Genomic DNA, 57,671 nt, shown 5'->3' with positions numbered 1-57,671 from the left:
CACTTTCCTTATGATAATTCATTTTTTCTGTATAGCTTAAAGTATCTATCAAAGTTCGTTCTGCTTCTTCATATTTTTTCTCTAGTAATTCGATCTTATATTTAAGAATATGATACTTACACATTAATGTACAATCTGTTACATTTAAATCTTGCATATTTATTACTATCTGCTCTAACACTTTTTTTGCATTAACTTCATCTTTTAATTTTATATAGTTATTACAAATAAGCATTAATGTATTGACAGTAGACTCTTCCGGAAGTCTTTCTTTAATATTCTTAGCATATAAAAGATGACTGAAAGATCTATCTACATATCCATATTCCGAAAATAGCTCTCCTAGTCCACACATTAAATCTGTAATTAAAAGATTTTGTTGCCTATTTCTAAAAAGACTTAAACTTTTTTCAGTGTAAGCAATTGCTTGGTTTAAGTTACACTCATTAAACCTTTCTTGCCCAATCTTCATAAAGGATTCTCCATAATTTCTTGAATCATTTAACTTTAAAAGTTTTTCTTCAGCATATTTCATATACTCAATTGCTTCTTTGTCAATTCCCATTTTATTGAGAGTTTTGCTTATATAATAATATACTTTACCTATTGCAACCTCATTATATACATCACTTTCTTCAAATACTTTTTCTGCTTGTTGAAAATAGCTATAAGCAGAATGATAAGCATTAAGTTCAAGAGTAATTTTCCCTAGTAATATAAAAACTTTAATAATTTCGTCACTACAGTTATATTTAATATATATATTATTGGCTGAAAGTAATAACTCTTGAGCTTCATCATACTCTTTTTTCTTTTCATGTATTAAAGCTTTTAAATACAAATTAGTTGCCATATTTAACTCAAGACCATATTTCCCAATATACTCAAATGAATCTTCTAACGCCTTCCATGCTACCTCTAAATTATTGTTTAATATATTAGCTTCAGCAATATTTTGATAATATATACAAATTTTACTAGCTTGTGTTTCTTCTGTCTCCATAAGGTGTTCTACTGAAACCTTTAATGCACTTGCTAAATATTCTAACAAGTCCATGCTAGGATTAGATTTACCTGATTCAATTAAACTTATTTGACCAGCAGTTATTCTATCTCCAGCCAGATTCTTTAATGTTAAATCAAGCTCCTTTCTCCTTTTTTTAATTTTCTCCCCTAAAGATAAAATTTCCATAAATTCATCCTCTTCTCTTAGCAAATGCTTTCTAAATACTTTTAGATAATTACACCTCTATATTGTATCATAAACTAACAAAATACACAAAAATAAATGCTCTAAAGTTTTATTAAATATACCTATTTTAATAAAATTTGTAATCTTATATTATTTTCTTGTAGTATTATATTGAGTTTTGTTCTTTTAAGCATAAAAAGAGCTAGAGCAGATAATCTGCTCTAGCTATCTTAAAGGCACCATTGCTCTCTCTAGCATATCCTCAGCTCTATGTTGAAATTTCTTAGCCCTTTTCCTTAATTTTCTTTTAGTCTTTCCGTTCATTGAAGGCATTATGCAACTAACAGCTAAAGCTAAACTTGCTATCAACACCATCATTTTTAATAACATTTTCATAAAACACACATCCCTTCTTATTCTATACCTATCTACTCAAAACATCTTAAAATTTTCACATCAATAAATAATAATATAAATTACATTAATACTTACTGATAAATAGTAGATTCTAAGTATATTTATAGGATGCACATATTTATAATTTATATGCCTAAAATTCTTGTTTAGTATAATAAATTTATATTAATCTTTCAATTAATTCTAATATAATCTTATCCCTAACCCCTACAGGCAAGTCTCTCAAATATTTCGCCCTTTCACTTTTATCTATGCCACTTAAATATTCTATCATATTTATAATTTTATATTTAGTTTCAATCTTTTTATTATTATCTACACATATAACATTCTCAATATTCTTTTTAACAATTCTAGAAAGTTCTTCCTTTATATCAATAGTAGCTACTTTTATAATGATATCTCTAACAGCTTTATCGACTACAGAATCTGATTCCACTCCTGCACCATCTTTAGCTAATTCGTCTGCAATATCATTATATAGGTCATCAGTATGACTATCTACCTTAACAAATATAATATTTATATTTCCTTCTTTTTTTAACTTATTAATAGCCTCATAGTATTCTTTAGATAAAATTGAATTTCTTTCCCAAGCACCTGTTGCATGCTGACAAACTCCAGCATAATCATAAAATAACACTATCTCTTTATAATCATTGTCTAAAGCATATTTTACTCCTTCAATGGCAGCCTTTAATTCTCCATTTACTTGTCTTTGATTACATTCCTCATTCTTACCTCCACCATAGTTAACATGAGTAATTATATCATTATCAACTACAAGTAAACCATATCCAAATTTCTCTGTAGATGTGTTATAGCTACCATCCACATATATGTGTGGTACATCTGAAGGATAATGATCTACACCTTTTTTTAACTCTGAATTGCTATCTAAATAATCTTTTGCATCTTTCTCTGTGGAAAAACTCTTATATATAGCTCCTTTAGCTCCTTTTACATAAGAAAGACACTCATTCCAACTTGTAACAATAATATTATTAACATCAACATTATTCTTAAAGTCTCTTCCCTTTTTTATTGCATAATATTTAGTTGCCATAATAACTCCTACCTTAAAACTGGATTTATTTAGTAAAAAATGCTATGGTCTTTTTCATAGTTATTCTTACTATATCCACCATTTTCTTTATTTCTTTTGCTCCAAACTTATCATTTAACAACGCCATAGCTTCTCTAGATATCTCTATAATATTACTCTGTCCCTCCCAGTTATCAAGAACCACTTCTTCTGGAATATCATAAAGTACCTTTTGAAGAATAAAAAATGTTACTGCTAAATCATCAATTTTTCCTATAATAGGCAATGCATCTGGTAACATGTCTAAAGGAAATAAAAGATATCCCAATGCTATAGATATATTGAATTTTATTTCTTTTGATACTCTTTCATCCTTATATAATCTCATAAATAAAGCAATTATATCTGGTATAAGTACCACATATGAATACAATTTTTCATGTTTCGTAGAAATTCTTTCTTTAAACTCTTTTCTAAACCTTCTATAAGTATATTCTCTAGAATTATCTATTTTTTTTTTGCTGCACTCTATTTTTGAAATTTTGCCTTCTTCTTTACACTTTTTTTCACTACTATTGTTAATATCTTCATTAGATTTATCCTTTTCATTTTCAAAATTAAAGTTACTAAGCTCTGCTTCAAGTCCATATGGAACTATAGATAAGTTTTCCAATTTAAAGTCAACCATAGGTATAACCTTACACAATTTATATAAATCTATATTTATCATATCATCAGTAAATTCTATTCCTAAATCAATAACCTTTGAACTAATCACCTTTAATGCTACATTTACAATACCTCTGTATATTTTAAGACTTTTTACATTAATTTTATCTATACTTAAATATAGTTTATTATTTTCAACTTTATTTATTGATATATCAACAGAAAAAGGGATAGATACTCTATGTTTATACCTTCCAACTACGTTAATATTTTTATCAATTAATATCTTGTCAATTGTAAGGCCTTCCACTAATACATAATCTCTTAATATATCTGTAACAATACTGTATAAATCTTTTTCTGTTATCGTAACTTTTATATTGGATATCTTCATTTTAATTCCCCCATTTATATTTTAGTCATGCTATAAAATATATCACTAAATATATTTAAATTTTTATATTAAAACAAAAAAGGACATACCTAAATTATACATCATAATCAAAAACAGTACATCCCTTAATTACATAGTTCTATTAAATTACATATTGAACAACTAGATTAATTCTTTCCAGTAAGTTAATTTCATAAAATTCCACTGTTTTTTTTGTCTCATGATCATACAAGACTCTTATTACCGGCCTATCTGGAAATCCTTTATTTTGCCTTATAACGTATCCCTCTACTCCATTAGAGAGCTTTACACAACATCCTAATGGATATACTGAAAATGTTTCTTTAAAGCTATGTACTAATTTCTCATCAAATTGACTTCCGGATCCTGAAAGTATAAGTTCATAGGCTTGACTGGGTTCAAGTTTTTTTCTATAGCTTCTATTACTAGTCACTGCATCATATACATCACATATTCCTACTATCTTACCAAATCTTGAAATTTTCTCACCTTCTAACCCATAGGGATATCCTTTGCCATTAACTTTTTCATGGTGCTGTTCTACTCCTTTAATGACATCAACAGAAATTTTATAATTTCTGCTCAATATTTCTCCACCATAAACTGGATGTTTCTTCATAACTTCAAATTCTTCATTTGTAAGCTTTCCATTTTTATTAATTATATTTGCAGGTACTTTTATTTTTCCTATATCATGTAACATTCCACATATGCCCAGTTCTCGTACTGACCATTTTTTCATTCCAAGACTCATACCTAAAAACACTGACATAATTCCTGTATTTATACTATGAAGAAATGTGTAATTATCATGAGTTTTTACATCATTCAAACTTTTATTCACATCGCCGATTTCCATTATGTAATTTAATAACTGATCCATAATACTTAAACATTCATCCCCAGCTGAACCAGCCATGCTTCCCACACCTCTTGATATGTTTTTTAGACTTTTCATAGTAGCTTGCTTTAATATTATTAATTCTTCATCTACTACATCTATATCATCCAAGCGCTCATCTTCAATATAAACATAATATACTCCTAATTCATCAAGCCTTTTTATGTACATACTGTTAAGCCTTATACCAGCTTTTAGTAATATTCTTCCATCTTCACTATATACATGTTTCCCTAGTATATCTTTATCTTTAACTCTATCTATATATTCTAATCTCATGATTTCCCCCGAATTATGTACTATTTATATTCTACACTTTTCCCTTCTATATCATTAAGAGCTTTTTCCATCTCTTCCTTAATCTTAGTACATATATTGTTTAATCTATTGTTTAGTATATTATGATCTTCATCGTAATCAAAAGTAACAATCCATGTAGGATTAAATTCCTCATCATAAGGTTCTATAGATTTTACTATATCACTGAAGCTTTCTTCATCAAATAGGTCATATATAGCTGAGAATTCCCAATCCTCTACATCTTTATTAGTATCGAAATATAAATTTACTTTTTCTCCATCATAAAATAATTTAGTAATATATTCTGCTCCATCATTGACCTCATAACTTCCAAGCTCCTTAGTGAAAAATTTTGTCTCTTTATCTTTTTCCATTAACACAATAGCCGAAAAATCCATTATTATATCCTCCTAATCTTTATGTAATTTATTTACATCTTTGTAGCGCAATGTTATAATCTGTTTATATTCTTAAAGGGGTGTGAATTATGGCTCATTTTAAAAAAACTAATAAATTTAAAACTCTTTTCTTTCTATCTTTAATTATTATGATTATTACTTCTATATCTCTTTTTGCATACTCTAACGTAAAGTGTAGAAATTTAGATTATGCTATAGAGAAATATTCAACTTCTGGACTTTTTAATAAATATAAACTATACTCCTTAGAAAATTCAAAAATTAAATTTTCAGATGGTAGTGTATGTATAGCAGAAGTAAATGGCATAGAAGGAAAAAGTCCTTATAAAACCGTAACTTATACCCTTCGTCTAGTAAAGCATAAATCAGGCAAATGGAAGGTATCTGAATTTTCACCAAGCAATAACTAATTAGTTTACTATAAGTTAGTTTACATCATAATACCCATTTTAGTATACCTTAGTAACCATAAATATACAACAATATATAACACTCCCCTTAAGATAATATTTATTATTACCTTAAGGGGAGCACTTATTCTTTCTACTCTATTTCTTCTAATACACTTAATAGGTAATCATACATTCTATCTAGTGAAGAAATACTTATATGTTCATCTGGTGTATGAACATCAAAAATATTTGGTCCAAATGAGATTTGATCCATATTTCCATCGAATTTATCTCCAATTAATCCACATTCAAGACCTGCATGAATTGCAGATATTTCTGCCTTCTTGCCGAATTTTTTTTCGTAAGCTCTCTCAAATATACCTCTAATTCTTGAGTTTGGATTATATTGCCACTCAGGATAATCTGACTCAAGTTCAATAACACAATTCATTATTTCTGCAAGTACTGTCATTTGATCTACTATTGATTTCTTTAAAGAAGCTACTGAACTTCTAACTGCACTATCAAATTCTACAGCTTCAGCAGTAGTAGTCACTACACCTACATTAGTAGAACTTTGAACTAATCCTGGTATCGCCATACTCATAGTTTGAACTCCATTTGGTAATAAAAATAATGTTCTTATTACCTTTTGTCTAGTATCATCACAGAATACTTTATCAATGGAATTTGTAGATTCACAAGTTAATTTTAAGTCATCATCTATACCTTGTAACTCATTTGCAAATATAGAACTCCATTCTTTTACTTTTCCTTCAACCTTAATTACATCTTCTGGTCTTACAGCTATAGTAGCATCTGCTTCTCTTGGAATAGCATTCATTTTAGCTCCTCCATTTAAAGAGGCTAATTTAAAGTCTACAACTGAATTAAGATCCATTAAGAATCTTCCCATCATTTTATTAGCGTTTCCTCTTTCTTTTTTGATTTCCATACCAGAGTGTCCGCCTTTTAATCCTCTTATTTTAATAGCTAAAGAATTATAGTTTTCTGCTACATTTTCATAATTTGTTGGTACAGAAAACTTAACTCTAACTCCACCAGAACAACTTACTAAAAGTACTCCTTCTTCCTCAGAGTCTATATTTATTAGTATTCTTCCATTTAAATGTTCTGGATGTAAATTTGTTGCCCCACCCATTCCTGTTTCTTCTTCAGTTGTAATTAACACTTCTATAGCAGAATGAGCTACTTCTTTACTATCAAGAATTGCAAGGGCATATGCTACAGCAATCCCATTATCAGCTCCAAGGGTAGTTCCATTAGCCTTTATAAAGTCACCATCTATAATAAATTCGATTGGATCTTTTTCAAAATCATGCTTAGTGCCTTGATTCTTTTCACAAACCATGTCCATGTGACCTTGTAAAATTACTGTTGGAGCATTTTCATAACCACTAGTAGCTGGTTTCTTAATAATCACATTTAGCGATTCATCTTGTATAACCTCTAGATTTCTATCCTTAGCAAACTTAACTAACCAATCACTAACACCTTTTTCATTACCTGAACCTCTCGGTATTTCATTCATCTCCTTAAAAAATTTGATTGCCTCAAAGCTTTTTAAGTTCTTTAATGTTTCTATCATTTTACTCATCCTTTCCTTCTTTCCTTAAAAGAAAATCGTCTTTAATCCAAATAGAATTAAAATTATACCTCCTATATAATCCGCATATTTTCTTAATATATGGATTTTTCCTAGATACTTAGCTATTATGAATGCTAATATGCTCATAAAAAATGTTATCATACCAACAATAGCAGTAAAGAGTGTTAGGGTTATCATACTTTCGATCCCCGAGAAAGCAATAAATCCAATAACTATTGCATCTATACTTACAGATACCCCTAATATAAAATACATTTTGAAGGTCAAAACAATATTTTCTTCTTTTTCTGTCATACCTTCCTTTATCATAAGTATACCAACTATTGCAATTACTATTCCTCCCATAATTGCAGGAACAGAAGCAATGTTCTCTGTAAATATTTTGCCACCGAATCCTCCTAATATAGAAAACAAAAATTGGAAAAAACCAAAAGAAATTGCAAAGGATATCTTTTGTCTCGCTTTAGCTCTCTTATTTAGGCCAATAGCTATTGCAACACCAAAAGCATCTAATGAAACTGCTAAGGCTATCAATAACAATTCTTCTATTGCCATAAAAGACCTCCCATCAAATACATTAATTTAATTGTCTCATAAATTTCTATTATCAATATAGTATGAATATTATTATTATAATTCTAACTTTCCAAAATTATGATTATAAATTAAATTATTTGTACTATAATAATTATTACTTTTAAATACACAGTTGTCAATTAGAAATATCGTGTTAAAATATATTCATGAGTTTTTATTTTATGAGGTGATACAATTGATTACAATATTAAAAAGCAATACCTCCGGCCTTCTTACAGAAATTGATTCTATAGAACATGGCTCTTGGATTAGTATGATTAATCCATCTGATGAAGAGGTTCTTCTTATTACGCAAAAACTTAATATTCCTCAGGATTTTATAAGGGCTGCATTAGACGAGGAGGAAGGTTCTAGAATAGAATTTGAAAATAATGCTACTCTTGTAATTATAGATATTCCATTCACTGAAATTGACGATAATTCACTAACCTATGATACATATCCATTAGCAATAATATATACGGAAAGTGTAATTATAACTGTATGTCTTAAAAATAGTCCTGTATTATCTGACTTTGCATTGGAGAAAATTTCTTCATTCTATACTTTTAAGAAAGTTAGATTTATGCTTCAGATATTATATAGAGCATCAAATTATTATTTGTTATACTTAAGGCAAATAAATAAAAAGAGTTTATTAATTGAAAAAACCCTCTACAAATCCTTGAAAAATAGAGAATTAATACAATTATTTGCTCTTCAGAAGTCCTTAGTATATTTCTCCACCTCTCTAAAATCTAATGATTTAACTTTTGAAAAACTTTTGAAACAAGAAATTCTTACAAAGTATGATGATGATAGAGATATTTTAGATGATGTTATGATAGAAAATCGTCAAGCTATAGAAATGTGTAATATATACAGTGATGTCCTCACTGGCACTATGGATGTTTTTGCTTCTATAATTTCTAACAATCAAAACCAAGTAATGAAATACTTAACTTCTGTAACTATAGTTATTTCTATTCCAACCTTAATATCTGGACTTCTAGGTATGAATGTAGGTGGAATACCCTTTTTCAATTCATCTGATGGCTTTTTCTATATGTGTATAATTGTGGCACTAATAACTATAGCTGTAATAATATACCTTAGAAATAAAGATATGTTTTAAATAATATATAGATAATTGAACCTAGGTATCTAATCATTGATTAATACTTCATATTAGATACCTAGGTTTTCTATTAGCTTTTTCTTTTTGTAACATTACTCAAATCCGTTTCATATACTATATTTGAAAATATTTTTATATGAGGTATATAATGGACTATATTAAACTTCCCTTTGATATTTCTACAAGAAAAGAAAATAGGGTTGATTCTGAAGATAATATGTCAGCCTATGTAAGACTTGTTCACATTGCAGCTAGAGCTCCTGATTTAGATTTTTATGTAAATGATAAATTAACAGTCCGCTCTCTAGTATACAGAGAATTTACTGAATACGTTAAACTTCCGGCTGGAACCTATAACATAAAAGTATATAGGGCTAATAATAGGGATTTTCCATTAGCAAATGTAGATATTTTTATCGCACCTAGAAGTGTAACTACTATAGCTGCTTATAGACAGAGAAGTAAATTGAGCTTATATCCTGTAGGTGAGATTCCATTAATTTCTCCAACTAAAGGTAAAGCCAAAATTAGATTTGCTCAATTCATTGAGAATATTCCACCAATAGATGTAGTGCTTTCTAATGGTACTGTACTATATAGGGGTGTAAACTTTAAAGACATAACAAATTATATAGAATTACCTATTGGTAGATATACCATGATATTAAAATTAGCTGATACAGATATTGATATGTTATATGTTCCAAATATAAATCTTAAATCTGACAAGTATTATACTCTTTATTTAATCGGCTTAGTTAATAACTTTCCATCACCACAGATGTTAATTCCATTAGATGGTATTAGTTATTTGAATATATAAGTTTTATACATTTATACTATCAGCTCTAACTGGATAACCCTTTCACATAATTTAAAGGGGCTGTAGCACTAAATAATTAGTGCTACAGCCCTTATAATTGCTCTCCACTTTATTAAATTTAAATCACTAGTTCTTAATATCTTTATATCTTCAGAGTTATGTCATAAGCTGTATATTTACTATCACCTTGAATAAATTTACCCTTCTCAATCATATAAATCTTCTTTTATTATTTTAAATACTTCTAAAGCCTCTTCTATATTTGGTTTTAGTAGCATTTTCTTATGTTCAAACTCTTTAATTCCAGCATCAGTGATTTTATATATCTTCTGGGATTTTTTGCCTTCATCCCAACTACCTTCAATAAATCCTTGCTTTTCCATTTTTTTAAGTAAGGGGTATATTCCACCTGTACTTGGTATCCAAAATCCATTAGTTCGTTTTCCTATTTGGTGAGATACATCATTACCATTAGTAGGTCCTTGAGCTAATATATAAAGTGTGTATATAGGCAATAATCCTTTAGTAAATACTTGACCCACTGCTTCATTTTCTGTCTTTACCTTTCGAAGCTCTTGTAATTTTCTTTTATATTCTTCATAAAGCTTCTTTTCTTCTGCCTTTATACCACTTAAATCTTTACCTAATTCATCTTCAACCATATCGACCTACTCCCTTTCATAGAGAAGTACTCCTATGAACCCTGGTCCTGAATGAACTCCTGATACTGGACTTAAATAACCTCCAAAATTTACGAGGCTAGCATTTTCATGTGCTTTAAACTTTTCTACTAACATCATAGCCTCTTCCTCTGCCTCACCATGCATTATATGAATATCATATTTTTTATCATTTAATTTAGATACACCAATGCTGTAAACTTTATTTAAAGATTGTTTTCTTCCTCTAACCTTTGCATAGGTATAATATTCTCCCTCTTTATCTACACTTACAATAGGTTTCAAATTTAAAAATTGAGCTATAGTTCCAGCTACCTTTCCAATTCGTCCTCCTCTAATAAGATATTCTAAAGTTCCTATAACAAAATATATCTCTATTCTATCATTTATTTTAGGAAGCTCTGCCACTATTTCATCAAAACTCTTTCCTTCTTTAATCATTTCTGCTGCTTCTTCAATAAGTATAGTCTCACCCTTAGAGATAGACTTTGAATCATGAACATAAGTCTTAATTTCGGGATGATCCTCTGACATTAGTTTAATGGCATTATTAACCCCTGATAGTTTTGAAGAAATTGTTACTACAATAGCATGAGTATATCCTTCTTTTTTTAAACTTTCAAACATTTCCTCCATATCTCTCATGGATGGTAATGAAGTAGTTGGGGCATTAGTTTCTAGAGTATCATATATATATTTAGAAGTAATATCTACTCCATCACTATATTCCCTATCTCTATATATTATTTTAAACGGTAATACCTTTACATTATACTTATCTACTATATCTTCAGTAATGTCGCTAGCACTATCTGTAATTAAAGCTATTTTTTCCATAATTCTCACTCCCATATGCGTTCTATTATTATTATATATCAATAGTGAGTATATTATCAATAGTGATATATCATAAGTGCTAATATTATATGCAATTTTCTTAAATCTATTTATTTTTAAACTTCTAACTTATTTTTATATACTAAATTCTATCAACTTCCTCTTTAATAGCGTTTAAAACATTTTCTAAGGTATCATTCTCTACAAGGACTCCATCTACCCTTGCAATGTACTTATAACTACACAAATTGCATGCTCCTATACACATGTTTTCTGTTACCTTGTGCTCATCCCCAAGAATCTTTTTTAACCCTTTAACTAAATGTTCTTGCCCCTCATTACATTTACATGTGCTAATTTTCTTTCCCATATTTCATTTATCCTTTCAACTATATAATTATAATATATAATTATATACTATAGTCTTTCATTTACAATTGCTACTAAATCTTATTTCATGTAAAACAATAGGTGCATATCAAAGTACACACCATATTTCATATTATATATTTATTTTTCACTACTCATAGCATTATATATAGTTTCCACATTATATTTTAAAGTATCAGAAAAGGATTTTCCCTCTTCTCTACTATGAAGAGTATATATTTGTTTAGTTTCTCCTCCAACTTCCTTGGCTAATGTGTTTGAAAGCTGAGGACTTACCAATTCCTCTACAAAAATAGTTTTTATATCATTTTCTTTGCAATACTCTATAAGGTTTTGCAGTTCCTTTGGAGATGGCTCACCTTCTGCAAATATACCTTCTATGCTTTTTTGTGCAAGACCAAGATCTCTACATAAATATCCAAATGTGGCATGGCCTGTAACAAAATTTTTATTTGTCATCTCATTAAATTTAGGTGTATATTCATTTATTAGTGAATCTATTGATTCATTAAAGCTATTAAGATTTTTCTCATAATAATCTTTATTTTCAGGATCCTTTTCTACTAAGGCATTTTTAATATTTTCTCCCTGAATCTTTGCTGTAGTTAGTCCTAACCAAGTATGTGGGTCCTTTCCTGAGTGGTTATGTCCCTGATGGTCCTCTTCTCCTTCTTTCTCCACGTCCTCAGCATTTATAAGCTCTATACCCTTACTAGCTTCTACAGTTATTAACTCTTTGTTGCTTATAGCTGTCTCTACATCCTCAATCCACTCTTCCATTCCAGCTCCATTATATATAAATATATCTCCCTCTTCTATGGCTTTCATATCTTTAGCTTTAATATCAAAGTCATGAGGCTCGCTACCTTCTGGTATGATATTTTTTATACTAACTCTACCTCCACCTATTTCTTCAGTTAAAGCCTTCATTCCGTAAAAGGAAGTAACCACCTTTATTCCTTCATCATTATGTACATTATCTTTTGAATTCTTATTAGAGCACGCCACCAACGTGATAATCAGCAAAATTAGTGTCCCTAAAATTTGTACTCTCTTCATAATTTCCTCTCCTTCAATTAAAAATAATTTTCATATGAGCATAATTATATCTGTTTGCGTTTACTATCGACGCTGATCTAGGACTATACTAACTCTAGTCAGTGCTAATAATTTACATATACTATATTAAAATATTATCATTTTAAAGAGAAAACATTCATAAAATCTAATTTTATATTAATTTATTTAAATTTATGACTATATTATGTAAAATTATGGGTAAACTTATAATGATAGAAGGGAGGCATAATAATGATAGAAATTAAAAATCTATGTTTTTCATATAATAATTCTCAAAATTTTCTCATTGATAATCTATCACTGACCATTGATAAAGAAAGTTATGTATCCATAATCGGTGCCAATGGAAGTTGTAAAAGCACCTTAATAAAACTAATTTTAAATCTACTTACTCCTCAAAAGGGAGATATTCATTTAAACTCAAAAAAAATTGGATATGTTCCTCAAATGTTTGAAAGTTTTAATAGCTCTTTCCCTGTAACTGTTTCGGAAATACTTAATGCCCATAGGAACGTTCTTAAGATTAAAGATAAAGAGTCAATAAACGAAGCTCTAAGAAAAGTTGGGATGCTTAAATATAAAAATTCCCTTATTGGAAACTTATCTGGAGGTCAAAAGCAAAAGGTCTTTATTGCAAGAGCTATATTAGCTAACGAAGACATATTAATTCTTGATGAACCTTCAACAGGCGTTGATAGCAAAAGTATGAAAGAAATTTATGGATTCATCGCTTCTTTAAATAAAAAAAATGGAGTTACTGTTATATCTGTAGAGCATAACTTAGAAGCAGCTCTTCAAAATTCAACCCATATTCTTACCATGGATAATGGTGCTGGAACTCTATATACCACCGAAGAGTATATAAGGAGGATTTCCAATGTTTCAATATGAGTTTATGCAAAATGCCCTTTCAGCTGCTATTTTCATATCCATACTATGCCCTATGGTAGGAGTTTTTCTAGTGCTTAAGAGACATTCAATGATAGGTGATACATTAGCTCATTCAGCCTTTGCTGGTGTTGCTATAGGACTAGTAATGAGCTTTAATCCCATAATATGTGCCTTTATATTTACAACTATGTGTGGTTTAGCCATAGAGTATCTTAGAGATTACTATAAGAAATATGCAGAGCTTATTCTTTCCATAATTCTCACCTTTAGTGTAGGTGTTGGAATTACCCTTATAAGTACTGGAAAAGCTAGTGGAAATGTTAATAACTACTTATTTGGAAGCATACTAACTGTCACTAAAATAGATCTAATTATTATGGTAATTCTTAGTTGTATATCTATTATATTTATATACTTTTTATATGATAGACTTCTTTATACTACCTTTGATGAGGAAGGCGCTAGAATTTCTGGTGTTAACGTAAAAGCAGTGAATTACATATTTTCTTTATTAGTTGGAGCTACCATCTCCGTTTCTATACGTATAATGGGTATTCTTGTAATGTCATCAATGATTGCACTACCTGTAGCTACTGCTCTTCAACTAAATAAAGGCTTTAAACCAACTCTACTATTATCAATTCTTTTCGGATTTATAGATATAATATTAGGTCTTGTTTTATCCTACATAATAAATTGTGCTCCGGGTGGTACTATAGCCTTGACCTCCGTTTTTGTATTGATAGTAATTATTATATTCAAATCTTCATTTAAATCTAAAAATTAAAATAAAAATAGCTATAATTCTTAGGTATTCCTTAAAATTATAGCTATTTTTATATTACTATAAAAAATATATTTATATTAAAGTTTTTAAATACGCCTTAACTTCTTCTGTTGCAAAGGTAGCATCTACAGAATCATTATATATTTTTTTATAATCCTCATGGGTCATGTTTACAACCTTATCTATGCTTTTACACTCACCAGTTATATTAGTAGCAGAAACAGTCCTATTATCTGTATTAAAAGAAACTCTTATCCCATCTTTATAAAATTTAAATAATGGATGCTCTTCATAACTTTTAACGGCCTTTGTTTGCATGTTACTAGTTGGACACATCTCCAAAGTTACATTATTTTCTTTAACTAAATCATAAGCTTCTTTAAGATCTTTTATAGCCACTCCATGTCCAATTCTCTCTGCATGAAGTAATTTGATTGCATCTACTACATTTAATCCTATACCTGTTTCCCCTGCATGTATAGTAACTCTATATCCATATTCTCTAGCTATACTTATTACGTCTACAAATTCTTTAGCAAAACCTTCATTTTCAGCTCCGGCAAGATCCACAGCCACTACACCTTTATCTAAGAATTTCTTTCCAGCCTCCACTACAGTAGCTGCACTATCAGCCCCTCTATGTCTTAAACAAGATAAAATTAGATTAGCCTTTATATTAAAATCCTTTTCACCCTGTTTAATTCCATCTATAACACTTTCTATAACTTGTTCTATTGTTAGCCCATTTTCTGTATGTAAAACTGGTGCATATCTAATTTCTATATATTTTACATTTTCCTTAGCAGCATCCTCTAAAAGTTCATAAGTGATTCTTCTTAAACTTTCTTTGCTTTGCATTATTTTTATAGGAAGATTAAACCTATCCAAATACTCTACTAATGATTTACACTCTAATGGTGCCTCTAATAAACCTCTTAATTGATTTAAATCATAGGTTGGTATTTCTATATTTTCTTTAGTAGCTATATCTAATATGGTTTCAGGTCTAACACTTCCATCTAAATGACAGTGTAATTCTATTTTTGGTAATAATTCAAAGTCCATACCTCATACCCCTTTCTATTTTGTTGTATATTATCACATTATGATTTAAATATCAACCAGTTAGTTAAATATATGCTAACTAAAGATATTTTTTAACATATTGTATTGAATACATACTTTTAATAAAGAAGGTTACTATATTTCCCCTTCATAAAAGATTTAATTTAAATTTTTGCATACTTAAAATTTTAGAATCTCATATAAACTAGTTAAATATACAAGGTGCAAAATATTAAGGTCTATAACATTTGTACAACTACTAAAAATATGAAATGTAATGTTTTTTTCAATACCTTTATTTTATTTATTGAAAATTTCTATAGTAGATTCAATATATTGACTTACTATCTTAACTTATATACTATATGGTATGGACATACTATCATTATAAGGAGGTAAAACTATGAAAAAAAATAAGAAAGTTATGATTTTATTAATAATTCTATTTTCCCTTACTATTACATATTTTATATTTTTTAGAGGATTAACTCCAGAGGCTTTAAGGAATTATATAGATAATTTTGGTTACTTAGCTCCATTAGTTTATATGCTATGCTTTACCCTATTACCAATCGCTTTTTTCCCTGTGCCAGTCCTTGCTCTTGCTGCAGGACTTCTCTTTGGATTTATTCCTGGGACTATATATACTATGGTTGGAGCAACTTTAAATAGTGCAATAATGTTTTTCATGGCTAAAGTATTGGCTAAAGATGCCGTTACTAGCTTACTACAGAAAAAGCTTCCCGAGAAGTGGAGTAGTTTTTTAGTTAATTTAGATGATAAGAAAGGATTTGGAGTTATATTTATACTAAGATTAATTCCAGCTATTCCTTATAATTTAATTAATTACGGTGCTGGATTAACTTCAATAAAGTTTAGTAATTATATGTTAGCTACTTTTCTTGGAATTTTACCAGGTACACTGGTATTTTTAAATATAGGAAATCAGGCTTTAAACATCCATGACCCTGCATTTATAGTGTCGATTGTTCTCTTAATATTATTAGCTATTTTCTCTTTAGTCCTTGGAAAAAAGATAGGTAAAACTAATTCTTGAAATAGGCTTTTATGAAATTTATGTCAACACTTAAATATATAATATTTAAAAATAAGGAACCTCTTAAATTAATTGATTCCTTATTTTTTTACATTGATAATTCTATCTGAAAAAATAATTCTTCCATCTTCTAATGTAGTAATCTCACCTAAATATTTGTCAATACAAGGTATATTTGTTACTCCATTTAAATTTTCGGCTCTATCTATTAAAGCTATATTTCCTTCAAATAAAAATGCTATCTTACTACTCATAGAAAAAGCATCTTCTTTTTCATGAGTTATCATTATAGTAGTAATTTTAAACTCCTCTTGTACCTTCATTATGTAACTTTTTATATAATTCTTTAATTTATTATCCAATCCTGTGAAAGGTTCATCTAACAAAAGCACCTTTGGTTCTACAGCCAAAGCTCTCATTAGTGCTATTAATTGTTGCTGTCCCCCAGAGAGTTGATGGGGATATTTTTTCATATGCCCTTCCATATTGAAGAATTTCACAAGAAAACTAACCTTTTCATCAATATATTTCCTTGGCAACTTTCTCATTCTTAACCCAAATTCTACATTTTCCTTGATGGTCATATGTGGAAAGAGCTGTTTTCCTTGATGTACCATTACTATATTTCTTTTTTCCATAGGTAGATCATTTATAATTTTATCATCTACTAAAACATTTCCTTTGTTAGGTAATACTACTCCTACAATGATTTTAAAAATTGTAGTCTTTCCTACTCCACTAGGTCCTAATATAGAAAAAAACTCTCCATCTTCAATAATTAAATTAATATCTTTTAGAATCTCCTTATTACCAATAGAAAAATATATGTTTTGAAGTTCTATTCTGCCCATATGACTACTCCTTTTCTATATACTTACTTTATTGTACCTCTTTGTTATAAATGAAGTTATAATCATTACTATTACACTATAAAGTATATACATTAAAGTATATACTGCTGATATATTTCTATTAGAATTAGCTACATATGGAGTCATAATCATAGAGAAGTTAACATGATTGTTATTTCCTATAAACATGTTTATAAAGTACTGAGAATAAGATACTATAAATGCCATAAAAAAACTTGACACATATCCCTGAGTATATATTGGCATATTTATATATTTAAAAGCTTGCCAAAATGACGCTCCTAAGCCTCTCGCTGCAAGCTCATCTTCTATTCCCCAAACAGTATAATAGGAATAGACTAACTTAAAAGCATATGGTAACGAGAAATAGATATGTAATAGTAAAATTGCAATATCACAGGATGAAAAATATTTTAGAAATAATTTATGACTACCTAAGCATATGCTTATTACGGGTAATAGCATGGGCAAATAGAAAATACTTTCCAGTGTTATTTTATGTTTCATATTTCTAGTTATAAAAAATCTAGAAGCCATTATACTTAGGATTAAGGAAATTAAAGCTACCTCCATAGAAAATATAACAGACTTGATACCAATATACCAATCCTTTGATGTGAAAAAATATTTAAATCCATTCAAAGTAAAGTTATTAGGCAAAATATCCTTAGCCTTCCAACTGCTAAAAAACGACCATATAATCATAGATATTATAGGAAGTAATAAAAATATGATTATAGAAAATATTAATATACATTTAATCCATTTTCTCACTACCTTACCTCCTCTTGTCCATCTTTCTTTATCATCTTATAATAAAACACACATAATACTAAGGATATCAAAATCATTATCATATTTATAGCCATTCCATAGATTCTATTAGACAAATCTGCACTTACGTAGGTTTTATAAGCATAAACACCTATAGATATAGGATTTGATGGACCCAGATAGTAAAACCCTTCATAGGTAAACATATTAAAATTAAATATTACTAAAAAGGAAGTAAATATGGCCCGCTTAGCTATAGGTAAAAGAATTTTTATTATATATTGAAATCTTGTAGAACCTAAATTTTGTGCTACAAATCTATAATTTTTATCTGCTTTCATAAAAATAGGGGCAACACTAAAAGCTATAAAAGGCATACCTTTAAAAATATTTAAAAGTATTACTGCAATTCCACTAGAATTAAAAATTAAATTTATATCAATCTCATTAAATCCTAATAATGATATTATATGAAATAACAATCCTTTATCACTATAGGTTGTATATATAAGTGCTGCAGCTGCTACATATGACAATAATATCGGTAATCTGTATAATATATTTAAGAACTTATTATTTGACTTTGATATATAGTACCCTAAGTAACTCCCTAAAACTGTGGCAATTATTGCGGATATTAAAGATATTTTAAAACTATAATATAGACTATTTAAAAATACAGAATCAGCAAATAGCTCCCTATAGTATTTGAATGTAAAATTATTAAAGGAAAGCTCAGGAATATATCCTAAGCTTTCCATAAAAGTATTTATAATAACAAACATAGTAATTATAATTATCACAGATAAAGACGGAAGAATCATTAATCCACCAATAATCTTTTTTCTCTTCTTATTATTTATCAAAAAGAATCACGTCCTCCCATACCTTCTCTATAACTACTACTAAGTCTGATCTTAATTCTGCTTGTTTGTGTTTTGAAAGTTCTTCATAACTTAAGACTGTATGCTCATACTCTTTATCAGGGGTAAGTTTTTCATCAAGCTCCTTTTGCTGCTCCGCACTTAACTTGTCATATTCAATAGATGGTAAATCAGCCCATCCAGTTAAGTTAGCTTTGGATATTTGCATTTCAGGTGCCAATGCTGCATTGATTACTTTCAGAGCTCCATCAACATTAGGTGCATTAGCTGCAATGGCTAAATAATGTGTATTAAATGGTGTACCCTTATCCCATATAGAAGATTTAGTTGATACTGACCAACTTTTATCCGCTACCTTACTTAAAGCCTTATTTGCATTATAATCCATAACAATATCTACTTCTCCATCTTGATATAAGCTATCTAATTGAGCAGAATCTGCAGGATAAACCTCTCCTTTTTTCCATAGATAAGGTTCAATCTCTTTAAAATATTCTAATGCAGGTGCTATAGCTTCTTTAACCGCATCATAATCCGCTGGTAAATCCTTTAAATTATCATATCCGATAAGGTCATAAAGTACTGTTCTAACAAAAGCTGAGCCAGTAAAATCACTAGCTTGAGGATATGTAAATCTACCAGGATTTTTTGTTACATAATCTTTTAACTCCTGTGCATTAGTTGGTGGTGTATCCATTTTTTCACTATCATAATTTAATACAAATTGTGCAGTTCCCCAAGGTGCTTCATATCCTTCAATTGGATATCCAAAATCCTTTGTAGCAGCATCACCTTGCATATCTATGTACTTTTCCGCATTTTCTAATTTGTCTAAAAAAGGTCCATATAGAAGATCGTTTTCTTTAGCATAATAAAAATTTTCACCATTTAACCAAATGAGATCAATAGATCCTTTCTCTTTAGAGCTTTTCTCATTAGTAAGTTTTAATAGAACTTCATCAATGTTCATAGGAACCCGATTTAAAGTAATGTTATATTTTTCTTTTATATAAGTTGCAAACTCCTTATCAATCCAAGTGTTAAATCTTTCATCTCCACCCCATCCATATAAATTTACAGTTTGAGCTTCATCATTTTTCTTTCCACACGCTACAAGACTTAAAGTAAGTACTATTGAAAGAAAAACTAAAAATATGGATTTCAATTTTTTATTTTTCATTATTACCTCCTAATACTTTAATTGCCATACATAATCTTTGCATAGCTGTATATAAAATTAATATGGCATAAATGAATGCCAATATATTAATACATTGGTAAAATATTATCATAATAGTAAACATTATAAAGCCTTCAGTTCTTTCCATTAAACCTGCTTGATAATGGAAGCTTTTTATACCTGTATTTTCTATAAGCATCCCACTAGTTAGAAATACGGTCATAGATAAAATTATAGTGCAAGCTAATATCATTAAACTAAAAGTTGCTTCACTACATACAATAGCAAAGGATATTATATATGAAATTTCAACTAATCTATCAAGCCATATATCTAGTAATGTACCTACAGGTGAAACTCTCCTGCTTTGTCTTGCCATAGAGCCATCTACAGCATCCAAAAATCCGGAAAGCCATAGTAAAATTATAGGCAAAATAACACTACCAAAGGAAAAGGAAATAGCTCCTACTATTCCAATTGTAGCTGCTATAATAGTTACATTAGTTGGTGATAATCCCTTATCTATAAGCATTCCGCCACTTTTATCAAATATTTTATCAAAATATTTTCTTCCTCTTGTATCTAACATTGTTTATCTTCCCTCTTAATATTCTTTACTAAACTATATCTATTTCTCCAGGAGCCCGTTGTCTTCATTTCCCATAGTAATTCTAATATATGATATGCCTCAAAGTTATTTTGTCTAAAGGTATCCACACAGGAGGCACAATATGTAACAATCTCCTTAGATGGGGCTTGATTAGCACGAATTTGAAAAAGCTGCTGCCCTTTTTCTGGCTCTAGAGTCATAATCATATTCTTTTTACCACAGCATAGTGTTTTTTCTCTATTATTTACAAATTCTAATATATCCACACCTAATTTATTTAATATATTTCTTGCAGCAACAGTATTCTCTAAATGGTCTTTTATTGGGCAAGGATCATGCAAAGATAACTCTCTTCCTTTATATATATTATACTTCTCCTTTGGTATAGCTTCATCTAAAACTGTCCATGCCGAAATTATTTCACAATCACTATTATCAGATAAAGTATGTTGGCAATTTGGGCATAGAGTATAGATTCTCTTTGTACTATTTTTTTTAAAAGCTTCATTTAAAAATTGCTTTCTTCTTTCATAAGGTTCTCCACTATTGATATGAAGCGACGGTTTCCCACAACACATGGTGCTTAGCCTCAAATCAGGTATCTGTGTCTTTAAAAGTTCATAAGTTTTCATTACTATATCTTCTCCCATAGATAAAATGGCACAGCCTGGCCAAAATATATTTGCACCTAGTGAAAGCTCTGCAAATATGGAGCTAAAACTAAGAATTTGATGAGTTTTTATACTTATTTCGCCTTTAATCATCCTCTTAAAAACCTACCCTTCTAAAACATAAAAATAAGAGGCATATTACCTCCTGCTAAATACACTTCTCCATTTTGACAAAAACAGTATAACTTCAATTTTAATGGTTGTCAATGTATTATAGATATGTATAATACAACTATTAAAATCCATTATATTTCTCTATTTGATTTTAACATATTCATTTTATATAATGATTTTGGTAATAAATCAAAAATACCATTTATACTTATGGGGGGGATAATTAATGAAAAAGAAATTTACTCTTATACTTGCTCTTTGCATAATTATATCAACTATGCTTATGGGCTGTAGTAAACCAAAAGATACTTCAAAAGAAGGCGAAGAAAAACAATATCAATATTATACAGCAGAGCAATTAAAAACTGCTATTGAAAACAAAGATGATATTTATCTATTAGATATTCAAGTTAAAGAAGACTATGATAAGCATCATATCGTTGGCACAGTTCCAACTTATGCTTATCCAGCAGACACTGAAGAGTTAACATCTAAACTTGATTTTACTTTAGATGATATCAATAGTTCAGATAAACCAGTAATTGTTGCTTGCCCAGGTGGTGGCGGTGGTGCTAAAAAAACTATCGACTACTTAACAACTAAAGGTGTTGATGCTAGTAGAATGTTTATATTAGAAAAAGGTCAAAAAGGTTGGCCATATGATGGATTATTAGAAAAATAATCTTCATTATAAAATAAAAATGCGAGTGAATTTTCACTTCGCATTTTTATTTTTATCTCTTTATCTTTTTTCTTTATCATTGTATATCTGTTTAAACATAAAAATTAAAATAGTTATTGCAAAAAGTATTAATAGTGCTGTTACAATCATTTGAGCTCCACCAGTTAGCATTCCACCAACATAGGAATAAACTATAGTTGCTGGTAGTTGACCAATTCCTGTAGCAACAATAAACGCTACAAATCCCATTGGAGTTAGTCCTGCTGCATAAGATATGAAGTCAAAAGATACAAAAGGTAATAATCTACATATTAAAATTGTATGTTTACCATACTTCTCAAAAAAACCTTCCACACTTGCCATAGCATATTTACTAGTAAGTTTTTCAACCACATCTCGTCCAAGAATTCTAGCAATATAAAAACATAAAACAGCTCCTGCCATGGAGCTAATCCATGATAGTAGCGCACCTTGCCACCATCCGAAAATAGCAGCGTTAGCAAAAGTTATTAGAAATGCTGGTAGTGGTGCTACCACTGATTGAAGTACCATTAATAAAAATGAAGCTAAAACAGCATATATTCCAAAAGACCTTATGTACTCTGCTATGGCTTCTATACTCATAGAGCTAAATAGCTTAAATATATTATTCATTTTCGAATTAAACTCTGGTATAAAAAGATATGATAGGGCTATTAATATTATAATCACTATCGTTAAAATCTTGCCTAAACTTCTTTTTTTCTTCGTCGAACTATTTTCCATAGTATCCTCCTCTTAAACATTGTAGTCTTATAAATTTATTTTATGTACTTACATAAATATAGCAAAGGCACTATTTATAGTCAAAATTTATTTATTATACTTATAGTAAACTTAATTTCTATTTGAAATTTCTATAATATGAATATACTCACTAAATATAAAAGGCAAAGTATAGTATAAATATCACTATACTTTGCCTTTTATTTTTATTTTAGTTTTGCAACTAAGAACATAGTTTTCATTCCCATTGCAGTAAACTTGCCTTCATATTCTGTAATCACATTATCTTCAAAGCCACTGCTATGTAAATCATAAGTTAAAAATTCTAAGGAAAAACCTTCTTCTTTAAAATATTCTTGAGAATCATTGAATAAATCTACATCATCTGTTTTAAACCATATCTCCCCTCCTGATTTTAAAAACTTTTTATATGATTGCAAAAACTTCGTATATGTAAGTCTTCTCTTATTATGGCTTTTCTTAGGCCAAGGATTACAAAAATTTATATATATTCTATCTATTTCATCCTTGCCAAATACATTGTCTATAAGCATTATATTGAGAACCATTAATCTTGTATTTATATCCTTAGGTATCTCTATGCCCTCTGATGCTGCCATCACTTTCCTTAATGCATAAACTACAACTTCATCCTTCAAATCTATGCCTATATAGTTTGTATCTCTATTCTTAACTGCTCTTTGACTTATATGTCCACCCATACCACAGCCAAGCTCTAAATGAATGGGATTATTATTTCCAAACTCTTCTCTCCATTTTCCACAATGACCATACTTATCATATATTACAATATCACTAGCTTCTAGTTCTGGTCTTGCCCAATGCTTTTTTCTAAGTCTCATAAAATTCTCTCCTTGTTATTAGTTTCTTAAATTATATTAGATATTTTTGTTAAAGTAAGTTCTATAAAATTAAATATGTAGCTATAGCTGCAAAAACATTATATATGTATTGGCCTGGTATTCCAACTATTAAATCTAAAATTGAAAATCTACCTATAACTGGCAGCACTAATATAATAAATATAACCAGATTACTTTTATACATTAAAGTTTCAAATTTTTGTGATTTGTCTCTTAATATATCAACTATTATACTAAATCCATCAAAACCTGGTATAGGTAATAAATTTAATATAAACCATGTGCAATTTATAATAGCTATTTGTTGAATAATCAAATATATAATATATTTAATATCACTATTCCCTGGTATAAACTTAACATATAAAGCTAGAATCATGGTAGCAATAAATCCTATAGCTAAAGTAGTTACTAGACCTCCTAGCCTTATCTTTAAATCATCCTTATAATAATCTTTAAAATTTGATCTATTAATTTCTACAGGTCTTATCCATCCAAAGCCTATTGTAAGCATAGCTATAAACCCCAACACATTAATATGCTTCAAAGGATTTAAAGTGTTTCTACCATACTGTCTTGGGGTATCATCACCAAGTTTTATAGCAATTTTAGATTGAACATACCCTTTAAACGTAAAGGCAACTAAAATTGCTGGTATCACTAGGATTCTCCCCAATAAATAATTGTTATTCATGCTTTTCACTCCTTCTACAATATTCATAGTATATCATATTTTTATTAAACTTTTTAATCCTTTTATTAATATAAAGTTTTTATTCATAAAATAAAGAACTAATAAATATTTTAAAATACTTATTAGTTCTTTACCTTACTTTAAATTTTATAAAAATTATTATATTACAAATAATTTGTTCTTTACTAGTTAAAGACGTTGTGCTGCCTCAAAAGATAATGGAGATCTTTCACATTCATCATATTTTAAGGTTACTTGGTAGCATAACTTACTTCCTTTCATTCTTTCAGAGGCATAGCATAATCCATTAGATCTAGAATCCATAAATGGATGGTCTATTTGGTCTGGGTCTCCAATAAGTATAAGCTTTGTTCCAATTCCTACCCTAGTGGTAATTGCCTTAACTTGTTTTGGTGAAAGATTTTGAGCCTCATCTATAATTACCCACTGCCTTATTATGGACCTTCCTCTTAAATAAGCTATGGCTTCAGTAGTTATAATCCTTCTATCGAATAACTCATTAATCTTATCTTGTAACTCTTTTTCATTACTATATCTCTCTTTTTCATCTGAATCTACTAATACTTCTAAATTATCAAAAATTGGTCTCATAAATGGAGATATTTTTTGTTCCTCAGTGCCTGGTAGAAAACCTATCTCTTCATCCATAGTTACATTAGGTCTGCAAACTAATATTTTTCTATATTCCCCTGTTTCTTCTTCTATAATCTTTTGCAATCCTACAGCTAAAGAAAATAAAGTTTTCGCTGTGCCTGCTGGTCCTTTTATTATACTTAAAGGAGCTACACTAGATGATGCAAATAAACACTCTAGCATGAATCTTTGCCCTACATTTCTAGCACTTATACCAAGAGGTTTACTATCTTTATAATGTAAGGATACTATATTTTCTCCGTCAAATCTTCCTAATGCACTTTGTTTTTTGTTTTCTAAGGAATGCATAATTAAAAACTGATTTATATAAAGGATTGGAGTGTAATACTCATCACTATCTTCTAAGTAACAAACTACATCTTTTTTAGATATAATCTTTTTAGAATAGAATTCTGAAAGCTTTTCTGATGAAACATAAACTTCAATTCTTCCAGTATACTGGTCATCATCTTCCGGAACTACCTTCTCATAAAAATCCTCACTCTTTATGTTAACGATATCTGCTTTTATTCTTTCAAAGGTATCCTTTGTAATTAGTATAACATCTTCTCCTTCATCTTTTAATGCCTTGCATACTTGGAGTATTCTATTATCTGCTTTATTTTTATCCCAGAATTGTGGGACTTCAGTATTTAAGCAATTAGTTTCTATTCTTAGATTACCGCCACCTGGAAGAGGTACTCCCTCACTTAAATTTCCTAATTTTCTTAATCCATCAATGATTCTTGATGCCTGCCTAGCATTTAATCCAAGCTCCGTATTGTTCTTTTTAAAATCGTCTAATTCCGCTAGTACCACCTCTGGTATTACTACATCATTATTACCAAAAGATAGTAAGGCTCCTGATGAGTATAATATAACATTAGTATCTAACACATATGTTTTTTTCAAGTCATTCTCCTCCTCTCTTCTAATATAATATATGAGTCATTTCTTATTAATTGAATTATTTTTTTAAATTTATATAAATATTTTATTCTTATTGCTATAATGTATTATGTAATATTAATCTGTTATATAGTAATAGTTCTTCATCAGTTTCCTTTGACAATGGATAACTTTTATTATATAATATCTATAACAAATAACTATAGAGGTGATTCAATGGATATTAATTTTACCCAAGTTTTTAAAGAAAAAAAACTGAAACTTACACCTCAGCGTATAGCCGTATATAATTACTTAAAATCAACAACTGAACATCCATCGGCGGAAACTATTCATAAAGCTTTAAAAGAAAATTATCCAACAATGAGTTTGGCAACGGTTTATAAGACGCTAAAGGTTTTAGTAGACGTTAACTTAATTCAAGAAATTAATGTTGGAGAAGGTAACTTTAGATACGATGGATTTTCTGATTCACATCCTCATATACATTGTATAAATTGCTCTAGGGTAGATGATTTAGAAGGTGTTAAATTTGATTTTCTAAATTCTAGTGTAAAAGATAATACGGATTATGAGATTATTTCTAATAAAGTATATTTTTATGGACTATGCCCTCAGTGCAAGAAATCAAATTAAGAGATTAGATAACCTAATCTCTTTTTTTATTTGTTCAATTTTTTAATAATTATTATCAGCCTTTACACATATAATTTATAGAGAGGTGATTATAGTGTATAAGAAAAATAATTTGCATATTAAACTATTTAATATATTCTTATTAATATTAGCTATCTTATGTTTTTTAAAATTATTTTTTATAAAAGATGGTTTAAATGCAAAAAATGTATTTAATTTATCTGAAGAGAATAGTGTAATCCATGAAGATTTAAATAATGATAATAAAAAAGATACCATACTTATAAAAAAATCTGACTCTGATTTATTAGCTCAGGTAAATTTAAACGATAATGAAACTTATAGTTTAAGCCCTGATAAAAATTTCCAGACCCTTGGAGAGTACTGTGAGTATTGGCCTGTAAGAGTATCTACATTAGATATATCAAGGGATAATTCTAAGGAAATCTTTATTCAAAGCTCTTTTCACAATAAAGCTGTACAACACATTTTTTCTTGGAACGGAAAAGGCTATGATGACATATTTTGCGCTAACAATAATCTAATAGGATTTATGGATAGTGCTAATAACAAAACACCTAAAATTATATCAGGAAATTTTCAAGATAATAATATTAATGTAAATGGATATTTATATAATAAAGGCTCACTTAAAGAATTTAATAGCAGTCTAATTACCTCTTTACCTGGTAAAGATACTATAAATAATTTTATATGTCTAATAGAAGGTTTACCTAACCCCTATTTATCTATTCCTAACTATTTTTATTCTCAAATAAGTGGAACAGATTTAGAAAGTATTTTTAAACTTGCCAATAGCTCCAATTACTATAAATTTCAAGATGGTTATTTTACTGATTTAGCTTGGGATAGTTTTGGTAACGTAACCTGTGAAAATTGGATATTAAATTTTAGAACAATTAGTACATCCGATAGTAAAAAAGTAAGTCACATAACTATAAATATAATACTAAATAAATATAATGATAATGACTTTCCATTTAAAATTAATTCTGTTAATATATATTAACTTAATTTGAATAATCTAATTACCTATTCCTATTATTGATGTTGTAATAGGCAAAAAATTAAAATGGGACCTAACGGTCCCAAGGGGGATGGGGGGGACCTCTAAAATTATTTTTAGAGGTTTATGGAGATTTTAACTTCCATTACATTTTTTATTATTGACTAAATTATATTTTATATACATAATTAAAAATATTTTTAATTATTTGCTACATTATTATATTCGTCTAAAATCTTTTGCAATAATTTAATCTTATTTGGATCAATAAGTCTTATTAATATATTTACAAGCTTATTGTAATCTTCTTGAGTTAACCCTTTTTCATCTCTAAATATGTTCTCTTCAATTATATCTGCTTCATCTACTGTAGTGATATTTTCTTCAGAAAATTCATCGCTTTTTATAATGTCATTTATGTCTAAATTATTTAAATCAACATTTGAAAAATCTACTCCTGAAAACTCCATATTATTCATATTATTTAATATGGCATTGAAGTCAAGATTTGCTAATATTTCATCTACTGATTCTTCAGCTTTTTTTTTTACGTCTCTAGCTTCTTCGATATTTTCTTCATTTCTATTATTAGAAGTCATATTATCTAGTAATGTTTTTAATTGCTCTATATCCTCTGGTCTAACCTGAGATAAAATCTGCTCTATGGAGTTATAATTATTTCCTGTATTATTGTTTACACTATTATTAGGAGATTGTGTACCACTACCTCCTAATAAGGAAGATATCATACTCATTAAATCACCACCATTATCTCCTGTGTTACTTCCTCCACCTATACCTAAGGAGCTAAGCAAATCTAAAATTCCATTGAAATTTCCTCCGCCCATACTTCCTAATATACTAGCCAGTGGATTATTTCCATTCATCATGCCCATTGGATTATTCATTCCCATTTGGCTTCCCATACCCATTGGATTATTCATTCCCATTGAGTTATTCATACCACCCATTGGATTGTTCATTCCCATTGAGTTATTCATACCACCCATTGAGTTATTCATACCACCATCCATTGGATTGTTCATTCCCATAGCACCTAAAGTAGCTGCCATATTCATAGCATTCATGGCCATATTATTATTCATTGGATTGTTTCCATTATATCCTCCAGCATATCCATTATTAGATTGATCTTGTACATAACTTTCTTCTCTATCTCTTCTTCTATGCTTATGCTTGCTCATCTGCTCACCTCTTTACTAATTATAAAATTTTAAAAAAGCAATCCATGAATAACATGGACTGCTAATTTTCTTACTTTTCTAGAAACCCCCCTACAATGGGCCATGGTTTACATTCTAATTTATCCTTTGTTATTTCTACTATTTTATGCAGTCATTACTTTTGTTTAGAATTTTTATAGATTAGCAGCAGCATTTGCAGCAGCATTGTTTTTTACAGCAACATCCACTATTAAAACCATTATTAAAACCAAATCCAAAATTTCCTCTATTACCTCCAAAGCCTCCAAAGCCTCCAAAGCCTCCAGAGCCACAAGAACAACATAGCCAGAATAAGAATATTAAAGTTAATGCATTTCTAGCACTTGAGTTATGCTCTGTATCTAGTAAACATTGATTTTTTAGAATTACGATTAATAGTATAATTATGCATGGTGAACAGAAAAAACCTGAATTTCCTATATTCCCACATCCAGACATCATAAATTTCTCCTCCTTGTAAATTGTATTTTCTAATTATCATGAATTAATCACTTAATACCTTTTGTTAAAATTTATTAATTTCATTTTATCTCTTGATAATCAATATTACTTCTGTTAATTTTTTATTATCCTATGCACAACAAATTTTTATTCTTTTACATCTGCATTTCTTTTCTTTGCGTTTCTTTTCTTTGTATTTCTTTTCTTTACATTTAGATATGCAGAAGCATTGACATCCACATGAGCATTGATTGCCACACATTGATCCACAGTTATTATTTCCACATCCATTATTAAATCCACAACATAACCAGTATAAGAAAAGCAATGTTAATGCATTTCTAGACCTTGATGAACCATCTAGCAATCCTTGATTTGCAAAAATAACTATTATCAAGATAATAATACATTGTGAATTACATCTGTTATTTGAACATCCGCCCATTTATTCATTCCTCCAATTTTTATTTCTCGTTTTCTTATCTATATGCTTCTTATATCATCTATTCTTTAGCAACATCTTGGTTCTCTTCTTATAAGAAAAATAATTATTATAAGAATTATTTGGCACCATCCCCAGTTTCCGCCGAATCCACAGTTTCCACCGAATCCACCGAATCCACCAGAACCAAAGTTATTATTGCAGCAACATGGATTACAGCAACATGTTTCTACGATATATTTCTTTTGTTTTTTACGTCCCTTTACAACTCCACCGCAACAGCAGCAACATTCTTTAGGCTCACAACAGCAGCAGCATGGCTCACAGCAACAACATGGTTCACAGCAGCAGCAACAACATGGGTCACAGCAGCAAGGATTGCAACAACAATTATTTCCACCGAATCCACCGAATCCACCGAATCCACCGAATCCGCCGAATCCACCGTTTCCGCCAAATCCACCGCATCCACAGTTTCCACCGAATCCACCGCCTCCACAGTTTCCGCCGAATCCACCTCTACAGAAAATTAGTATTATTATTATAAAAATTATTATTCTTCCTCCTCCAAATCCGAAGCCACGGGAGAAATTTCCACCTGCACATGCTTCCCCAAACATTTGATTTAGATTTGAACAGTCACTCATATTTTTCATCCTCCTATTACACTTATATTCTTATACCATCATTTGTATATTACACTATATGATTTTGCTTAAGTTTTGACACTGATAATTGTATTTTTAAGGCTGTTTATCTATATCTAATCCTAGAGTATTTCAATGTGTTTCTCTTAAGTCTTTATATTATAATATATGTTTTTCCAGAAAATCGGTGATAAAAAAGTCATGTCATAATTTTCAATAAAGAAAATTATGACATGACTTTTTATCCTATTATACTAGATATAAAATTATTTTCTGTAAAAGTAAAAAAGCAGTTGAAACTCCATTAACAAATAAATGAGTAAATACAGAATACCAAAATCCTTTCTTTTCAATTAAATAACAATTGAAAAAGCTTATTATAAATAATGTAGCAAAAGCACTAATGCTAAAATGAATTGAAGCAAATAAAATGCTTACAATAGATGCCGATAAAATAAATCCTATTTTACCGCCTAGTCTCTTCCTTAGGAATTTACCATAAAGTAAATATCTAAAAGCAAATTCTTCAACTACTGGTGCAAAAATTACTGTAAAAGGAATTGTTATAACAAATGAAATTAAATCATAACTGCTTAAGAGAGCTACTACCTCTTGCTGTTCAATAGGTATGTTAAAAATAAACATTATTATATACCATATAATACCACCTATTAACGTTAATCCATAGGTAATTGCTACATATTTAATCCCTTTACTTAGTTTAAACTTACTTAATGAAAACCTATATGTTATGTAATCCTCATATGTATACTGTGAATTAGTCCAATTAATCAAGATAAAAATTATTAAAATAAAAGGTAGCATATTAGTATAAAGTTCTGGTAAAATCAAGTACAATAATATATATGCCATACATACCAAAGTTTTAATTAACTTAGAATTTCTTTCTAGCACCATTGTCTTAAGAAAGAATAATAATGGTAAAATGTAAATCATAAATATAATAAATAAATTTCCTAATAATTTTAAATAAATTTCTAGCTTCAAATAAACACCCCACTTTAATCCTATATATAAATTTATATGTTTAAAAATAAACTAATATTATTATAACATAGATAAAGGGCTGTTGATTTCACTAATCAACAACCCTTTATCTTATTCAAGTTCTAAGCCTTTAAATATCTCTTCAAGTAATTCTTCTTTTCCTTCCTTTTTTAAGGATGAGAAGAACAGTATTTTATCTTCTTTACCAAGCTTTAAAGTTTCTTTTATAACCTTGCTACTTTTCTGTAATTCATTTTTAGTTAATTTATCTTTTTTAGTAGCTATAACTATAATCTCATACCCATAGTGTTTAATCCAATCATACATCATTACATCATCACCAGTAGGTTTATGTCTACAATCTACTAGAAGAGCTACCTTTTTCAACTCAGGTCTATTAATTAAATACTGCTCAATCATTTTTCCCCAAGTAGCTTTTTCACTTTTAGATACTTTAGCATAGCCATATCCAGGTAAGTCTACAAAATATAGCTTATTATTTATGGTAAAGAAATTTATAAGTCTTGTTTTTCCAGGCGTACCACTTACCTTAACTAATTTTCTCCTATTAGTCAAAGTATTTATAAGTGAAGACTTTCCTACGTTAGATCTCCCAACAAAGGCAATTTCACACATACCATCATCTGGGTATTGTGTAGGCTTTACTGCTGAAGTTTTAAATTCTGCTTGTTTAATTTCCATCTTTATCTTCTCCAATTAATGCATTTTTCAACACATCTTCTATTTTCTCTACTGGTATAAATTCTATCTTATTTTTAATAACTTTTGGTATATCTTTTAAGTCTTTTTCATTAGCTTTCGGAATAATTATAGTCTTTATCCCCATTCTATATGCAGCTAAACTTTTTTCCTTAAGCCCACCTATAGGTAATACTCTACCAGTTAATGTAACTTCTCCTGTCATAGCAACTGAATACTTTATTTTTCTGTTGCTTAAAGCAGAAACCATCGCTGTAACCATAGTAACTCCAGCAGATGGACCATCCTTTGGAATAGCTCCTTCTGGGATATGGATGTGAATGTCCTTATTCTTGTAAAATTCTTTATCTATGCCATATTCATCACAGTTAGCTCTTACATAGCTATATCCAGCCTTAGCCGATTCCTTCATCACATCTCCCAGTTGTCCTGTAAGTTGAAGCTTTCCATCTCCCTCCATTACAGCTACTTCTACTGGAAGTGTATCTCCACCGTATCCAGTCCATGCAAGACCTGTGACTACGCCTACCTTATCTTCCTTTTCTAAGTCATCATAGCTATATATTTCAGCACCTAAATATTTTTTAACTATCACGGAGTTTATTGATATTTTCTTCTTATTACTTTCCATTATTTCAGTTATAGCTTTTCTTATTGCTGAAGATATCTTTCTTTCTAGATTTCGAACCCCAGATTCTCTTGTATATCTATCTATTATAGTTCTTAATGCACTCTCACTAACTACAATCTGACCATCTTCAACGGAATATTCCTTCATAACTTTAGGAACTAAATATTTCTTTGCAATTTCATATTTCTCTTCTGTGGTATATCCTGAAACCTCTATTACCTCCATTCTATCTAAAAGAGGCCTAGATACAGTATCCAAAGTATTTGCTGTGGTTATAAATAGTACCTTTGATAGATCAAATTCTACATCAAGGTAATGATCTCTGAAAGTTTTATTTTGTTCTGAGTCTAAAACCTCTAAAAGAGCATCTTCTACATTTCCTTTATAATCCTTTGATACCTTATCAATTTCATCTAAAAGACATACTGGATTTTTATAACCTGCTTCCTTTAAAGCAGACACAATTCTTCCTGGTATTGCTCCTACATAAGTTTTTCTATGACCACGAATTTCAGCCTCATCTTTTACTCCGCCTAAACTCATTCTTACAAATTTTCTTCCTAGTGAATTAGCCACTGACTTAGCAATGGATGTTTTACCAACTCCCGGAGGTCCGACTAAGCATATTATAGGTGATTTTAGTGATTTGCTCATTTTTCTTACTGCTAAATATTCTATAATTCTTTCCTTTACATCCTCTAATCCATAATGTTCTTCATCTAAAACTTTTCTTGCATTAGTTAAATCTAGATTATCTTTAATAAGCTTATTCCAAGGCATATCTAAAATAGTATCCAAATAAGTCTTTATAACTGTCCCTTCTTGAGATGAAGATCCCACACTTTTTAATCTATTAATTTCATATTCTATCTTAGTTTTAATTTCTTTAGATACTTTAATTTGTCCTAATTTTTTCTCGTAATTAGATATTTCCTTTCCAAGCTCATCATCTTCTCCAAGCTCTTCTTGAATTACCTTAAGTTGCTCTCTGAGATAATACTCCTTTTGAGATTCACTTACTCTAGCCTTCACTTTATTGCTTATAAGCTTTTCTACCTTTACAATTTCTATCTCTTTTTTTAGAATAACTAATAACTTCTCCATTCTTTCCTTAATAGATATAGTCTCTAATAATTCTTGCTTTACTTCAGCTTTTACTGGTAAAAATGCACTTATAACATCACAATATACATTATTGTCTTCTTCAGATTCCAATTCTACTATTAAGTCTTTAAACTCTTCACCTGCTAATTCTAAGTAATTAATAAACATATCATTTAATGAATTTTTATATCCCTGAGATTCTGTTTCATCTTCTATATCTAATTCTTCAGCTTCTTCAACTTCTGCACTTATACAGTCATCTTCATCTAAATAATTTACAAGTTTAGCCCTATATTCTCCTTCTACTAATACTCTTAAATGATTCCCTGGTAGCTTCATAAATTGCTTTATTGTACACACACATCCAATGCTATATATATCCTTTTGAGTTGGATTTTCCATTGCTGCTTCTCGTTGGCTTACTACAAATATCTTCTGATTTTCATTCATAGCTCTATTAATTGCTTCTATAGATTTACTTCTTCCTATATCAAAGTTTAAAGCCATATGTGGAAAAATGCTCAATCCTCTCAACGGAATTAATGGAAGCGTCATTATTGTATTCTCCATACTATCTCCTCATTTCTATCTAATCTATCATTTAATTTTACTTAATTTCATATTATAAAATTTTATTTATTTCACTTGAAATAAATAATTTAACTTTAAGTATTTATATAGGAATCTTTTAGGACAACTTTTTCTTTACCTAATACAAAACATTGTATAATACAAATTTGTAAAGATAAAGTTCACTTTATATAAAATATCTAAATGATATGTCGTTATTATATTAATTATAATTAGACTAGTATATTATACCCATAAAAATATAATTTTTCAATTAAATAATCCCTATATAAGTCTTATGTTTAAAACTTATATAGGGATTATGGTTACGCATCGAGTTGTGGTGATACATCTAGTTCAAAGGCTTGCTCTTTTTTATCCACATTTATATGAAGAATCTGCTCTTTTATTATAGTCTCATCTATAACTTCTTTTATAGTATTGACAGGCATTACTTTTATATCTTTATAATCTTTGTATGCTTCTTGCCAATTTTCCTTCGGTATTAAAACCTTTGTTGCACCAGCTTTTATAGCTCCTGTAATTTTGGCTGTAACTCCTCCAACAGGCTTTACTTCTCCGTGAATAGAGATTTCTCCAGTCATAGCTATTTTATTATCTACACATCTTCCTGTTATTGCACTATAAATAGCAGCAGCCATACTTATTCCTGCTGAAGGACCATCTACAGGCATTCCGCCTGGAAAATTTACATGGATATCATATTTTTTTGTGTCAATATTATACAATCTCTCTAATACCGTAATTACATTATCAATAGAATTTCTTGCTGTGCTCTTTCTCTTTAATTTTCTATCTCTATCCCCTAATTCTTCTTCCTCTACTATGCCTGTTATTTTAACTATTCCTTCTTGTTCCTTTGCCTTAATAGCTGTTGCTTCTATTTCCATTACAGATCCAATGTTAGAGCCATATACCGCAAGACCATTTACGTACCCAACCTTTGGTTTTGCACATATTTTTTTATTAGGTCTCGGAGAATATTGACCATTCTCTATTACCCACTGTATCTCATTTACTCCTACAGTACCCCTATTTTCATTTATTACAATGCCACAAGCAAGTTGAACTAAGTTTATAGCATCTCGGCCATTGTTAGCAAACATACCAACTAGTTTTAACGCTTCTTCCTCTATAGTTATACCTATTTTTTCAGTTGCATTTCTCGCAATTATTTCTACTTCATCACCATCCAGTGCTCTAAAAAATATTTCTACACATCTAGATCTAATGGCTGGAACTATCTCCTCCGGACTTCTAGTAGTAGCACCTATTAGTCTAAAGTCAGCTGGAAGTCCATCCTCAAATATCTCTTTTATGTAAGATGGCATATTGGGATCTTCACTATTATAATAAGCACTATCTAAAAATACTTTTCTATCCTCCAAAACCTTTAATAACTTATTCATTTCTATTGGATGCAATTCACCTATTTCATCAATAAAGAGAACTCCTCCATGAGCTTTAGTAACTGCTCCTGGTTTTGGTTGTGGCACGCCTATAACTCCTAAAGGACCCGCCCCCTGATATATAGGATCATGAACTGATCCTATTAGTGGATCTGCTATACCTCTTTCATCAAATCTAATAGTTGTAGCATCAATCTCTACAAAGGAAGAGGATAACCTAAATGGGGAAGAAGAAATTAATTTCGCTTCTTCTAACACAAGTCTTGCTGCTGCAGTTTTTCCAACTCCCGGTGGTCCATATATTATTACATGCTGAGGATTGGGTCCACATATAGCTGCCTTTAGAGCTTTAATACCTTTTTCTTGACCAATTATATCTTCAAATCGTTTAGGTCTGCTCTTTTCTGTTAATGGTTCAGTTAAACTTATACTTTTTAATTTTCTTAGTTTTTCAATTTCCTTTGTATTTTCTTTATTTATTGTAACCTTAGATGATTTTTGCCCCTTTAAGGCATTGAAAAAATAAATTCCCATTACTATTGTAACTAATAGTTGTATTAGCATAATTAAAATCGCTACTGGTTCCATATTAATATTAGCTTACTGTCATAAGCAAACTAACCTGCCCTCCCTTTTACTAATTATTTAAGTCACAATAGTATTATTCACAATATATTGGATTAATATTCTATAACAAGAAAAAACTGCTGAAAATCAGCAGTTTTTTATATTATGCAAGTTCAGGTGCTCTTTTTACACCCTTTTTACTTTCTAATCTTAAAGGTTCTCTTTTTCCACTCTCTGCAATAATATACTCTGGAATCTTTGTTTTTAAAGTTTCCTCATGAATTATAACCTTTTCTATTTCCTCACAAGAAGGAATTTCATACATTATTTCCTGCATTATATCTTCTATTATTGCTCTTAGTCCTCTTGCTCCTGTGCTTCTCTTTATTGCCTCTTTAGCTATAGCTCTAAGTGCATTTTCATTGAATTCAAGTTTAACATCATCAATTTCTAATAATTTTTGATATTGTTTTACTAATGCATTCTTAGGTTCGCTTAATATTTTTACAAGAGCTTCTTCATCTAAGTTATCTAAAGTTACTATTACAGGAATTCTTCCTACAAACTCTGGAATTAATCCAAACTTTAATAGGTCACCTGGCATTATTTGTTTAAATAATTCACCTAAGTCTTGTTTCTCTTTAGACATTACTTCTGCTCCAAATCCCATGGCTGATTTCTGAGTTCTTTTTGTAATAATTTTTTCTAAGCCATCAAATGCTCCACCACAAATAAATAATATATTAGATGTATTTATTTGAATGAACTCTTGATGAGGATGTTTTCTTCCACCTTGTGGCGGTACAGAAGATACAGTTCCCTCTAGAATTTTAAGTAAAGCTTGTTGAACACCTTCACCAGAAACATCTCTAGTTATAGATGGATTTTCTGATTTACGGGCAATCTTATCAATCTCATCAATATAGATAATTCCTCTTTCAGCTCTCTCTATATCATAATCAGAGTTTTGAATTAATTTTAGTAAGATGTTCTCTACATCCTCACCTACATAACCTGCTTCTGTAAGAGTAGTAGCATCTGCTATTGCAAAAGGTACATTTAACATCTTTGCTAAAGTTTGAGCTAATAAAGTTTTACCAGAACCTGTTGGTCCTAAAAGAAGTATATTACTCTTTTGCAGTTCTATATCATTATCTACAACATTTGAATTTATTCTTTTATAATGATTATATACTGCTACAGCTAAAGCCTTTTTAGCATCATCTTGCCCTACCACATATTGATCTAGATACTTTCTAATTTCCTTAGGCTTAGGTAATGTGCCCATGTCAATTTGGACATCTTCTTCTCTTTCATCTACTATGATTTCAGAACAAAGCTCGATACACTCATCGCAAATATATACACCTGGTCCTGCTATAAGTCTTCTTACTTGTTCTTCACTTTTTCCACAAAAAGAACACTTAAATTTTTTCTTTTCTTCATTTCTTGGCATGTTGACACCCCTTTAAAGCTATTTCTTTTCAATAATTACTTCATCTACTAATCCATATTCTTTAGCTTCATCCGCGGACATAAAATAATCTCTTTCAACATCTTGCTTTATTTTATCTAAAGGCTGACCTGTTCTTTCACTTAATATCTCATTAAGAGTCTCTTTTATCTTTAATATTCTTTTAGCATGAATATCAATATCAGTTGCTTGACCTTTAAATCCACCTAATGGTTGATGTATCATTATTTCACTATTAGGAAGTGCAAATCTTTTTCCTTTTTGACCTGCTGCAAGTAAAAAAGCTCCCATAGATGCAGCCATTCCTATACAAATTGTAGAAACCTCTGGCTTTATATAATTCATTGTATCATAAATTGCCATTCCAGAAGTTATTGAACCACCAGGACTATTTATATACAAGTGTATATCCTTATCTGGATCTTCTGATTCTAAAAATAAAAGTTGTGCTACTACTAAGCTAGCAGTCACATCATTTACTTCATCTGATAGAAAAATAATTCTTTCTTTTAATAATCTAGAATATATATCATAAGATCGTTCGCCCTTACCAGTTTGCTCTACAACCATTGGTATATAACTCATAAATATAACCTCCTCACTATTGTAAATATATTAGAATATTTACTATTATATCCTCATTAAAATCATTTTAACCTATTTTATTTAAAATAATTGCCAGTACATACTGGCAATTATTAATCAACTTAAATAGCTTTGCTATTTTCCATTATCATGTTCTTAATTTTTTCATTTACTATTTGAGTTCCAAGATATTCTCTTTGAACTTTAACTAAACGATCAACTGTTTCTTCTAATTTATCAGTCTCACCGTATTTGCTGGCAATTTCAGTAGCTTTTTCTCTTATTTCTTCTTCTGATGCTTCAATTTTTTCAGCTTTAGCAATTTCATTTAAAACTAATTCATTTTTAACATTCTTAGATGCTATATCTTTCATTTGCTCTCTAAAATCATCTTCTGAAGTGTTTGTAAATTTAAAATAGCTTTCTATATCTAAACCTTGATATTTTAATCTATTTTCTAAGTCTTGAAGCATTCCATCTAACTCTCTATTTACCATAGCATCTGGAATCTCTACATTAGCATTAGCTACTACAGCTTCTATAACAGCCATCTCATATTCATTAGTTGCTTTTGCTTCATTAGCTTTAACTAATTCTTCTCTTATACTATTTCTAAGCTCTTCTAAAGTTTCAAACTCAGAAACCTCACTAGCAAATTCATCATTTATTTCTGGTAATTCTTTTTTCTTAACAGAGTTAACAGTTACTTCAAACTTAGCTGGCTTTCCATTTAATTCTTCTTTCCCATACTGCTCTGGGAAATTAACATTTATATCCTTAGATTCTCCAGCAGATAATCCAACTAATTGATCTTCAAAGTTATCTATAAAGCTACCTGAACCTATCTCTAATTCATAATCTTTAGCTTCTCCACCTTCAAAAGCTACATTGTCTACATAGCCTTTAAAGTCGATAACAGCTATATCACCTTTTTTAATAGCTCCTTCTTTTACTTCTACTCTTGTATTTTGAGCTTGTAATTCTTTTAATTTATTTTCCACATCTTCGTCTGTAACTTCTAATACTTCTTTCTTTACCGCTATTCCTTTATAAGCACCTAGTTCAACTTCTGGTACTACTGGTACTAAAGCAGTATATATAAACTCTTTTCCTTCACCGATCTGAACTATATCAATTGATGGATAGTCAACTGGATGTATATCATTCTCAACTAATACTTGTGAGTAAGTAGTTTCATATATGTAGTTTATTGCATCTTCATATAATGCACCCTCACCATAGTATTTTTTAATTATATTCATTGGAGCCTTACCTTTTCTAAATCCAGGCACATTGAATTTTTTTGCATTTTTTGAATAAGATTTTTTAACAGCCTCTGCAAATTTATCCGCTCCTACTGTTATTTCAAATTTAACAACGTTTTTCTCTAGCTTCTCCATTTTAACGTTCATTGTTTCTTCCTCCTAATATTACCAACTCTGTATTTCTTAAAATTATAACATAAATTTAGCAAAGTAAATAGTATATTTCATTATTTAACTGTTAATAGGATATAATATCAGCCTCTAAATTTATGATAATAAATTAAATATCACCTAATAAATTATACAATAATACTATTATTATGTACAATACTTTTTCCTTTGATATATTTACTGAACTATTTTCCCATCTTTATCTACAATTATTTCTTTATCATCTAGAAAAATAGTTAGACCTTTATCCGTTATCTGTCCTACCTTAAAAGTTTTTCCTTTTATATTATAATAACCTTGGTGTTTATTGTTTTCCATATTAAATATCCATAAATATCTATCATCACTATTATTTAGCCACGGTAAGCTACTAGAATATGCAACATGAGTATTGTCAATAAATCGAGCACTCTCAACCCATTTATAGGAAGGATTGTAACTTAACACACTTTCCTTTTTAAATACCTCATTGCTAGTTGATACATATTGTTGATTTGTAATATTCGTAAGTTCTTCTTTACTATTTAAAATGTACATATCCTGTGCTTGTTCATCTAAAATTAAAATCATTTCTTGAGATGGAGATATACTATATTTTACTTGTGCTTCTGAATCAACTGTACTAATTCTCTTAACTCCATCTTTCTCTTCATAATTAGCAGTAACTTTTTTTCCTGATTGAAGCACTATCTCCGATGAAGTTTTAATTGGTTTTTCCTCTACAATATTTTCGTTTTCTAAGTTTTCCTTATTCACATCTTCATTATTTATAGATTCATTACTATTTTCTTTCGCACTTTCCCTAACAAAGAAATTTTTTATAGCTAATATCCCCTCTTTATTACTAACAACTAATCCAGATATTCCTATAATAATAACTACAATTAAAAATACAACCATATATTTTATACGCCTCAGTTTTAACTGTTTGCGATAATCTTTGCTAAACATACTTGGTTTTTTACCCACAGCTTTTACCTCCATAGCTAACTTCATTATTTTAGTATCTTTTTAATTAATATATATTTTAATTATTAATTATATACTTATTATAACTCAACTTATTATAAATTAACATTTTTTTATACAAAATCAATTTAAATTTACAATTAGTTTATTTACTATTTTTATTACATCCATTTTTGCCATAAATTTCTATAGATATGATACTGTATCAATATAAATTCTCAAACTGTATTTTACAGTTAATTAATTTAAATCTGTTTCAAAATCTCATTTTATCTGTTATATTACTTTCAAATGGAATTTTAATGAAAATTCTTTTTATTCTTCTTGCAATTATTATTTTAAATAAATTATACACATTTAATCCTTTACTTGTTTTTATTTTCTGAATATTTAAATTTTATTCTCTTTAAAAAAACTGTTGTTTTTCATCTGTTATAGTTATATAATTATAACAGATGAGAAGAGAATCATCATCTAAATTAAATTGTTAATTATTTAACTTTTTACTATATAACAGCTAAGTTATCTCTGTTATATTTTAATTAATTAAATATATAAATTTGTTTATTTTTAATTAAATTTATTTAGGAGGGTTACACATGTTTACTCAATGGAATAGCTTCGAAGGCAAAACTTGGAAAAAAGAAATTAATGTAAGAGATTTTATTCAATCAAACTACACTCCATACGAGGGGGATGCCTCATTTTTATCTGGCGCTACAGAAGCTACAAATAAATTATGGACTGAAGTAAGTGAATTATTAAAAAAAGAAATAGAAAATGGTGGTATTTTAGATCTTGATACTAAAACTATATCAAAAATAGACGCATATAACCCAGGATATATAGATAAAAATCTTGAAAAAATTGTTGGTGTTCAAACTGATGCTCCACTAAAAAGAGCAGTTATGCCTCAAGGTGGAATAAAAATGGCTGAAAATGCAGCTAAAGCTTATGGATATGAAATAGACCCTCTAATCTCTGAAATATTTACAAAACACAGAAAAACTCATAACCAAGGAGTTTTTGATGCTTACACTGACGAAATGAAATTAGCTAGAAAATACGGTATAGTAACTGGTCTACCAGATGCTTATGGAAGAGGTAGAATCATAGGTGACTACAGAAGGGTTGCTCTATACGGTATAGATAGATTAATAAAAGATAAAATTGAACAAAAGAAAAGCTTAGAGGTTAGTACTATAGATGCTGACGTTATTCAATTAAGAGAAGAACTTTCTGATCAAATAGTTGCTCTTAAGGAATTAAAAACAATGGCAGCTAGCTATGGCTTTGATATATCAGTTCCTGCTAAAAATGCTCAAGAAGCTATTCAGTGGTTATACTTTGGATACCTTGGATCAATAAAACAACAAAATGGTGCTGCTATGTCTCTTGGTAGAATATCTACTTTCCTTGATATATACATTCAAAGAGATTTAGATAATGGTACTCTTACTGAAGAAGGCGCGCAAGAAATAGTAGACCACTTCATAATGAAATTAAGATTAGTTAAGTTCCTAAGAACTCCTGAATATAACGACTTATTCTCTGGAGATCCAACTTGGGTTACTGAAGCAATTGGTGGTATGGGATTAGATGGAAGATCTTTAGTAACTAAAAACTCTTTCAGAATGCTTAATACATTATATACTTTAGGACCTTCTCCTGAACCAAATTTAACTGTACTATGGTCAACAAGATTACCTCAAGGCTTTAAGGATTTCTGCTCAAAAGTTTCTATAGATACAAGTTCTGTTCAATATGAAAATGACGATTTAATGGCAACTTATTGGGGAGATGACTACGCTATTGCTTGTTGTGTATCCGCTATGAGAGTTGGTAAACAAATGCAATTCTTTGGAGCTAGAGTTAACTTAGGTAAAACATTGCTTTACACAATAAATGGTGGTATAGATGAAAAAGCTGGAGTTCAAGTTGCTCCTAAAATGGAAAAAATCACTTCTGAATACCTGAATTATGATGAAGTTATGGAAAAACTTGATGTTATGATGGAGTGGCTAGCTAAACTTTATGTTAATACATTAAATGTTATTCACTATATGCATGATAAGTATTCTTATGAATCTTTGCAAATGGCTCTACACGACAGAGATGTATTTAGAACAATGGCTTGTGGTATAGCTGGGCTTTCAGTATGTGCAGACTCTTTATCAGCAATTAAATATGCTAAAGTTAAACCTATCAGAAATGAAGAAGGAATAGCAGTAGACTTTGAAGTAGAAGGCGAATTCCCTAAATACGGAAATGATGATGACAGAGTTGATGATATAGCTGTATATCTAGTTGAAACTATGATGAAGAAAATTAGAATGAACAAGACATACAGAAATGCATATCATACTCAATCAGTTCTTACTATAACTTCAAACGTAGTTTATGGTAAAAAAACTGGTACAACACCATGTGGTAGAAAAGCTGGTGAACCATTTGCTCCTGGAGCTAACCCAATGCACGGAAGAGACAGTAGCGGATCTCTAGCATCACTAAACTCTGTAGCTAAGTTACCATATGAATATTCTCAAGATGGTATCTCTAATACTTTCTCAATTATACCAGATGCTTTAGGAAAATCATCTGAAGATAGAATATCAAACTTAAGTAACTTAATGGATGGATACTTCGGACAAAATGCTCACCACTTAAACGTGAATGTATTTAATAGAGAAACTTTATTAGATGCTATGGATCATCCAGAAGAATATCCTCAATTAACTGTTAGAGTTTCTGGATATGCAGTTAACTTTATTAGACTAACAAGAGAACAGCAGTTAGATGTTATTAACAGAACATTCCATGCATCAATGTAATCTAGCTTAAATATTTAATTTTAATATTATAGTAGAGATATCTTTTTAAGATATCTCTACTATATTAAATGTAAAAAAGCATATATTAATTAATTTTATAGAGAAATTAACTAAGTTACTTTTGTATAAAGTTAATTATATTAATAGATGAAATTTTAAGGAGGATTTATAATGAAAACTGGTAGAATTCACTCAATAGAAAGTATGGGCTTAGTAGATGGTCCTGGTATAAGAACTGTAGTATTTTTTCAAGGGTGTAAATTAAGATGTGCTTATTGCCATAATCCAGATACTTGGAGTTTAAAAGATGGTAAGGAAGTTACCACAGATGAACTTATAAATAAAATTATAAGGTTTAAGCCTTATTTTCAGCCTTCCGGTGGTGGTGTTACCTTTTCTGGCGGAGATCCTCTTGTTCAACCTGAATTTCTACTAGAACTTTTAAAAAAATGTAAAGCCCTTGACATTCACACAACTATTGATACTGCAGGCTATGGTAATGGCGATTATGATAAAATATTAAAATATACTGACTTAGTTTTATTAGATATAAAGCATATTAATAGCGACGGCTATGTAACTCTTACTGGTAGAGATACAAAAGATGTTAACTTATTCTTATCAGCTCTTAGGAAATCCACCACTCGTGTATGGGTTAGACATGTAGTTATTCCTGGTTATACCGATACTTTGAAGCATATGGATGAGATTGCTGATATAATAACCGAAGAAATTCCTAATGTAGATAAGATAGAGCTATTACCTTATCATCTTTTAGGCGTAAATAAATATGAAAGTTTAGGCCTAGAATATAAATTAGATGGTGTAAAACAAATGGATAAAGAAGACTGTAGCAAACTTCAAGATTATTTAATATCTAAAGTTCAACAATGTAAAAAGAGTAAAATTTCTTAGCTTAAAGTCTCTTTACATTTTTTTCCACATTATCCCCAACTTTATCCACATTTTGGTAATAATTGCATGGATTTGAGCATATACTCTTAACTTGTGTAATACTATTTACTAACTACATTTTTTATGAGATAATTACTAATAAATTATAATATAAATAATATTCTCAAATATATTTATATCAATTTCATCCAAGGGGGAAGTAATATGAGAAATAATGCCATAGAATTTGAAAAATATATAGAAGAACATAAAATTCCTTTAAATAAAGGACTCAATGTAGATGAATTTACTATTTTTTCATTTCCTGAAAAGATTACTATAAATGGAGTTACTAAACCAGTTCTTGGTGGTGGTCAAGATAGAAGGGCTGTTATAGCATTAAGAGATGATGATACATTGGCAGATATATTTTGCTTTAATATAGCTTCTATATCTAAAAACCAAGATAAATACAAGCTATACGCTTTATTTAATGAATTAAACTCTACATATAAATATGTATCCTTTTATGAAGATAATGAAGTTATAAGTGCAAAGATTTCTCTACCATTTAATAATAATTTTGATGCAGATTTAGTTTTTCAAATGCTTTCTATAATATTTAGAGCTGTAGACGAAGAATATCCTAAAATCCTTTCTACTTTGCATAACTAAATAAACTTTGAAACTAACATGCTAGTTTTAACTTTCTAGCATGTATTTTTTATAATTGTTTATATCGTAGTACATAACGGTAACAGTATATTTAAATTATACTAATTTTACAAGGAGGAAAAAATGAATATAAATAAGAATAAGAATACAAATAAAATAATACAATTTCTCTTAATTTTAAATTTAATTCTTATTGCTATACTTCTCTTTAGCAAGATGAATTTCGTACTATCTCCTATAACTACAATTCTTAATGCAATGTTTATACCTATAGTTTTAGCCATTTTTCTTTACTATTTAGTAAGGCCAGTAAAAAGATTTCTACAAAATAGAAAATTATCAAGTGGTATAGCTACAGCACTTTCAATACTACTAATAATAGGTTTAATAGTATATCTGCTTATGTACTCTTCATCAATTATAGCTACTCAAGGAGAAAGTTTAATGATGGCTATTATAAATTCCGTTCAAAGCCTAACTGATAAATATAGTTATCTATTTCCTCAAATTAATGAGTTTTTAAATATTGGTGCATTACTTCAGAAATTTGCTAATTATTTAGTGAATTCCTTTACAGATATAACTAAAAATGTATATGTATTTGCTAGTTCTATAGGTAATTTTGTAGCTCAAATGATTTTAATTCCAATAATAATGTTCTATATACTTAAAGATGATAAGAAAATTTATAATACCTTTGCCTCCTTCCTTCCAAGAAAGGTTAAAGCTGTTATATTAAAAATATTGCATGAAATTGATACCATATTAAGACAATACATCACTTCCCAGGTTATGGTTGCCTGTGTAATTGGTGTTCTTATGTTTATAGGATATGTAATAATTGGTATGCCTAATGCTCTTGTCCTTGCCTTATTCTCTCTTATAACCGCCTTTATTCCTTTCTTAGGAGTAATACTTGGAATTCTTCCAGCCATACTTATATCCTTAAGTATGGGCTTTGGCATGGTACTTAAAACAATAATTCTTACCATAATTGTACAACAGTTGGAAGGTAATGTTATAACTCCTAATATTACTGGTAATCAACTTAATATGCATCCATTAACAACTATTTTAGTAGTTACCATAAGTGTATATTTTGGTGGTTTCTTTGCAGCCTTTCTCGCTGTTCCTGTATATAACATTATTAAAATCCTTGTTAAAAATCTCTATAATTATTGGATAAACAAACATACTCCAGAGATTACAGTAGAAAAATAAATTTTAAATTTAAATTAACTAGTATTAATTTAATAAGAGCTAGTAAGGATTTTACTCCCTACTAGCTTTTAATTGTATCTTTAAGAATTATCTTTCTCCTTTCAATTTAGTATAAGTTTAATTATTATCTGTTAAAATTCTATTAATGACAACTCCTAAAAAAACTCCTAATTTTGTTTTATCAAGATATCAGAAATATTTCCTATTTATCCTTGTATAAATTACTAATCACCATATAAATTTAAAATTCATATATTAAAATGAAAGTAATAAAAAGTGAGAAAATATATGTCATTAATTTTATCAGCCTTATTGTTTAGCTTATCATCTAATTTAGATAACGTAGTTATTGGTATCGCTTATGGAATAAAGAAAATAAAGCTAGGAATACTGGCGAACCTTATAATAGCGTTTGTTACATCTACAGGAACATTTTTATCTATGTCAGTTGGAGCATATATATCAACATTTTTACCTAGATCTGTGGCTAATATCTTAGGTGCTGGAGTAGTCATTATCTTAGGAATATATTTTGTAGTCCAAAGCATAATAAAGCTTATTAATAACACCAAATCGAAAGAACTTGCTTTAAAAGACATTGATGATATGATTGAATATGCTAAAAATCCGATTTAGATAGCTCAAGTGATATAAACATGAAAGAAGCTTTACTTATAGCATTGGGATTAACATTTAATAACTTAGGCACTGGAGTAGCCGCAAGTATAACAGGAGTTAATATTCTATTTACAATCATATCCACGTTTATATTAAGTATAGTTACAATTACATTAGGTGAAGCCATAGGTAAATGTTTATTAGGTAAATTCCTCGGTAAATATGCACCATTATTCTCAGGCATATTACTAATAATGCTTGGTATCATTGAATTCCTTAATTAGCATTTTGATATTTGTAAATTACTTGCCCCTTCAATATAGCTATCGCTTTTTTACAAAACAATATCTCTAGCTGCTTTTTAAGCTTCTCATTAATAATATTTTTTATAAACTTTGATTTTACTGATACAACTATTTCATCAATTAGCATTTTCCTTATTATCTACCTTTGAATTTATAAACTAAATTTTATATGTAGCCTCTCATCATTGGTTATATATAGTTTCATGATATAGAGTAGGAAGGAATAAAGATGGAGTTGAAGGTGTTATTGAAATGTAATTTATGTACTATTATATTAAAATCAAGGCATGGTAGTCACACCATGACCTCCATGCCTTTAAAATAATTGTCGCTCTCTACCTTACAAATTCGTATCATATATTTTGAATACCACATCTTTCGTCCCATTCCTTTCGCTTCCATATGAGAACTATTATATTTCCATGCGTTGATGCTTTCTAAGGAATCCCAGTATGATATTGTCATCCCAAATCCATCTTCACCTCTAACACTTTCTGACCCTAAAAAACCTTTTTGTTTAGAAACAATATTTACTATATCATCTCCTACTTTCTCATATCCATTATCACCTAAAGTTCTTATTGATGTAAAAATAACAGCATAATAAGGTGCTTTAGGTGTTTTTACTATCTCGCTCATTTAAAGCCCTCCAATCAAAATCCAATTTATTTTATCTAATCAAACAGTTGCACAACAATGTAATACACTACAAAATCAACTCTATAAAGATTATATCATACTAAATATTTATTCACACATTTGATAATTTGAGTAGATCATATTTCTAACACCGTACTATTCAGTTTTCAAATAACAATGGGTGTAGGTTTGTCCTACTCCCTTTGTTATTTCTCAATATTTTTGAATTACGACATAAAAATGCCATAAAATTCATTTCTGAATAGTACAGCAGCTTAAGAAAATATTCACTTTTAGTATTTTTTATTAAGACATTCTACGTTGCAAAAACTTTATTCTTCGATAAATTTCATCAACTCTTCGTTAAATTTATCTAACTGGTCATAGAACGACGCATGACCGCTGTATTCAAATGGTATAAGTTTAGAATTTTCAATACTTTGCTTTTGTACTTCGCCTAGTTCAAATGGAACAACTTTGTCATGAATGCCATGAATAATTAAAGTTGGGACATTTATTGTTCCTAGATCAGAAAATAGTACTTCATTTATCCAAGTATTTGCAATGGCCGCAGTTGCCCATCCTGCCGCCTGTAATCCCAATTGAAAGAACCAATCAGAGAACGGTTGGGTTATATGCTGAAAGAAAAATGTATCTCCGAAATCTCTCAGCATTTTAGGTCTATCAGTATATGTTCCCTGAATAATTTTGATTATATCTTCTTTTTCTGCACCATATGGGAAGTTTAGACGTTTGATAAGACTAGGAGCTGCTGCTGCAAAAAGCGCAAGTTTAGATACTCCGTGTCCTTTATGGCGGCCCATATATCTAATAGCTATAGCTCCTCCTGTTGAATGTCCTGCCAGTGTGAAACCCCTAAGATTTAGAGCTTCTACTACGCATCTAACATCATCTGACAAGCGGTCATAGTCATATCCATCAATAAGGCTTATCAGAATCCCCAAAGCCTCTAGTATCTATTCCTATACATCTGTACCCATGCTTTGGAAGTTGATCAAACTGATATTCAAATAAATTATGGCTACCAGGCCAACCATGTAAAAACAAGATTGTCTTCTCGCCATCCGGATTAAGATCCTCTACATAAATTTTCACATTAGGTTCTACTCTAACATAGTATCCCAAACAAATGCCTCCATTAATAAAATTTCTTCATTAATAGGTTATTCTTCTAAACATAAATGTATGCATTACCTATCTGCTTTTTTAATACTGTACTATTCAATTTTCAAAGAACTAATTATATAAGGATGTGGGGTTTGTTCTACGCCCTTGGTTATTTCTGCTTATAGTTGAATTACTAACTATTTTCTAAAACTTTACTTAACATGGTAACTTTTTAACTACTTTTTCATATTGTGTAATTAGCGAGATAACTTGTCCACTTTAAAAAGGAGGGACTTGTTCTGTATAAACAAACAGCATATAATAAAAAGAATTATCAAAACTCTAATTATAAATATAAATGTCAGTCTCACGTACACGAATATCTAGGTAGTGCAATAATTGCTAAATATCAGTCGTACCCGCGACAACCATCATTTTCCTGGGATTTTTAGACAAGCTATCCCAAGTGGTGATAGCCGTGTGCATGAATTTATCTTTGCTTCAATAATTCAAAACCCTATTGGTTAGTGTAGTTTTATATTGAGCTGCCAATTATGGTAGCTCTTATTCACATTATTTCAAAATTGATATTACACCCTGTTTTCATACCTCTCTTAATCCACGTTATCTACAAATCATTCACTACATTCTCTTTAACATCATTAGTCTAATAACATCTTTCTCAGAATTCTCTCTAGTACCTAATCTTTGTTTTACATATTCAGTTCCTAACTTATTAATTAGGCTTTCTAGCTCTTCCAGAGACTCTTCAAAGTACTTTTCTCTTTTATTAACATCCTTTTGAACTACTTTATTAATAATGTCATGCTCTAAGCTCATATGTGAGCGCTCTTCGAACTCTTTACATATTGATTCATAAACTGATATATCATCTTCACTATTAAGCTTAAACATAACATCATCAGTATTACTTTGTATTAATTTAAATCTTGTCTGCGACTCTATATGCTCTATTAAATCCAATAGGAGTAATTGTGTCCATTGATACATACATTATTAGCTTGTAGAGTGTCATAGAGATTATTATATTGGTCTTTACTAGCTCCACAAGTTGAATTAAAAACGATCTTATAAGGTAATTGTCTAGGGTCTTCTACTTTTTTAAACTCCAGCCTCTTATCTCTAATTTCTTTATACTTTTCAGGATGTCTTACATTCCTGGATAGAAAATTATATTCAATCATTAGTTCTGGATAGAAACTTCCCACATCTGAGTTTATAAATATTCCTTCGCCTTGATATTGAGTTCTAGCTCCATGGAGTCCTCCCCATCCAAAAGTATGAGGCACTCCTGCTATATCAATATCTAGTGATTTTTTATAATCTCTATTTATATGGTTCTTATACCATTCCATGATGTGTATATATTTATTAAGCCTTAAGGTATCAACTATAGTAATATCAAATTCATCATTTCTATCATGAACTCTGTCTGCTTCAAGAATAATAGCTAACAACTGAGCTTTAGTTTTATTTATATAACTTAAAGATAGATTAAAAGTTTTTATAAGGCTCATGTGACTGTCATATTCTTCTTTTCTATTCATAAATGCATGCATTGTCTGCTCTACATCATGGTTACAATAGAATATAACTTCTTCAATTTACTCAGGTATTAGTTTTCTATTAGTGTTGAAATTAACTGTAGTCTCTCTTATATCATTTCCCATGAATCTTTCTAGCTGCTTAAGTCCTTTAAATTTATCTGTCATAACATCATAGTTGTAAAGTTGAACTTTATTAAAAGCTTTGCTGAATGACCATTCACCCTGATTGTGAACAACAATATGAGTATTAATCTCTTGAGGACTTAATCCTAAAATAATACCTTTTAATATATACTGGTCATAGCTCCTTGAGTTAAATCCCACTCATATGTTATTTTTATTAGCTTCATAAAATTCTCTAAGTTTATCTTCATCATTAACTATAGTATGAGTAGTTCTTGTTTCTGTATCTTTAATTACTACTAACCAATCATATGGAAATACTTCAAAGTCATAGAATAACATTTATACCACCTCGCTTATGAACTTAATTTTTATGTCTTTTTAGTCTTACAGACTTTATTTAATCCGCTCATCCACCACAGTAACCGCATGTTGGACAATGCCCGTTAATTAATTCACTGCCACATCTTGGACACATATTTTTACTTCCTTCATAATTTTTTTGAATTGCGACGTAGAATTCCTTATAACTTAATTTCCGATAATGTGGTATTTTAAGAAATTATTCATTTTTCATAATTGGTCTTAAATAAGAATATATAGTTCTAATTAACTTCTAAACTTAGTAATTTATAAAAAAATCTCATTTTTGTATAAAAGATAGTAACATATTTCTCTAACATGTAATATTATATATTAGAGATAAGGACAACCTCCCTGTCTCTAATATAAAAATGGGTGATGATATAAAAATGGGTGATGATCTAATGAATCAAAATTGTCACAACGATCCTGTAACAATTGGAGCAACATGTGTTGCTGAATTAGAGCCTAACGTTTTTGTTTTGCTTGTTGAAATAGAAGTAGAAGTTCCAGGGCCAGATATTGAAGAAGTGCTTATAATAAGATTAACACCTGCTCAAGCAGCAGCATTAATACCACAAGTTGGTCGTTGTAGAATAGTAGGACCAAATGAAATTCCAACTCCAGCACCTGGAAGAGAAGTAAATCTTATTTGTTCATTCGTATTTGGTAATAATATATTCTTAGTATTTGACGTTGAAACCAACAGAACAAATGAGCTTGTTTTGGTTAGAGTTCCTATATGCCCAATCGTTGGATAAAACTAATAAACTCAATTGTATAAATGAACTATACTCTCCATTAGTGCAAATTCTATAAAAAATTGAATAATCTATATTGTTGAATAAAGGGTCAGTGCAATGAATGTAATTCTCAGTGTACTGGCTCTATTTTAAATTTAAGTGGTTACATAGGTTATAAAGAAGATGGTACTGTAAAAAGAAAATCTTTTACTGGTAAAACTAAAAAAGAGGTAATAGAAAAAATTGAAGAATATAGAACACTTAATAATAAAGGCTTATTGCCAACTGATGATATTATTACATTATCTCAATGTCTTCATACCTGGCTGTTTACCTACCGAATTCATGACCTTAACCCATCAAGTTTTGAAAGATATGAAGGTTTATATAAAAACTATATACTTAATTCATCGATTGGCTCTATAAAACTTAAGGATTTAAAGGCATCTCATATTCAAACATACTATAATTCCTTAGTTTTAGAAAAAAATAAATTATCTTCACCGATAGAAACTATTAATAAGTGTTTAAAGTCCTCTTTATCTCAAGCTTTAAAAGAGGGGTACATTTTAAAGAATCATTGTCTTTATATAACTTTACCTAAAGAACATGATAACATCAATAATTCTGATATTATTAGAGTATTTACTATAGAAAAACAAAAATCATTTATGAATACGGCTTTAAATAGTAATAATAGTCTAATTTATATATTTGCTCTAGGCACTGGTTTAAGATTAGCTGAACTACTTACATTACGATGGAGTGACATTAATCTAAAAGAAAAAACAATATCTATAACTAAAACAATTAAAGAAACTTATACATTCGATAAAAATGAAAATAGATATTACACTATAATAGAGCAACCGCCTAAAACAACTAGCTCTATAAGAGAAGTTTCTTTAATTGATAATTTAATAGATTTACTTCAAAATCATAGAAAGGAACAACTTTTAAATAGAAATGAAAATATAGATATTTATTTTGATCATTATTTAGTATTTTGTGCTCCAAGTGGAGTATATTTAAACTCAAGCAATGTAAGAAAATCTTTTAAGCGAATTCTGAAAAAATGTAACTTAGCTAGCGATTTTAGAATTCATGATTTAAAGCATACATTCGCAACAAGATTATTTGAAAAAGGAGTTGCTCCTAAAACAGTCCAATCCTTTTTAGGGCATAGTGATGTTCAAACTACTTTAAATATATATACTCATGTCATGAAAGATACCAAGAATGAAGCTATAAATACTCTCAATGATCTACTTAATCTTAATTAAAAAGACCATCTCATTTATGAGATAGTCTCTTATTTTTTATATGTATATTTTAAATTTATTTGTGTTGCACCAACGTTGCACCATTTTATAAAACAATTAAAAAATACCAACAATCTCAATCATTGAAACTGTTGATATCACTACATTCATGGTACACCCAACAGGATTTGAACCTGCGACCGATGGATTCCATTTTTATAAAAATATAAAATTCTTATTTATTCTAAACCTTGCTGTTTTCAATACTTTACGGACTTAACCATAATTCATCATTCTTGTTCATTCTATAACTTGTGTGATAAAAATGTGATAAATATTTCAATGCAAATATTAGTATAAAGGCTAATTTAAATGACATGCACTCCAAAAGTAGATCTAAAAACCTAACTTTTGGAGATATATTTTTAAGTATAAACTATTTCTAATTGTTAATATTTAAATTGAGGTGATTTATAATGAAGAAAAAAAGAAAACTAAACGTAACAGTTACTATGGGACCTGATTCATCTAGATTAATTACAGAATCATTACTGAGAATATTGGATACACATAAAGAAGAGTTTTTGCAACTCTTAAAAGAGGAGGAACTTAAATATGAATAAAAAATTGGAAGTAGAAGTTATCACGGGCCCAGATACTTCTAGATTAGTAACCGAAATGCTACTTGAATTTATAGATAAATATAAAGATGAACTAACGGCTAAAATTAAAGAAGACGATCTTAAGAAAATTAAATAGTTATTTTTATAAAAAGGTATCTAGAATTAGTCTTCTAAATACCATATGTCTTTAACATCTTTATTTAATTTATTAGCTATTATTAAAGCACCTTCTAAAGTAGGCTTACTATGTCCGTTCTCCCATCCACTATATGTTTTTATACTTATATTTAGATACTTAGCAAACTCACCTGATTCCATCATATACTCTCTCATTCTGATTTCTTTAAGTCTATTCTTGACCATAACACCACCTCTAATATATCCTATTCTATACTTGTAATAAATTTCCTTCAATTAAAAAAGACTAGGTTTACCTAGTCTACTATTTCGAAACTTTCTTATCGTTTGTCTCTTTGTATTCTTTAATCACTTTATTCATTGCATCTATATTTTCATTCCATCTATCCACAACTGTCTCACGGCCTAAGTACTCAGTTCCCACTATAACTACTCCGTCAGGTAAAACCTTTCCTCTGTGAACACTAATATTATCTATATACATCTCTGCAAGTAACATTGAATAGTGATGTTCATAATAATAGATATAATCTTCATTGTTAGTCTTTGCCATTGTTGCATCAGCATCTTTAGTAATATCAAGTATATCACTAAACTTGTTAAAAGTTAAGTCTGAATATTTAATTTGGTTCTCATAATCATTTTCCTCAAAGTATTTTAATGCAGTTTTATAATCATCAATGCCTTCTTCAAATTGTTTTATTACTTGCTCTTTTACTGTCGACTCCACATCTTTATTTTTGCACCCAACTAGTCCTAATATTATTATTCCACATAATAATATACTTATAATTTTTTTCATAAATTATCCCCCTAAATATACATTCTATTTGTATTGTATAACATATTTATATTCTGTCAATATTTATAATATGAGGTAATAATATGGAAATAATAAAGTCTATAACAAAGGCCATTACAGTAATAGGCTCTATACTTGGTATATTTGCATTTATAATGATAATACATTGCTAGTTAAATAAAAGAAAAGCCTAGAGTTAATCTAGGCTCTTTAAATAACTTGCATATTCTCTATTTTTATTTTCTTGCATTGTCAAATCTCCTATTTAAATATAATTAACGCTGCAGTTATTAAGTTAAGAATTACTGATACAGTTAGTAAAATCTCTATCTTTTTATTCTCTTTCATATAAAACACCCCCTTTTTATTTTAGTTTAGTATGATATAATATAGTTAATAAATTTAATAAAAGAAGTTTGGATAAATGGGGATTTATCATCCCCCGGCCCTTATATAAAGAAAGAAAATCTTTAGTAAGGTTGTAATTAAGCTTATCAATGCACCAAGGAATGAGAGCCTTGCAATGACTAACTTAATTTTCAGGTTTTTATCCAACTTCTTTTTTCTTTTTATTTCATCACCCCCTTAACTATCTCTAATTATACACCTTCGACGCTAAGACGCCAACACTTTTTATACTTTTCTTCTAAAAATATCAAAATAATTGTTTTAAATATTATATTTTTGTGTATAATCTAATTACATTAATTCTCCAAGTATATGTACATACAAAAGAAAAAGGCTAGTAAGGATTTTACTCTCTACTAGCTAATTTTTATATGTTATACACTTCTCTTAACTTCTTATTTATTTTTTTCTTTCTCTATATATTTCTTTGCAAGTTCATCTAGTATATCGCTTACACTGCACTCTTTTTCTAGTGCTATTTTCTTAAGTTCTTTTATACTTTCTTCTTCTATATATGTTGTTAATTTTTTTCTCATGTTAGTCCTCCTTTATACCTTAACGGTAATTTAATTATATACTTACGGCGTTGTAGCGTCAATAGTGTTTTATAAGTTTATATGGAAAAGTTTTCGACAAAATAGGTATAAAAAAAGAGGGTAGCAAGAATTAATAAAGTGGTCCCTATGTCAAGGACATTTTAAAAAGAGAGCTATACAGCTAAAAGCTGATTCCTGTATTGTACGGGAGTCAGCTTTTTCAAATTCCATTGACATCTATAATTGTTATAGTAGTCTATATAGTTATCTATACTAATTTGAAGTTCATCTAATGTAATGCAATTTTTGTAGGGAACCTCATCTTTCAAGTGACCAAAGAAAGACTCCTGCGGAGCATTGTCCCAGCAGTTTCCTCTTCTAGACATAGACTGTCCAAGTTTGTATTTCTTTAATAAGTGTTGGAATTTTGGGCTAGTATAATGTACACCTTGATCAGAATGTATAAAAGCAACCTTATCTAGATGTAACCCTGGCGTAGCCATTAGTTTATGAATTGTACCTGTAGCTATATCAAGAGTGATTTTATCTGATAAATTATATGCTAATATTTCATTTGTTGAAGCATCTTTAATGGTCGATAAATAGGCCATATGATTATCACCATATGGAAGATAAGTAATATCTGTTAATAGTACTTTACCTGGAATTCCTTGCTTCAATTCTCTATTAAGCAGATTAGGAACTACTGAATGTTCTTTAGTTGCTTTCGCAATTCGTTTATATGGATTGGCACATCTTATAGGGCATACAATATTATACTTTTTCATAATGCGTTGAATTCTTTTCCTACTATAGACTATATTAAATTCATTTTCTAATGTCATTTTGATGGAACGAGAGCCTTTTTTATAGCCTCTATGATTAAAAGCAATTAATATGGTATCACGCACTACCATATCTGCTTCTTCGCGTTGTTTCCTTTTATCATTGCATTTTAAGTAGCTATAATATCCCGAACGGGATACACTAGCTGTCTTACACAAATGAGTAACAACATTAGAAAACCTAGAACTATCGGCAATAGATTCAATTAATCCAAATGCATCTGTTGTTGCTAATTTATTTCTTTTCACCTGCCTTTCGCATAGCTCTAATTTTTTTAGCATTTCTACCTCTGCCTTGAGATATTCAATTTCTGTATCTTTTCTAGCTATTATTTCATCCTTTGAAAGCTCACGCTTGAGTTTTGCTCCACTATTATGTTTTCTAGTATCATCTAAGCCTAATACGCCCTTATCTTTGAAAGCTTTTCGCCATCTAGCCCCAGCGACTTCACAACGCTTTTCACCTATAATACTAATATCAAAACCAGCTTCTTCGAAGATTAATCTAGATGTTTTTCCTTTCTTAGATTCAGCTATAAAATGTATTTTAAATTCATTCGAATATGTTATTGATTTTTCGCTTACATTTTGAACATATTTATTCTTTGATAATAGTTCAAC

General features: G+C 29.4%; 61 protein-coding genes and 2 pseudogenes (1 of these 63 running past the window's edge). 18 read left to right on the top strand and 45 right to left on the bottom strand.

Annotated features, from left to right (window positions below; genetic code table 11):
* From B3W71_RS05125 to B3W71_RS05100, 6 genes are all read right to left on the bottom strand, one after another.
* Positions 1-1,192, bottom strand: partial view of a helix-turn-helix domain-containing protein gene (locus B3W71_RS05125; protein ID WP_346887866.1) — the 5' portion only. It extends 122 nt beyond the left edge of the window; the window shows 1,192 of its 1,314 coding nt (coding positions 1-1,192); its start codon is at positions 1,190-1,192; its stop codon lies beyond the left edge, outside the window.
* Between the two features lie 225 nt (positions 1,193-1,417).
* Positions 1,418-1,588, bottom strand: a complete 171-nt coding sequence (locus tag B3W71_RS05120; RefSeq protein WP_346887865.1) for a hypothetical protein — start codon at positions 1,586-1,588, stop codon at positions 1,418-1,420.
* Between the two features lie 181 nt (positions 1,589-1,769).
* A complete protein-coding gene (locus tag B3W71_RS05115) occupies positions 1,770-2,675 on the bottom strand; it encodes a ribonuclease H family protein (protein ID WP_346887864.1) in 906 nt (301 codons plus the stop codon).
* A gap of 25 nt (positions 2,676-2,700) precedes the next feature.
* Positions 2,701-3,717, bottom strand: coding sequence for a YkvA family protein (locus B3W71_RS05110; protein ID WP_346887863.1), 1,017 nt, complete (start codon positions 3,715-3,717; stop codon positions 2,701-2,703).
* 142 nt (positions 3,718-3,859) lie between these two features.
* Positions 3,860-4,918, bottom strand: coding sequence for an HD-GYP domain-containing protein (locus B3W71_RS05105; protein ID WP_346887862.1), 1,059 nt, complete (start codon positions 4,916-4,918; stop codon positions 3,860-3,862).
* Between the two features lie 20 nt (positions 4,919-4,938).
* The gene (locus tag B3W71_RS05100; RefSeq protein WP_346887861.1) at positions 4,939-5,337 is read right to left on the bottom strand and encodes a DUF6762 family protein; all 399 of its coding nucleotides are present in this window, start codon (positions 5,335-5,337) and stop codon (positions 4,939-4,941) included.
* Positions 5,338-5,426: 89 nt separating this feature from the next.
* Here B3W71_RS05100 and B3W71_RS05095 point away from each other — a divergent pair, with 89 nt between their 5' ends.
* Positions 5,427-5,768, top strand: coding sequence for a hypothetical protein (locus tag B3W71_RS05095; protein WP_346887860.1), 342 nt, complete (start codon positions 5,427-5,429; stop codon positions 5,766-5,768).
* Between the two features lie 133 nt (positions 5,769-5,901).
* Here B3W71_RS05095 and B3W71_RS05090 read toward each other — a convergent pair whose 3' ends face one another.
* Positions 5,902-7,356 (bottom strand): aminoacyl-histidine dipeptidase, encoded by a 1,455-nt coding sequence (locus B3W71_RS05090; protein WP_414631982.1) that lies wholly within the window; start codon positions 7,354-7,356, stop codon positions 5,902-5,904.
* Between the two features lie 27 nt (positions 7,357-7,383).
* Positions 7,384-7,935, bottom strand: a complete 552-nt coding sequence (locus B3W71_RS05085; RefSeq protein WP_346887858.1) for a manganese efflux pump MntP family protein — start codon at positions 7,933-7,935, stop codon at positions 7,384-7,386.
* Between the two features lie 217 nt (positions 7,936-8,152).
* Between B3W71_RS05085 and B3W71_RS05080 the strand changes: the two genes are divergently transcribed.
* Positions 8,153-9,091 carry a magnesium transporter CorA family protein gene (locus tag B3W71_RS05080; RefSeq protein ID WP_346887857.1) on the top strand — a complete coding sequence of 313 codons (939 nt, stop codon included), beginning with the start codon at positions 8,153-8,155 and terminating at the stop codon, positions 9,089-9,091.
* Positions 9,092-9,242: 151 nt separating this feature from the next.
* Positions 9,243-9,917: a DUF4397 domain-containing protein gene (locus B3W71_RS05075; RefSeq protein WP_346887856.1), complete on the top strand. Its 675-nt coding sequence runs from the start codon at positions 9,243-9,245 to the stop codon at positions 9,915-9,917.
* Positions 9,918-10,123: 206 nt separating this feature from the next.
* On the opposite strand, the gene B3W71_RS05070 is transcribed toward B3W71_RS05075, so the two are convergent.
* From B3W71_RS05070 to B3W71_RS05055, 4 genes are all read right to left on the bottom strand, one after another.
* Positions 10,124-10,579, bottom strand: coding sequence for a PadR family transcriptional regulator (locus tag B3W71_RS05070; RefSeq protein WP_346887855.1), 456 nt, complete (start codon positions 10,577-10,579; stop codon positions 10,124-10,126).
* Between the two features lie 6 nt (positions 10,580-10,585).
* Positions 10,586-11,434, bottom strand: a complete 849-nt coding sequence (locus B3W71_RS05065) for a DegV family protein (protein WP_346887854.1) — start codon at positions 11,432-11,434, stop codon at positions 10,586-10,588.
* A gap of 142 nt (positions 11,435-11,576) precedes the next feature.
* Positions 11,577-11,804 carry a DUF1450 domain-containing protein gene (locus B3W71_RS05060; RefSeq protein ID WP_346887853.1) on the bottom strand — a complete coding sequence of 76 codons (228 nt, stop codon included), beginning with the start codon at positions 11,802-11,804 and terminating at the stop codon, positions 11,577-11,579.
* Positions 11,805-11,944: 140 nt separating this feature from the next.
* A complete protein-coding gene (locus tag B3W71_RS05055; protein WP_346887852.1) occupies positions 11,945-12,883 on the bottom strand; it encodes a metal ABC transporter solute-binding protein, Zn/Mn family in 939 nt (312 codons plus the stop codon).
* A 252-nt stretch (positions 12,884-13,135) separates the two neighbouring features.
* Between B3W71_RS05055 and B3W71_RS05050 the strand changes: the two genes are divergently transcribed.
* Together B3W71_RS05050 and B3W71_RS05045 are read left to right on the top strand one after the other, a co-directional pair.
* Entirely contained in the window at positions 13,136-13,795 is a 660-nt protein-coding gene (locus tag B3W71_RS05050) for a metal ABC transporter ATP-binding protein (protein WP_346887851.1), read from the top strand.
* Positions 13,782-14,582, top strand: a complete 801-nt coding sequence (locus B3W71_RS05045) for a metal ABC transporter permease (protein WP_346887850.1) — start codon at positions 13,782-13,784, stop codon at positions 14,580-14,582. The genes B3W71_RS05050 and B3W71_RS05045 overlap by 14 nt, the downstream gene beginning before the upstream one ends.
* 72 nt (positions 14,583-14,654) lie before the next feature.
* On the opposite strand, the gene add is transcribed toward B3W71_RS05045, so the two are convergent.
* Positions 14,655-15,647: an adenosine deaminase gene (gene add / locus B3W71_RS05040; protein WP_346887849.1), complete on the bottom strand. Its 993-nt coding sequence runs from the start codon at positions 15,645-15,647 to the stop codon at positions 14,655-14,657.
* Between the two features lie 403 nt (positions 15,648-16,050).
* On the opposite strand from add, the gene B3W71_RS05035 reads away from it, so the two are divergent.
* Complete coding sequence (locus B3W71_RS05035; RefSeq protein ID WP_346887848.1) at positions 16,051-16,704, top strand: TVP38/TMEM64 family protein; 654 nt, start codon at positions 16,051-16,053, stop codon at positions 16,702-16,704.
* Positions 16,705-16,784: 80 nt separating this feature from the next.
* Here the strand turns inward: B3W71_RS05035 and B3W71_RS05030 are convergent, their stop codons facing one another.
* From B3W71_RS05030 to B3W71_RS05005, 6 genes are read right to left on the bottom strand one after another with little or no spacing between them, the layout of a single operon-like run.
* Complete coding sequence (locus tag B3W71_RS05030) at positions 16,785-17,555, bottom strand: ABC transporter ATP-binding protein (RefSeq protein ID WP_346887847.1); 771 nt, start codon at positions 17,553-17,555, stop codon at positions 16,785-16,787.
* Positions 17,556-17,570: 15 nt separating this feature from the next.
* A complete protein-coding gene (locus tag B3W71_RS05025) occupies positions 17,571-18,350 on the bottom strand; it encodes a hypothetical protein (RefSeq protein WP_346887846.1) in 780 nt (259 codons plus the stop codon).
* Complete coding sequence (locus B3W71_RS05020) at positions 18,350-19,216, bottom strand: ABC transporter permease (protein ID WP_346887845.1); 867 nt, start codon at positions 19,214-19,216, stop codon at positions 18,350-18,352. The genes B3W71_RS05025 and B3W71_RS05020 overlap by 1 nt, the downstream gene beginning before the upstream one ends.
* Positions 19,206-20,414, bottom strand: a complete 1,209-nt coding sequence (locus B3W71_RS05015) for an ABC transporter substrate-binding protein (protein ID WP_346887844.1) — start codon at positions 20,412-20,414, stop codon at positions 19,206-19,208. Before B3W71_RS05015 ends, B3W71_RS05020 begins: the two co-directional genes overlap by 11 nt.
* Positions 20,404-21,003 carry a CDP-alcohol phosphatidyltransferase family protein gene (locus B3W71_RS05010; RefSeq protein WP_346887843.1) on the bottom strand — a complete coding sequence of 200 codons (600 nt, stop codon included), beginning with the start codon at positions 21,001-21,003 and terminating at the stop codon, positions 20,404-20,406. The genes B3W71_RS05015 and B3W71_RS05010 overlap by 11 nt, the downstream gene beginning before the upstream one ends.
* On the bottom strand, positions 20,997-21,788 hold the full coding sequence (locus B3W71_RS05005; protein ID WP_346887842.1) for a (Fe-S)-binding protein: 792 nt from the start codon (positions 21,786-21,788) through the stop codon (positions 20,997-20,999). The genes B3W71_RS05010 and B3W71_RS05005 overlap by 7 nt, the downstream gene beginning before the upstream one ends.
* 247 nt (positions 21,789-22,035) lie before the next feature.
* Between B3W71_RS05005 and B3W71_RS05000 the strand changes: the two genes are divergently transcribed.
* A complete protein-coding gene (locus B3W71_RS05000) occupies positions 22,036-22,491 on the top strand; it encodes a rhodanese-like domain-containing protein (RefSeq protein ID WP_346887841.1) in 456 nt (151 codons plus the stop codon).
* Positions 22,492-22,551: 60 nt separating this feature from the next.
* Here the strand turns inward: B3W71_RS05000 and B3W71_RS04995 are convergent, their stop codons facing one another.
* The 4 genes from B3W71_RS04995 to B3W71_RS04980 form a co-directional block, all read right to left on the bottom strand.
* On the bottom strand, positions 22,552-23,256 hold the full coding sequence (locus B3W71_RS04995) for a TVP38/TMEM64 family protein (protein ID WP_346887840.1): 705 nt from the start codon (positions 23,254-23,256) through the stop codon (positions 22,552-22,554).
* A gap of 206 nt (positions 23,257-23,462) precedes the next feature.
* On the bottom strand, positions 23,463-24,119 hold the full coding sequence (gene trmB / locus B3W71_RS04990; RefSeq protein WP_346887839.1) for a tRNA (guanosine(46)-N7)-methyltransferase TrmB: 657 nt from the start codon (positions 24,117-24,119) through the stop codon (positions 23,463-23,465).
* 61 nt (positions 24,120-24,180) lie between these two features.
* Positions 24,181-24,834 (bottom strand): site-2 protease family protein, encoded by a 654-nt coding sequence (locus B3W71_RS04985; protein WP_346887838.1) that lies wholly within the window; start codon positions 24,832-24,834, stop codon positions 24,181-24,183.
* A gap of 189 nt (positions 24,835-25,023) precedes the next feature.
* Complete coding sequence (locus B3W71_RS04980; protein WP_346887837.1) at positions 25,024-26,400, bottom strand: PhoH family protein; 1,377 nt, start codon at positions 26,398-26,400, stop codon at positions 25,024-25,026.
* Positions 26,401-26,613: 213 nt separating this feature from the next.
* Here B3W71_RS04980 and B3W71_RS04975 point away from each other — a divergent pair, with 213 nt between their 5' ends.
* Positions 26,614-27,033, top strand: coding sequence for a Fur family transcriptional regulator (locus tag B3W71_RS04975; RefSeq protein ID WP_346887836.1), 420 nt, complete (start codon positions 26,614-26,616; stop codon positions 27,031-27,033).
* Between the two features lie 94 nt (positions 27,034-27,127).
* Positions 27,128-28,063 carry a hypothetical protein gene (locus B3W71_RS04970; protein WP_346887835.1) on the top strand — a complete coding sequence of 312 codons (936 nt, stop codon included), beginning with the start codon at positions 27,128-27,130 and terminating at the stop codon, positions 28,061-28,063.
* 197 nt (positions 28,064-28,260) lie between these two features.
* Here B3W71_RS04970 and B3W71_RS04965 read toward each other — a convergent pair whose 3' ends face one another.
* The 12 genes from B3W71_RS04965 to B3W71_RS04910 all read right to left on the bottom strand — a co-directional run bounded on the left by B3W71_RS04965 (position 28,261) and on the right by B3W71_RS04910 (position 41,328).
* Positions 28,261-29,265 (bottom strand): hypothetical protein, encoded by a 1,005-nt coding sequence (locus tag B3W71_RS04965; protein ID WP_346887834.1) that lies wholly within the window; start codon positions 29,263-29,265, stop codon positions 28,261-28,263.
* Between the two features lie 180 nt (positions 29,266-29,445).
* Positions 29,446-29,745, bottom strand: a complete 300-nt coding sequence (locus tag B3W71_RS04960; protein ID WP_346887833.1) for a hypothetical protein — start codon at positions 29,743-29,745, stop codon at positions 29,446-29,448.
* A 130-nt stretch (positions 29,746-29,875) separates the two neighbouring features.
* Positions 29,876-30,190: a hypothetical protein gene (locus B3W71_RS04955; protein ID WP_346887832.1), complete on the bottom strand. Its 315-nt coding sequence runs from the start codon at positions 30,188-30,190 to the stop codon at positions 29,876-29,878.
* A 65-nt stretch (positions 30,191-30,255) separates the two neighbouring features.
* Positions 30,256-30,834 (bottom strand): hypothetical protein, encoded by a 579-nt coding sequence (locus B3W71_RS04950; RefSeq protein WP_346887831.1) that lies wholly within the window; start codon positions 30,832-30,834, stop codon positions 30,256-30,258.
* A 249-nt stretch (positions 30,835-31,083) separates the two neighbouring features.
* Positions 31,084-31,842, bottom strand: coding sequence for a CPBP family intramembrane glutamic endopeptidase (locus B3W71_RS04945; protein ID WP_346887830.1), 759 nt, complete (start codon positions 31,840-31,842; stop codon positions 31,084-31,086).
* A gap of 111 nt (positions 31,843-31,953) precedes the next feature.
* Complete coding sequence (gene yihA / locus B3W71_RS04940) at positions 31,954-32,544, bottom strand: ribosome biogenesis GTP-binding protein YihA/YsxC (RefSeq protein ID WP_346887829.1); 591 nt, start codon at positions 32,542-32,544, stop codon at positions 31,954-31,956.
* Positions 32,534-34,867, bottom strand: coding sequence for an endopeptidase La (gene lon, locus B3W71_RS04935; protein WP_346887828.1), 2,334 nt, complete (start codon positions 34,865-34,867; stop codon positions 32,534-32,536). Before lon ends, yihA begins: the two co-directional genes overlap by 11 nt.
* Before the next feature lie 326 nt (positions 34,868-35,193).
* Positions 35,194-36,885 carry an ATP-dependent protease LonB gene (gene lonB, locus B3W71_RS04930; protein ID WP_346887827.1) on the bottom strand — a complete coding sequence of 564 codons (1,692 nt, stop codon included), beginning with the start codon at positions 36,883-36,885 and terminating at the stop codon, positions 35,194-35,196.
* 142 nt (positions 36,886-37,027) lie between these two features.
* The gene (gene clpX / locus B3W71_RS04925) at positions 37,028-38,320 is read right to left on the bottom strand and encodes an ATP-dependent Clp protease ATP-binding subunit ClpX (RefSeq protein WP_346887826.1); all 1,293 of its coding nucleotides are present in this window, start codon (positions 38,318-38,320) and stop codon (positions 37,028-37,030) included.
* A gap of 18 nt (positions 38,321-38,338) precedes the next feature.
* Entirely contained in the window at positions 38,339-38,923 is a 585-nt protein-coding gene (clpP, locus tag B3W71_RS04920; protein ID WP_147521695.1) for an ATP-dependent Clp endopeptidase proteolytic subunit ClpP, read from the bottom strand.
* 122 nt (positions 38,924-39,045) lie between these two features.
* Positions 39,046-40,335, bottom strand: a complete 1,290-nt coding sequence (gene tig / locus B3W71_RS04915; RefSeq protein ID WP_346887825.1) for a trigger factor — start codon at positions 40,333-40,335, stop codon at positions 39,046-39,048.
* 201 nt (positions 40,336-40,536) lie between these two features.
* Complete coding sequence (locus B3W71_RS04910) at positions 40,537-41,328, bottom strand: hypothetical protein (RefSeq protein ID WP_346887824.1); 792 nt, start codon at positions 41,326-41,328, stop codon at positions 40,537-40,539.
* A gap of 599 nt (positions 41,329-41,927) precedes the next feature.
* Between B3W71_RS04910 and pflB the strand changes: the two genes are divergently transcribed.
* The 5 genes and pseudogenes from pflB to B3W71_RS04885 all read left to right on the top strand — a co-directional run bounded on the left by pflB (position 41,928) and on the right by B3W71_RS04885 (position 47,851).
* Entirely contained in the window at positions 41,928-44,159 is a 2,232-nt protein-coding gene (gene pflB / locus B3W71_RS04905) for a formate C-acetyltransferase (protein ID WP_346887823.1), read from the top strand.
* Positions 44,160-44,330: 171 nt separating this feature from the next.
* The gene (pflA, locus tag B3W71_RS04900; protein ID WP_346887822.1) at positions 44,331-45,074 is read left to right on the top strand and encodes a pyruvate formate-lyase-activating protein; all 744 of its coding nucleotides are present in this window, start codon (positions 44,331-44,333) and stop codon (positions 45,072-45,074) included.
* Between the two features lie 204 nt (positions 45,075-45,278).
* Positions 45,279-45,728 (top strand): hypothetical protein, encoded by a 450-nt coding sequence (locus B3W71_RS04895; RefSeq protein ID WP_346887821.1) that lies wholly within the window; start codon positions 45,279-45,281, stop codon positions 45,726-45,728.
* A 123-nt stretch (positions 45,729-45,851) separates the two neighbouring features.
* Positions 45,852-46,949: an AI-2E family transporter gene (locus tag B3W71_RS04890; RefSeq protein ID WP_346887820.1), complete on the top strand. Its 1,098-nt coding sequence runs from the start codon at positions 45,852-45,854 to the stop codon at positions 46,947-46,949.
* Positions 46,950-47,237: 288 nt separating this feature from the next.
* Positions 47,238-47,851, top strand: a pseudogene (locus B3W71_RS04885) (manganese efflux pump).
* Between the two features lie 315 nt (positions 47,852-48,166).
* Here the strand turns inward: B3W71_RS04885 and B3W71_RS04880 are convergent.
* The 6 genes and pseudogenes from B3W71_RS04880 to B3W71_RS04855 all read right to left on the bottom strand — a co-directional run bounded on the left by B3W71_RS04880 (position 48,167) and on the right by B3W71_RS04855 (position 51,672).
* Positions 48,167-48,511 carry an antibiotic biosynthesis monooxygenase gene (locus tag B3W71_RS04880; RefSeq protein ID WP_346887819.1) on the bottom strand — a complete coding sequence of 115 codons (345 nt, stop codon included), beginning with the start codon at positions 48,509-48,511 and terminating at the stop codon, positions 48,167-48,169.
* 332 nt (positions 48,512-48,843) lie between these two features.
* Positions 48,844-49,657: pseudogene (locus B3W71_RS04875) on the bottom strand (alpha/beta fold hydrolase).
* A 624-nt stretch (positions 49,658-50,281) separates the two neighbouring features.
* A complete protein-coding gene (locus B3W71_RS04870; protein ID WP_346887818.1) occupies positions 50,282-50,623 on the bottom strand; it encodes a hypothetical protein in 342 nt (113 codons plus the stop codon).
* Positions 50,614-51,207, bottom strand: a complete 594-nt coding sequence (locus tag B3W71_RS04865) for a hypothetical protein (protein ID WP_346887817.1) — start codon at positions 51,205-51,207, stop codon at positions 50,614-50,616. The genes B3W71_RS04870 and B3W71_RS04865 overlap by 10 nt, the downstream gene beginning before the upstream one ends.
* 57 nt (positions 51,208-51,264) lie before the next feature.
* Positions 51,265-51,531, bottom strand: coding sequence for a hypothetical protein (locus B3W71_RS04860; RefSeq protein ID WP_346887816.1), 267 nt, complete (start codon positions 51,529-51,531; stop codon positions 51,265-51,267).
* Positions 51,532-51,672 (bottom strand): hypothetical protein, encoded by a 141-nt coding sequence (locus tag B3W71_RS04855; RefSeq protein ID WP_346887815.1) that lies wholly within the window; start codon positions 51,670-51,672, stop codon positions 51,532-51,534. It lies immediately after the preceding gene.
* A 425-nt stretch (positions 51,673-52,097) separates the two neighbouring features.
* Between B3W71_RS04855 and B3W71_RS04850 the strand changes: the two genes are divergently transcribed.
* From B3W71_RS04850 to B3W71_RS04835, 4 genes are all read left to right on the top strand, one after another.
* Positions 52,098-52,454, top strand: coding sequence for a spore coat protein (locus B3W71_RS04850; protein ID WP_346887814.1), 357 nt, complete (start codon positions 52,098-52,100; stop codon positions 52,452-52,454).
* Positions 52,455-52,714: 260 nt separating this feature from the next.
* On the top strand, positions 52,715-53,719 hold the full coding sequence (locus B3W71_RS04845; RefSeq protein ID WP_346887813.1) for a site-specific integrase: 1,005 nt from the start codon (positions 52,715-52,717) through the stop codon (positions 53,717-53,719).
* A gap of 455 nt (positions 53,720-54,174) precedes the next feature.
* Positions 54,175-54,321 (top strand): hypothetical protein, encoded by a 147-nt coding sequence (locus B3W71_RS04840; RefSeq protein WP_346887812.1) that lies wholly within the window; start codon positions 54,175-54,177, stop codon positions 54,319-54,321.
* On the top strand, positions 54,314-54,457 hold the full coding sequence (locus B3W71_RS04835; RefSeq protein ID WP_346887811.1) for a hypothetical protein: 144 nt from the start codon (positions 54,314-54,316) through the stop codon (positions 54,455-54,457). Before B3W71_RS04840 ends, B3W71_RS04835 begins: the two co-directional genes overlap by 8 nt.
* 26 nt (positions 54,458-54,483) lie before the next feature.
* Here B3W71_RS04835 and B3W71_RS04830 read toward each other — a convergent pair whose 3' ends face one another.
* The 4 genes from B3W71_RS04830 to B3W71_RS04815 all read right to left on the bottom strand — a co-directional run.
* Positions 54,484-54,684 (bottom strand): helix-turn-helix transcriptional regulator, encoded by a 201-nt coding sequence (locus B3W71_RS04830; protein WP_346887810.1) that lies wholly within the window; start codon positions 54,682-54,684, stop codon positions 54,484-54,486.
* 79 nt (positions 54,685-54,763) lie between these two features.
* A complete protein-coding gene (locus tag B3W71_RS04825; RefSeq protein ID WP_346887809.1) occupies positions 54,764-55,261 on the bottom strand; it encodes a hypothetical protein in 498 nt (165 codons plus the stop codon).
* Positions 55,262-56,064: 803 nt separating this feature from the next.
* Positions 56,065-56,205 (bottom strand): hypothetical protein, encoded by a 141-nt coding sequence (locus B3W71_RS04820; protein ID WP_346887808.1) that lies wholly within the window; start codon positions 56,203-56,205, stop codon positions 56,065-56,067.
* A 173-nt stretch (positions 56,206-56,378) separates the two neighbouring features.
* The coding region (locus B3W71_RS04815) for an IS3 family transposase (RefSeq protein ID WP_346887807.1) at positions 56,379-57,671 on the bottom strand (1,293 nt) is incomplete at its 5' end.

Source organism: Clostridium sp. UBA1056 (assembly GCA_002316385.1).
Lineage (GTDB): Bacteria > Bacillota > Clostridia > Clostridiales > Clostridiaceae > Clostridium_J.
This window is presented reverse-complemented; position numbering and strand designations above follow the sequence as displayed.

Bases quoted from the DNA above. Each gene is read 5' to 3' on its own strand.
- B3W71_RS05120 (WP_346887865.1), bottom strand. From the start codon at position 1,588: ATGAAAATGTTATTAAAAATGATGGTGTTGATAGCAAGTTTAGCTTTA.
- B3W71_RS05115 (WP_346887864.1), bottom strand. From the start codon at position 2,675: ATGGCAACTAAATATTATGCAATAAAAAAGGGAAGAGACTTTAAGAAT.
- B3W71_RS05110 (WP_346887863.1), bottom strand. From the start codon at position 3,717: ATGAAGATATCCAATATAAAAGTTACGATAACAGAAAAAGATTTATAC.
- B3W71_RS05105 (WP_346887862.1), bottom strand. From the start codon at position 4,918: ATGAGATTAGAATATATAGATAGAGTTAAAGATAAAGATATACTAGGG.
- B3W71_RS05100 (WP_346887861.1), bottom strand. From the start codon at position 5,337: ATGGATTTTTCGGCTATTGTGTTAATGGAAAAAGATAAAGAGACAAAA.
- B3W71_RS05095 (WP_346887860.1), top strand. From the start codon at position 5,427: ATGGCTCATTTTAAAAAAACTAATAAATTTAAAACTCTTTTCTTTCTA.
- B3W71_RS05085 (WP_346887858.1), bottom strand. From the start codon at position 7,935: ATGGCAATAGAAGAATTGTTATTGATAGCCTTAGCAGTTTCATTAGAT.
- B3W71_RS05075 (WP_346887856.1), top strand. From the start codon at position 9,243: ATGGACTATATTAAACTTCCCTTTGATATTTCTACAAGAAAAGAAAAT.
- B3W71_RS05070 (WP_346887855.1), bottom strand. From the start codon at position 10,579: ATGGTTGAAGATGAATTAGGTAAAGATTTAAGTGGTATAAAGGCAGAA.
- B3W71_RS05065 (WP_346887854.1), bottom strand. From the start codon at position 11,434: ATGGAAAAAATAGCTTTAATTACAGATAGTGCTAGCGACATTACTGAA.
- B3W71_RS05060 (WP_346887853.1), bottom strand. From the start codon at position 11,804: ATGGGAAAGAAAATTAGCACATGTAAATGTAATGAGGGGCAAGAACAT.
- B3W71_RS05055 (WP_346887852.1), bottom strand. From the start codon at position 12,883: ATGAAGAGAGTACAAATTTTAGGGACACTAATTTTGCTGATTATCACG.
- B3W71_RS05050 (WP_346887851.1), top strand. From the start codon at position 13,136: ATGATAGAAATTAAAAATCTATGTTTTTCATATAATAATTCTCAAAAT.
- B3W71_RS05045 (WP_346887850.1), top strand. From the start codon at position 13,782: ATGTTTCAATATGAGTTTATGCAAAATGCCCTTTCAGCTGCTATTTTC.
- add (WP_346887849.1), bottom strand. From the start codon at position 15,647: ATGGACTTTGAATTATTACCAAAAATAGAATTACACTGTCATTTAGAT.
- B3W71_RS05035 (WP_346887848.1), top strand. From the start codon at position 16,051: ATGAAAAAAAATAAGAAAGTTATGATTTTATTAATAATTCTATTTTCC.
- B3W71_RS05030 (WP_346887847.1), bottom strand. From the start codon at position 17,555: ATGGGCAGAATAGAACTTCAAAACATATATTTTTCTATTGGTAATAAG.
- B3W71_RS05015 (WP_346887844.1), bottom strand. From the start codon at position 20,414: ATGAAAAATAAAAAATTGAAATCCATATTTTTAGTTTTTCTTTCAATA.
- B3W71_RS05010 (WP_346887843.1), bottom strand. From the start codon at position 21,003: ATGTTAGATACAAGAGGAAGAAAATATTTTGATAAAATATTTGATAAA.
- B3W71_RS05005 (WP_346887842.1), bottom strand. From the start codon at position 21,788: ATGATTAAAGGCGAAATAAGTATAAAAACTCATCAAATTCTTAGTTTT.
- B3W71_RS05000 (WP_346887841.1), top strand. From the start codon at position 22,036: ATGAAAAAGAAATTTACTCTTATACTTGCTCTTTGCATAATTATATCA.
- B3W71_RS04995 (WP_346887840.1), bottom strand. From the start codon at position 23,256: ATGGAAAATAGTTCGACGAAGAAAAAAAGAAGTTTAGGCAAGATTTTA.
- trmB (WP_346887839.1), bottom strand. From the start codon at position 24,119: ATGAGACTTAGAAAAAAGCATTGGGCAAGACCAGAACTAGAAGCTAGT.
- B3W71_RS04985 (WP_346887838.1), bottom strand. From the start codon at position 24,834: ATGAATAACAATTATTTATTGGGGAGAATCCTAGTGATACCAGCAATT.
- B3W71_RS04975 (WP_346887836.1), top strand. From the start codon at position 26,614: ATGGATATTAATTTTACCCAAGTTTTTAAAGAAAAAAAACTGAAACTT.
- B3W71_RS04965 (WP_346887834.1), bottom strand. From the start codon at position 29,265: ATGAGCAAGCATAAGCATAGAAGAAGAGATAGAGAAGAAAGTTATGTA.
- B3W71_RS04960 (WP_346887833.1), bottom strand. From the start codon at position 29,745: ATGATGTCTGGATGTGGGAATATAGGAAATTCAGGTTTTTTCTGTTCA.
- B3W71_RS04955 (WP_346887832.1), bottom strand. From the start codon at position 30,190: ATGGGCGGATGTTCAAATAACAGATGTAATTCACAATGTATTATTATC.
- B3W71_RS04950 (WP_346887831.1), bottom strand. From the start codon at position 30,834: ATGAGTGACTGTTCAAATCTAAATCAAATGTTTGGGGAAGCATGTGCA.
- yihA (WP_346887829.1), bottom strand. From the start codon at position 32,544: ATGGAAATTAAACAAGCAGAATTTAAAACTTCAGCAGTAAAGCCTACA.
- lon (WP_346887828.1), bottom strand. From the start codon at position 34,867: ATGGAGAATACAATAATGACGCTTCCATTAATTCCGTTGAGAGGATTG.
- lonB (WP_346887827.1), bottom strand. From the start codon at position 36,885: ATGGAACCAGTAGCGATTTTAATTATGCTAATACAACTATTAGTTACA.
- clpX (WP_346887826.1), bottom strand. From the start codon at position 38,320: ATGCCAAGAAATGAAGAAAAGAAAAAATTTAAGTGTTCTTTTTGTGGA.
- clpP (WP_147521695.1), bottom strand. From the start codon at position 38,923: ATGAGTTATATACCAATGGTTGTAGAGCAAACTGGTAAGGGCGAACGA.
- tig (WP_346887825.1), bottom strand. From the start codon at position 40,335: ATGAACGTTAAAATGGAGAAGCTAGAGAAAAACGTTGTTAAATTTGAA.
- pflB (WP_346887823.1), top strand. From the start codon at position 41,928: ATGTTTACTCAATGGAATAGCTTCGAAGGCAAAACTTGGAAAAAAGAA.
- pflA (WP_346887822.1), top strand. From the start codon at position 44,331: ATGAAAACTGGTAGAATTCACTCAATAGAAAGTATGGGCTTAGTAGAT.
- B3W71_RS04895 (WP_346887821.1), top strand. From the start codon at position 45,279: ATGAGAAATAATGCCATAGAATTTGAAAAATATATAGAAGAACATAAA.
- B3W71_RS04890 (WP_346887820.1), top strand. From the start codon at position 45,852: ATGAATATAAATAAGAATAAGAATACAAATAAAATAATACAATTTCTC.
- B3W71_RS04880 (WP_346887819.1), bottom strand. From the start codon at position 48,511: ATGAGCGAGATAGTAAAAACACCTAAAGCACCTTATTATGCTGTTATT.
- B3W71_RS04865 (WP_346887817.1), bottom strand. From the start codon at position 51,207: ATGAATAGAAAAGAAGAATATGACAGTCACATGAGCCTTATAAAAACT.
- B3W71_RS04855 (WP_346887815.1), bottom strand. From the start codon at position 51,672: ATGTTATTCTATGACTTTGAAGTATTTCCATATGATTGGTTAGTAGTA.
- B3W71_RS04850 (WP_346887814.1), top strand. From the start codon at position 52,098: ATGAATCAAAATTGTCACAACGATCCTGTAACAATTGGAGCAACATGT.
- B3W71_RS04840 (WP_346887812.1), top strand. From the start codon at position 54,175: ATGAAGAAAAAAAGAAAACTAAACGTAACAGTTACTATGGGACCTGAT.
- B3W71_RS04835 (WP_346887811.1), top strand. From the start codon at position 54,314: ATGAATAAAAAATTGGAAGTAGAAGTTATCACGGGCCCAGATACTTCT.
- B3W71_RS04830 (WP_346887810.1), bottom strand. From the start codon at position 54,684: ATGGTCAAGAATAGACTTAAAGAAATCAGAATGAGAGAGTATATGATG.
- B3W71_RS04825 (WP_346887809.1), bottom strand. From the start codon at position 55,261: ATGAAAAAAATTATAAGTATATTATTATGTGGAATAATAATATTAGGA.
- B3W71_RS04820 (WP_346887808.1), bottom strand. From the start codon at position 56,205: ATGAGAAAAAAATTAACAACATATATAGAAGAAGAAAGTATAAAAGAA.